The 57,267-nt window shown below is 63.5% G+C and carries 56 protein-coding genes (2 of these 56 cut by a window edge); 34 read left to right on the top strand and 22 right to left on the bottom strand.

Going from position 1 to position 57,267, the window contains the following annotated elements; translation table 11 throughout:
* From gltX to BUC08_RS01885, 3 genes are all read left to right on the top strand, one after another.
* A protein-coding gene (gene gltX, locus BUC08_RS01895; RefSeq protein ID WP_037921141.1) for a glutamate--tRNA ligase crosses the window boundary here: on the top strand, nt 1-663 show its 3' portion. Its footprint begins 738 nt before the window's first position; 663 of the gene's 1,401 nt are visible here — the last part of the coding sequence; its start codon lies beyond the left edge, outside the window; it ends in the stop codon at nt 661-663.
* Nucleotides 664-772: 109 nt separating this feature from the next.
* Nucleotides 773-2,068: a citrate synthase gene (gene gltA / locus BUC08_RS01890; RefSeq protein ID WP_037921144.1), complete on the top strand. Its 1,296-nt coding sequence runs from the start codon at nt 773-775 to the stop codon at nt 2,066-2,068.
* A gap of 194 nt (nt 2,069-2,262) precedes the next feature.
* Nucleotides 2,263-3,177: a calcium-binding protein gene (locus BUC08_RS01885; RefSeq protein WP_051693855.1), complete on the top strand. Its 915-nt coding sequence runs from the start codon at nt 2,263-2,265 to the stop codon at nt 3,175-3,177.
* 388 nt (nt 3,178-3,565) lie between these two features.
* On the opposite strand, the gene BUC08_RS01880 is transcribed toward BUC08_RS01885, so the two are convergent.
* The 10 genes from BUC08_RS01880 to BUC08_RS01835 form a co-directional block, all read right to left on the bottom strand.
* A complete protein-coding gene (locus tag BUC08_RS01880) occupies nt 3,566-4,348 on the bottom strand; it encodes an enoyl-CoA hydratase-related protein (RefSeq protein ID WP_037921147.1) in 783 nt (260 codons plus the stop codon).
* A gap of 94 nt (nt 4,349-4,442) precedes the next feature.
* A complete protein-coding gene (locus tag BUC08_RS01875; RefSeq protein ID WP_037921150.1) occupies nt 4,443-4,895 on the bottom strand; it encodes a cytochrome c-type biogenesis protein in 453 nt (150 codons plus the stop codon).
* Nucleotides 4,892-6,847, bottom strand: coding sequence for a heme lyase CcmF/NrfE family subunit (locus BUC08_RS01870; RefSeq protein WP_037921153.1), 1,956 nt, complete (start codon nt 6,845-6,847; stop codon nt 4,892-4,894). Before BUC08_RS01870 ends, BUC08_RS01875 begins: the two co-directional genes overlap by 4 nt.
* A 302-nt stretch (nt 6,848-7,149) precedes the next feature.
* Nucleotides 7,150-7,722 (bottom strand): holin family protein, encoded by a 573-nt coding sequence (locus BUC08_RS01865; RefSeq protein ID WP_037921156.1) that lies wholly within the window; start codon nt 7,720-7,722, stop codon nt 7,150-7,152.
* A complete protein-coding gene (locus tag BUC08_RS01860) occupies nt 7,713-8,324 on the bottom strand; it encodes a holin-associated N-acetylmuramidase (protein WP_037921159.1) in 612 nt (203 codons plus the stop codon). The genes BUC08_RS01865 and BUC08_RS01860 overlap by 10 nt, the downstream gene beginning before the upstream one ends.
* A 75-nt stretch (nt 8,325-8,399) precedes the next feature.
* On the bottom strand, nt 8,400-8,843 hold the full coding sequence (gene ccmE, locus BUC08_RS01855; protein WP_037921162.1) for a cytochrome c maturation protein CcmE: 444 nt from the start codon (nt 8,841-8,843) through the stop codon (nt 8,400-8,402).
* Nucleotides 8,844-8,954: 111 nt separating this feature from the next.
* Nucleotides 8,955-9,983 (bottom strand): N-acetyl-gamma-glutamyl-phosphate reductase, encoded by a 1,029-nt coding sequence (gene argC / locus BUC08_RS01850; protein WP_037921165.1) that lies wholly within the window; start codon nt 9,981-9,983, stop codon nt 8,955-8,957.
* A 36-nt stretch (nt 9,984-10,019) separates the two neighbouring features.
* Nucleotides 10,020-10,829 carry a glutamate racemase gene (locus BUC08_RS01845; RefSeq protein ID WP_037921168.1) on the bottom strand — a complete coding sequence of 270 codons (810 nt, stop codon included), beginning with the start codon at nt 10,827-10,829 and terminating at the stop codon, nt 10,020-10,022.
* A 39-nt stretch (nt 10,830-10,868) separates the two neighbouring features.
* Nucleotides 10,869-11,747, bottom strand: coding sequence for a lysophospholipid acyltransferase family protein (locus tag BUC08_RS01840; protein ID WP_037921170.1), 879 nt, complete (start codon nt 11,745-11,747; stop codon nt 10,869-10,871).
* 84 nt (nt 11,748-11,831) lie between these two features.
* Nucleotides 11,832-15,251, bottom strand: a complete 3,420-nt coding sequence (locus BUC08_RS01835) for an indolepyruvate ferredoxin oxidoreductase family protein (RefSeq protein WP_037921172.1) — start codon at nt 15,249-15,251, stop codon at nt 11,832-11,834.
* 169 nt (nt 15,252-15,420) lie between these two features.
* Between BUC08_RS01835 and BUC08_RS01830 the strand changes: the two genes are divergently transcribed.
* From BUC08_RS01830 to purL, 3 genes are all read left to right on the top strand, one after another.
* Nucleotides 15,421-16,326 carry a LysR family transcriptional regulator gene (locus BUC08_RS01830; protein WP_037921174.1) on the top strand — a complete coding sequence of 302 codons (906 nt, stop codon included), beginning with the start codon at nt 15,421-15,423 and terminating at the stop codon, nt 16,324-16,326.
* Between the two features lie 419 nt (nt 16,327-16,745).
* The gene (locus BUC08_RS01825) at nt 16,746-17,279 is read left to right on the top strand and encodes a hypothetical protein (RefSeq protein WP_037921176.1); all 534 of its coding nucleotides are present in this window, start codon (nt 16,746-16,748) and stop codon (nt 17,277-17,279) included.
* Between the two features lie 177 nt (nt 17,280-17,456).
* A complete protein-coding gene (gene purL / locus BUC08_RS01820) occupies nt 17,457-19,616 on the top strand; it encodes a phosphoribosylformylglycinamidine synthase subunit PurL (RefSeq protein ID WP_037921178.1) in 2,160 nt (719 codons plus the stop codon).
* Nucleotides 19,617-19,642: 26 nt separating this feature from the next.
* Here purL and BUC08_RS01815 read toward each other — a convergent pair whose 3' ends face one another.
* From BUC08_RS01815 to BUC08_RS01805, 3 genes are all read right to left on the bottom strand, one after another.
* On the bottom strand, nt 19,643-20,410 hold the full coding sequence (locus BUC08_RS01815) for a bestrophin-like domain (protein ID WP_037921180.1): 768 nt from the start codon (nt 20,408-20,410) through the stop codon (nt 19,643-19,645).
* A 399-nt stretch (nt 20,411-20,809) separates the two neighbouring features.
* Nucleotides 20,810-22,069, bottom strand: a complete 1,260-nt coding sequence (locus BUC08_RS01810) for a vWA domain-containing protein (RefSeq protein WP_037921182.1) — start codon at nt 22,067-22,069, stop codon at nt 20,810-20,812.
* Between the two features lie 59 nt (nt 22,070-22,128).
* Nucleotides 22,129-23,037, bottom strand: coding sequence for an AAA family ATPase (locus BUC08_RS01805; protein WP_037921184.1), 909 nt, complete (start codon nt 23,035-23,037; stop codon nt 22,129-22,131).
* 213 nt (nt 23,038-23,250) lie between these two features.
* Between BUC08_RS01805 and BUC08_RS01800 the strand changes: the two genes are divergently transcribed.
* The 26 genes from BUC08_RS01800 (at nt 23,251) to BUC08_RS01675 (ending at nt 48,680) form a co-directional block, all read left to right on the top strand.
* Nucleotides 23,251-24,288, top strand: a complete 1,038-nt coding sequence (locus BUC08_RS01800; protein WP_037921187.1) for a glycosyltransferase family 2 protein — start codon at nt 23,251-23,253, stop codon at nt 24,286-24,288.
* Entirely contained in the window at nt 24,285-24,911 is a 627-nt protein-coding gene (locus BUC08_RS01795) for a sulfotransferase (RefSeq protein ID WP_037921190.1), read from the top strand. The genes BUC08_RS01800 and BUC08_RS01795 overlap by 4 nt, the downstream gene beginning before the upstream one ends.
* Nucleotides 24,911-27,301 carry a glycosyltransferase family 2 protein gene (locus BUC08_RS01790; RefSeq protein WP_037921192.1) on the top strand — a complete coding sequence of 797 codons (2,391 nt, stop codon included), beginning with the start codon at nt 24,911-24,913 and terminating at the stop codon, nt 27,299-27,301. The genes BUC08_RS01795 and BUC08_RS01790 overlap by 1 nt, the downstream gene beginning before the upstream one ends.
* A 2-nt stretch (nt 27,302-27,303) precedes the next feature.
* The gene (locus tag BUC08_RS01785) at nt 27,304-28,011 is read left to right on the top strand and encodes an FkbM family methyltransferase (RefSeq protein WP_051693857.1); all 708 of its coding nucleotides are present in this window, start codon (nt 27,304-27,306) and stop codon (nt 28,009-28,011) included.
* Nucleotides 28,008-29,075: a glycosyltransferase family 2 protein gene (locus tag BUC08_RS01780; RefSeq protein WP_037922110.1), complete on the top strand. Its 1,068-nt coding sequence runs from the start codon at nt 28,008-28,010 to the stop codon at nt 29,073-29,075. The genes BUC08_RS01785 and BUC08_RS01780 overlap by 4 nt, the downstream gene beginning before the upstream one ends.
* A gap of 97 nt (nt 29,076-29,172) precedes the next feature.
* Nucleotides 29,173-30,090: a hypothetical protein gene (locus BUC08_RS01775; RefSeq protein WP_037921194.1), complete on the top strand. Its 918-nt coding sequence runs from the start codon at nt 29,173-29,175 to the stop codon at nt 30,088-30,090.
* Nucleotides 30,091-30,128: 38 nt separating this feature from the next.
* Nucleotides 30,129-31,163 (top strand): dihydroorotase, encoded by a 1,035-nt coding sequence (pyrC, locus tag BUC08_RS01770; protein ID WP_037921196.1) that lies wholly within the window; start codon nt 30,129-30,131, stop codon nt 31,161-31,163.
* Between the two features lie 76 nt (nt 31,164-31,239).
* Nucleotides 31,240-31,920, top strand: coding sequence for an orotate phosphoribosyltransferase (locus BUC08_RS01765; RefSeq protein WP_037921198.1), 681 nt, complete (start codon nt 31,240-31,242; stop codon nt 31,918-31,920).
* A 160-nt stretch (nt 31,921-32,080) separates the two neighbouring features.
* Nucleotides 32,081-33,577 (top strand): replicative DNA helicase, encoded by a 1,497-nt coding sequence (locus tag BUC08_RS01760; RefSeq protein WP_037921200.1) that lies wholly within the window; start codon nt 32,081-32,083, stop codon nt 33,575-33,577.
* A gap of 437 nt (nt 33,578-34,014) precedes the next feature.
* The gene (gene alr / locus BUC08_RS01755) at nt 34,015-35,055 is read left to right on the top strand and encodes an alanine racemase (protein WP_037921202.1); all 1,041 of its coding nucleotides are present in this window, start codon (nt 34,015-34,017) and stop codon (nt 35,053-35,055) included.
* A complete protein-coding gene (locus tag BUC08_RS01750) occupies nt 35,052-35,825 on the top strand; it encodes an MlaE family ABC transporter permease (protein WP_037921204.1) in 774 nt (257 codons plus the stop codon). Before alr ends, BUC08_RS01750 begins: the two co-directional genes overlap by 4 nt.
* On the top strand, nt 35,822-36,568 hold the full coding sequence (locus BUC08_RS01745) for an ABC transporter ATP-binding protein (protein ID WP_037921206.1): 747 nt from the start codon (nt 35,822-35,824) through the stop codon (nt 36,566-36,568). Before BUC08_RS01750 ends, BUC08_RS01745 begins: the two co-directional genes overlap by 4 nt.
* A 60-nt stretch (nt 36,569-36,628) precedes the next feature.
* Nucleotides 36,629-36,883 carry a hypothetical protein gene (locus tag BUC08_RS01740; RefSeq protein WP_037921208.1) on the top strand — a complete coding sequence of 85 codons (255 nt, stop codon included), beginning with the start codon at nt 36,629-36,631 and terminating at the stop codon, nt 36,881-36,883.
* A 50-nt stretch (nt 36,884-36,933) separates the two neighbouring features.
* Nucleotides 36,934-37,395, top strand: coding sequence for a paraquat-inducible protein A (locus BUC08_RS01735; RefSeq protein ID WP_037921211.1), 462 nt, complete (start codon nt 36,934-36,936; stop codon nt 37,393-37,395).
* Nucleotides 37,396-37,524: 129 nt separating this feature from the next.
* Nucleotides 37,525-38,289 carry a DNA repair protein gene (locus BUC08_RS01730; protein WP_224769735.1) on the top strand — a complete coding sequence of 255 codons (765 nt, stop codon included), beginning with the start codon at nt 37,525-37,527 and terminating at the stop codon, nt 38,287-38,289.
* A 138-nt stretch (nt 38,290-38,427) separates the two neighbouring features.
* Complete coding sequence (gene radA / locus BUC08_RS01725; RefSeq protein ID WP_037921214.1) at nt 38,428-39,789, top strand: DNA repair protein RadA; 1,362 nt, start codon at nt 38,428-38,430, stop codon at nt 39,787-39,789.
* A 24-nt stretch (nt 39,790-39,813) separates the two neighbouring features.
* The gene (locus tag BUC08_RS01720; protein WP_037921216.1) at nt 39,814-40,368 is read left to right on the top strand and encodes a CvpA family protein; all 555 of its coding nucleotides are present in this window, start codon (nt 39,814-39,816) and stop codon (nt 40,366-40,368) included.
* A 240-nt stretch (nt 40,369-40,608) separates the two neighbouring features.
* Complete coding sequence (gene purF / locus BUC08_RS01715) at nt 40,609-42,063, top strand: amidophosphoribosyltransferase (RefSeq protein WP_037921218.1); 1,455 nt, start codon at nt 40,609-40,611, stop codon at nt 42,061-42,063.
* Between the two features lie 302 nt (nt 42,064-42,365).
* On the top strand, nt 42,366-42,758 hold the full coding sequence (locus tag BUC08_RS01710) for an SMI1/KNR4 family protein (protein ID WP_073194096.1): 393 nt from the start codon (nt 42,366-42,368) through the stop codon (nt 42,756-42,758).
* A gap of 169 nt (nt 42,759-42,927) precedes the next feature.
* The gene (locus tag BUC08_RS01705; protein WP_051693859.1) at nt 42,928-43,314 is read left to right on the top strand and encodes a hypothetical protein; all 387 of its coding nucleotides are present in this window, start codon (nt 42,928-42,930) and stop codon (nt 43,312-43,314) included.
* 174 nt (nt 43,315-43,488) lie between these two features.
* Nucleotides 43,489-43,803: a hypothetical protein gene (locus BUC08_RS01700; protein ID WP_051693862.1), complete on the top strand. Its 315-nt coding sequence runs from the start codon at nt 43,489-43,491 to the stop codon at nt 43,801-43,803.
* A 53-nt stretch (nt 43,804-43,856) separates the two neighbouring features.
* Nucleotides 43,857-44,501, top strand: coding sequence for an SDR family NAD(P)-dependent oxidoreductase (locus BUC08_RS01695; protein WP_037922120.1), 645 nt, complete (start codon nt 43,857-43,859; stop codon nt 44,499-44,501).
* Nucleotides 44,502-44,675: 174 nt separating this feature from the next.
* Complete coding sequence (gene surE / locus BUC08_RS01690; RefSeq protein WP_037921220.1) at nt 44,676-45,461, top strand: 5'/3'-nucleotidase SurE; 786 nt, start codon at nt 44,676-44,678, stop codon at nt 45,459-45,461.
* Nucleotides 45,458-46,108 carry a protein-L-isoaspartate(D-aspartate) O-methyltransferase gene (locus tag BUC08_RS01685; RefSeq protein WP_037921222.1) on the top strand — a complete coding sequence of 217 codons (651 nt, stop codon included), beginning with the start codon at nt 45,458-45,460 and terminating at the stop codon, nt 46,106-46,108. Before surE ends, BUC08_RS01685 begins: the two co-directional genes overlap by 4 nt.
* 138 nt (nt 46,109-46,246) lie before the next feature.
* Entirely contained in the window at nt 46,247-47,470 is a 1,224-nt protein-coding gene (locus BUC08_RS01680; protein ID WP_037921224.1) for a peptidoglycan DD-metalloendopeptidase family protein, read from the top strand.
* Between the two features lie 181 nt (nt 47,471-47,651).
* The gene (locus BUC08_RS01675; protein ID WP_037922123.1) at nt 47,652-48,680 is read left to right on the top strand and encodes a Hint domain-containing protein; all 1,029 of its coding nucleotides are present in this window, start codon (nt 47,652-47,654) and stop codon (nt 48,678-48,680) included.
* A 371-nt stretch (nt 48,681-49,051) separates the two neighbouring features.
* Here BUC08_RS01675 and BUC08_RS01670 read toward each other — a convergent pair whose 3' ends face one another.
* Genes BUC08_RS01670 through tatA form a run of 4 tightly spaced genes read right to left on the bottom strand, consistent with a single transcriptional unit; the run spans nt 49,052 to nt 51,479 of the window.
* Nucleotides 49,052-49,891, bottom strand: coding sequence for an ATP-binding protein (locus tag BUC08_RS01670; RefSeq protein ID WP_143186654.1), 840 nt, complete (start codon nt 49,889-49,891; stop codon nt 49,052-49,054).
* A complete protein-coding gene (tatC, locus tag BUC08_RS01665; protein ID WP_037921225.1) occupies nt 49,888-50,793 on the bottom strand; it encodes a twin-arginine translocase subunit TatC in 906 nt (301 codons plus the stop codon). The genes BUC08_RS01670 and tatC overlap by 4 nt, the downstream gene beginning before the upstream one ends.
* Nucleotides 50,790-51,260, bottom strand: coding sequence for a Sec-independent protein translocase protein TatB (gene tatB, locus BUC08_RS01660; protein ID WP_028956144.1), 471 nt, complete (start codon nt 51,258-51,260; stop codon nt 50,790-50,792). The genes tatC and tatB overlap by 4 nt, the downstream gene beginning before the upstream one ends.
* A gap of 3 nt (nt 51,261-51,263) precedes the next feature.
* On the bottom strand, nt 51,264-51,479 hold the full coding sequence (tatA, locus tag BUC08_RS01655; RefSeq protein WP_028956143.1) for a twin-arginine translocase TatA/TatE family subunit: 216 nt from the start codon (nt 51,477-51,479) through the stop codon (nt 51,264-51,266).
* A 171-nt stretch (nt 51,480-51,650) separates the two neighbouring features.
* Here tatA and BUC08_RS01650 point away from each other — a divergent pair, with 171 nt between their 5' ends.
* Nucleotides 51,651-52,292, top strand: coding sequence for a helix-turn-helix transcriptional regulator (locus BUC08_RS01650; protein ID WP_037921227.1), 642 nt, complete (start codon nt 51,651-51,653; stop codon nt 52,290-52,292).
* Between the two features lie 67 nt (nt 52,293-52,359).
* On the opposite strand, the gene BUC08_RS01645 is transcribed toward BUC08_RS01650, so the two are convergent.
* From BUC08_RS01645 to BUC08_RS01625, 5 genes are all read right to left on the bottom strand, one after another.
* Nucleotides 52,360-52,716 carry a Lin0512 family protein gene (locus tag BUC08_RS01645; protein ID WP_037921229.1) on the bottom strand — a complete coding sequence of 119 codons (357 nt, stop codon included), beginning with the start codon at nt 52,714-52,716 and terminating at the stop codon, nt 52,360-52,362.
* On the bottom strand, nt 52,709-53,062 hold the full coding sequence (locus BUC08_RS01640; RefSeq protein ID WP_224552349.1) for a Lin0512 family protein: 354 nt from the start codon (nt 53,060-53,062) through the stop codon (nt 52,709-52,711). The genes BUC08_RS01645 and BUC08_RS01640 overlap by 8 nt, the downstream gene beginning before the upstream one ends.
* Nucleotides 53,059-54,147, bottom strand: coding sequence for an ABC transporter ATP-binding protein (locus tag BUC08_RS01635; protein WP_037921231.1), 1,089 nt, complete (start codon nt 54,145-54,147; stop codon nt 53,059-53,061). The genes BUC08_RS01640 and BUC08_RS01635 overlap by 4 nt, the downstream gene beginning before the upstream one ends.
* Before the next feature lie 238 nt (nt 54,148-54,385).
* Nucleotides 54,386-55,501 carry a DNA alkylation repair protein gene (locus tag BUC08_RS01630; protein WP_037921233.1) on the bottom strand — a complete coding sequence of 372 codons (1,116 nt, stop codon included), beginning with the start codon at nt 55,499-55,501 and terminating at the stop codon, nt 54,386-54,388.
* A gap of 11 nt (nt 55,502-55,512) precedes the next feature.
* On the bottom strand, nt 55,513-56,292 hold the full coding sequence (locus tag BUC08_RS01625) for an SDR family oxidoreductase (protein ID WP_037921235.1): 780 nt from the start codon (nt 56,290-56,292) through the stop codon (nt 55,513-55,515).
* A gap of 152 nt (nt 56,293-56,444) precedes the next feature.
* On the opposite strand from BUC08_RS01625, the gene BUC08_RS01620 reads away from it, so the two are divergent.
* Nucleotides 56,445-57,267 carry the 5' portion of a Hint domain-containing protein gene (locus BUC08_RS01620; protein WP_037921237.1) on the top strand. It continues 197 nt past the right edge of the window, so only the first 823 of its 1,020 coding nucleotides appear in the window; its start codon is at nt 56,445-56,447; its stop codon lies off the right edge, out of view.

The raw sequence follows: 57,267 nt of genomic DNA, 5'->3' as shown, positions 1-57,267 counted from the left end.
TTGGGGGCGCAGGAGTACCAGGCGATGGGCTATCCTGCCGCCGGGATGCGCAATTACCTGTCGCGGCTGGGCTGGAGCCACGGCGACGACGAGTTTTTCACCGACGCGCAGGCGCTGGAGTGGTTCGACCTGTCCGGCATCGGCAAAAGCCCCGCGCGGTTCGACACCAAGAAGCTGGAGAATCTGAGCGGGCAACACATTGCCGTGAGCGATGATGCCGCGTTGCAGCGCGAATTGGCCGATTTTTTGCAAGTGACCGGCCAACCCGCGCTGAGCGACGCGCAGAACGCGACGCTGGCGAAAGCCATGCCTTTTCTCAAGGAACGGTCGAAAACCTTCTTTGAACTGCTTGATAAGGCACAGTTTGCCCTTACGTCCCGACCGGTCCAAGTGGATGAAAAGGCTGAAAAAGCTTTGACTGTGGAAAACCGCACACTGCTCGCGCAATTGACGCCGCATCTGCAAAATGATAGCTGGGACCGTGACAGCCTGGAGGCGAAACTAAACGACTTTGCCGAACAGAACCACACCAAGTTCGGAAAACTGGCGGGCCCCCTTCGGGCGGCGCTTGCAGGTCGCGCGGTGACCCCTTCTGTGTTTGACATGATGCTGGTCCTGGGACCCGACGAAACCCGTGCCCGCATCAACGATGTCGCTGCCTGAGACTGGTTAACCCGTTCTAAAGGATAGGCGACGTAGCAATTGGCCCGAACCTCGGTTCGGGCGCCGCCGGTGGCTTTGACCGCTCGGGCGAAACTCAGGAAGGGACCGCATGGCCGACTCGACTAAGACTGCAAAACTCACGATTGACGGCAAGGACTATGAACTGCCGATCCATTCGCCCACCGCAGGACCTGACGTTCTCGACATCCGCAAGCTGTATGCCCAGGCGGGCGTGTTCACCTATGATCCGGGCTATACGTCGACCGCAAGCTGTGACAGCACGATCACCTTTATCGACGGTGACGAGGGTGTGTTGCTGCACCGTGGCTATCCGATCGACCAGCTGGCGGCGAAATCGCATTATCTCGAAGTGTGCTATTTGCTGCTGTACGGCGAACTGCCGTCGCCGTCCGAGCTGGAAGATTTCGAACATCGCGTGACCAACCACACGATGCTGCACGAGCAGATGATGAACTTTTTCCGTGGCTTCCGCCGCGATGCGCACCCGATGGCCGTCATGGTCGGCGTGGTGGGCGCGATGTCTGCGTTCTATCACGACAGCACCGACATCAACGATCCCTGGCAGCGTGAAGTGGCGTCGATCCGGCTGATTGCCAAGATGCCGACGATTGCCGCGATGGCCTATAAATACACCATCGGCCAACCGTTTGAATATCCGCGCAACGATCTGGACTATGCGTCGAACTTCCTGCGCATGTGCTTTGCCGTGCCTGCGGAAGACTATGTGGTGAACCCGATTCTGTCGCGCGCGATGGACCGGATCTTTACCCTGCACGCGGACCACGAACAGAACGCGTCGACCTCGACCGTGCGTCTGGCGTCGTCCTCGGGGGCGAACCCGTTTGCCTGTATCGCGGCGGGCATCGCCTGTCTGTGGGGGCCTGCCCACGGTGGTGCCAACCAGGCCTGCCTGGAAATGCTGAAAGAGATCGGCACGCCCGACCGCATTCCCGAATTCATCGCCCGCGCCAAGGACAAGAACGATCCGTTCCGCCTGATGGGCTTTGGTCACCGCGTCTACAAGAACTTTGACCCGCGCGCGACCGTGATGAAGGAAAGCGCCGACGAGGTTCTGGAGCTGCTGGGCGTCGAGAACAACCCGACGCTGCAAGTGGCGAAAGAGCTGGAGAAACAGGCGCTGGAAGATCCGTATTTCGCGGACAAGAAGCTGTTCCCGAACGTCGATTTCTATTCGGGCATCATCCTTGAGGCGATGGGGTTCCCCACGTCGATGTTCACCCCGATCTTTGCGCTGTCGCGCACCGTCGGCTGGGTGTCGCAGTGGAAGGAAATGATCGGCGATCCGCAGAACAAGATCGGCCGTCCGCGCCAGCTGTACCTGGGCGAAACCGCCCGCGATTACGTGGATATCGAAAAGCGCTAAGGCGTCTTTTCAGACCGTTGCAAAAGCCACCCTTCGGGGTGGCTTTTTTCGTTTTCAGGAGGAATATGCGGAAACTTGGGCAACTGTTCTTGTAGCCGAAACAATATCCCAGAATTTACCTCAGCCGCTGATTGACCGGATATTTGGCGCCGCTTAGCATCTGGCACCACACCATTTTTCCTGGGGAAACGATAATGGGCGCTCTTGCATTTATCCTGCCCGGCCTGCTGCTGGGCTGGGGCATTTTTGAATTGATCGACGACGAACAAGACAACAGCGACGAAGACATCAACGGCACCGATCAGGCGGACGATCTGGACGGGAAGAACGGCGATGACGTGATCAAGGGCGGCGCTGGCAATGACAACATCGAAGGCGGCAGCGGCGATGACGTGCTGCGCGGTGACGATGGCGACGACGTGATCTTTGGCCAGCAGGGCCGCGACGACATTGGCGGCGGGGACGGCGATGACGCCCTTGTTGCAGGGCGCGGCGATGACACGGTGCGCGGCGGTGAAGGCGACGATTGGGTCGAGGGCGATCAGGGCGACGATGTGCTGGAAGGCAGCGCAGGCGATGACCTGTTGCTGGGTGGCACAGGGGCCGACACCCTGTCGGGCGGTGCGGATGACGACGTGTTGGTGGGTGGCAAGGTCAGCAACCTGCCCCTGTCGTTCGAGCAGATGAAGATGCTGCGCGACGGGGCGACGGTTGAGGATCTTGAGGACGAGATTCCCCCCAGTTCCTTTAAACTGCGCGACGATGGCGAGGTTGACGTGCTGAACGGCGACGCAGGCGACGACCTGCTGGTTCTGGGTGCGGGCGACGATGGCACCGGGGGCGAGGGGCTGGACAGTTTCATGATCCTGCAAAACCAGGTAGGGGATGCAGGCCCTGCGGTGGTTCAGGATTTCGAGGACGACGAGGCCATCGGCGTGCTGACCAACAGCGCCACCGACCCCGAGATCACGGTTCAGGACGATGGCGAGGATGCGCTGGTGCTGGCCGATGATGTGGTGGTGGCACGGGTGATCGGTGCTGCGGGCCGGATCGATGCGGGCGATGTGTTTATCTACAGCACGTCGGCTGTGAACGCTTTGGCGGGGTGATTTTCGGGGGGTGTTGGGGAAGCCGACCTTGCTGTGTGATGCGGTTTAGGTCGGCTTGGATGTCAAAGTGACCTAACCACACAGGGCAGCGCCTGACCGCGGGTGGGCATCACGACATCGTTAGGTGCCACTTAATTTCTAATCTTTGGCGTGAGGGTGAAGAGGCGCAAGACGGTGAGGAAGCGCCCGCCCGTCGCACCAAAGGTGCGCCATTCATATTCGGCACGCCTCCGGCGTGACGGGCGGTCGGGCGCTGCCTCTCACACATTGCAAAGCAATGTGTGAGAGGCAGGTGTTCGCGTTGCGAACACCGAGAGGCCGGCGGCACTGCGTGCCTTTGTTCCGGGCTTTGGTGTTTCGCAGCAGATGCTACCCCCTTCGAAGCCCCTTAACGCCCCTCGAAGTTTGCCTTGCGCTTCTCGGTAAAGGCCACCACGCCCTCGACGAAATCGCGGCTCCCGGCGCATTGCCCCTGTTCCGAGGCTTCCAGTTCTAGCTGTTCTTCCAGATTGTTGGCCCAGCTTGCCCGCAGCACCCGCTTGATCGCGCCATAGGTTTTGGTCGGCTCGTTGGCCAGATGTGCTGCGCGGCCTTTCCAGTGGGTTTCGAACTCGGCGTCCGGCACGGCTTCCCAGATCATGCCCCAGTCGTCGGCCTGTTTGGCGCTGATGCGGTCGGCGAAGAGGGCCGCGCCCATCGCCTTGGACATGCCCATGGTGCGCGGCAGGGTATAGGTGCCGCCCGCGTCGGGGATCAGGGCGATGCGGGCAAAGGCCTGCATGAAATAGGCGCGTTCGGCGGCGATGACCACGTCGGCGGCCAGCGCAAGGTTGGCCCCTGCCCCCGCCGCCGCCCCGTTCACGGCGCAGATGGTCGGCACCGGGCAGTTCACGATGGCACGCAGCATCGGGGCATATTCGTCGCGCAGGGTGCGTTCGGTGTTCTCGGCCCCCAGACCGTCGGTGCCATCGCCCAGATCCTGACCCGAGCAGAACGCCCGGTCGCCCGCACCTGTCAGCACCACGACCCGCGCCTCCTTGCCCGCGCGGTCGACGGCCTGTGCAATCTCGGCGCGCATCTGGCTGTTCAGGGCGTTCATCTTTTCGGGGCGGTTCAGGGTGACAACGGCGATACCGTCGGCCAGGTCATAGGTCAGCGTTTCGTAGTGCATCCGGGGTCCCTCTTGGTTGCGGGTGGCGGCGCGGGGCCGTTCCATTTGGCCGCAGCTTAGCAAACGCGCGGCGCAGGCACAGCGAAACCGCGCGTCACTCGTCCAGTATTTCGGCGAGCCGTCTGGATTCCTCGGGGCTGAGCGGCTGGTCCTGTGGCGTGGAACTGCGGGCGCGGCCGCGCAGGTACAGGCCCGCGCCCAGCAGAGCCAGCAGCAGCATCACCGGCCCTGCCCCCCACAGCAGCCAGTTGGCACCCGTGGCCTGCGGGCGCAACAGCACGTATTCGCCATAGCGGGCCACGATGAAATCGACGGTTTCGGCATTGGTGTCGCCTGCCACCAGCCGTTCGCGCACCAGCAGGCGCAGGTCGCGGGCCAGTGGCGCGTGGCTTTCGTCGATGCTTTCGTTGCGGCAGACCAGACAGCGCAGGCCCTGGCTGATCTCGCGGGCGCGGGCTTCGAGCGCGGGATCGTCCAGCACCTCGCCCGGTTCGACCGCCCAGAGGGGGGTGGCCAGCAGCAGCAGGATCATCAGCAGCCGTTTCATTCCGCAGGCACCGCCGATGTCTTGCGCGCCCCTGCCGCCACGCGGAAGCGTCTGTCGCTGAGGCTGAGACCGCCGCCGAGCGCCATCAGCGCGCAGCCGATCCAGATCCAGTTGACCAGCGGTTTGATATAGGTGCGCACGGCCCAGCCGCCCGCGTCCTGCCGGTCGCCGATCACCACGTAGACATCGCGGGCCAGCGACTGGTCAATCGCGGCCTCGGTGGTGGGCATCTGCGCCACGGGATAGACCCGCTTTTCAGGGCGCAACTGCGCGATCTCGCGGCCGTCTTTCGCCAGCGTGACAAAGCCGGTGGTGGTAAAGTAATTCGGCCCCTCGCCATCCTGCACATCGTCCAGCGTCAGCGTATAGCCTCCGACGTCAAAGGGTTGGCCCAGTTGGGCGACGCGGATGTCCTCGGACTGCCATGCGGTCAGGCCCGCGATGCCGAAGACGGTCACGCCAAAGCCTGCGTGGGCCACGGCCTTGCCCCAGTCGGCGCGGGGCAAGCGCAGCAGACGTGCAGCACCGCTGCGTCCGGTGCGCAGCCACAGATCGACCGCAGCGCCCATCACCAGCCATGCGCCCAGAAACAGGCCCACCGGCCCCAGCAGGCTGCGCCCGGTCTGCATCACCCAGACCAGCCCGGCCAGCGCCAGCGCCAGCACGAACACCGGTGCCATCAGCCGCATGGCGCGCCCCAGTTTGGCCCGTTTCCACGGCATCACCGCGCCCACGGGCAGCACCAGTCCCAGCACCACCATGAAGGGGGTGAAGGCCATGTTGAAGAACGGAGGCCCGACGCTGAGTTTGCGGTCCAGGAACATCTCGGCCACCAGCGGCCACATGGTGCCAACAAAGACCACGAAGCACGCCACCGCCAGGAGGATGTTGTTGATCAAAAGCGCGCTTTCGCGGCTGACCATGCCGAAGACGCCGCGCGCCTCCATGGCCCCTGCACGCAGGGCATAGAGCGTCAGCGCACCGCCGACGAAGATCGCGAGGATGGCCAGGATGAACACGCCGCGTTCGGGGTCGTTGGCGAACGCATGGACCGAGGTCAGCAGGCCCGAGCGTACGATGAACGTGCCGATCAGCGAGAAGCCGAAGGCCAGGATCGCCAGCAGGATGGTCCACGACTTCAGGCTTTCGCGTTTTTCCACCACGATGGCGGAATGGAAAAGTGCTGCGGCCAGCAGCCATGGCATGAAGGATGCATTCTCGACCGGGTCCCAGAACCAGAAGCCGCCCCAGCCCAGTTCGTAATACGCCCACCACGAACCCAGCGCGATGCCGATGGTCAGGAAGATCCACGCGGCCAGCGTCCACGGGCGCACCCAGCGGCCCCATGCGGCGTCGACGCGGCCTTCGATCAGGGCGGCCATGGCAAAGCTGAAGGTCATGCTGAGGCCGACATAGCCCAGGTAGAGAAACGGCGGGTGAAAGGCCAGTCCGGGGTCCTGCAGCAACGGGTTCAGGTCCTGCCCGTCGAAGGGCGGCACGGCAAGGCGCAGGAACGGGTTCGAGGTGAAGAGGATAAAGGCAAAGAAGGCCACGCCAATCGCCGCCTGCACCGACAGCACACGGGCGCGCAAAGAGGGTGGCAGGTTGCCCCCGAACCACGCGGCCATCGCGCCGAACAGCGAGACGATCAGCACCCACAGCAGCATGGACCCCTCGTGGTTGCCCCATGTGCCGCTGATTTTATACAGCATCGGTTTCGCGGAATGGCTGTTTTGCACCACCAGCCGCAGCGAGAAGTCCGAGGTGACAAAGGCCCACATCAGCGCGCCAAAGGCCGCCAGCGTCAGGAAAAACTGCGCCGCGGCGGCAGGTTCTGCCACCGCCATCCACGCCGCATTGCGCCGCTGCGCGCCGATCATCGGCACCACGGCCTGTATGATCGCCACGAGGAAGGCGAGGATCAGGGAAAAGTGACCAAGTTCTGTAATCATGCGGACCTTATAGGCCCGCTGGCGTCGCCTCACAATCGCCAGTGGGGGGCGTCGTCATTGTGTCGCATGGGATGTGTGGGGGGCGTTCAGATTACCGGGTGGCTCTGCGTGACCTTGCCACAGAGGGCAGCGCCTGACCGCGGGTGGGCATCACGCCGTTGGTGGGTGCCACTTAATTTCTATGCTTTGGCGTGGGGATGATGAACCGCGCTACGGTGAGTAAGCGCCCGCCCATGGGGCGGTCGGGCGCTGCCCGGCGGCACTGCGTGCCTTGAATCCGGGCTTTGGTGGTTGAGGCTAGCCTAAGCCGCCCGTTTCCAGACCTCCAGCGCCGCGTTGCGGTCCGGCAGGATCGCCGCCGTGGTCAGGCGGGCGTCGTTGCCGGTGTCGGCGACGCCGACGCTGTCGGCGCGCAAGGTGCGCAAGGCGCGGATGTTGTCCATGACCTGCGGCACATGGGCCATGGTGCCGACGATCTGGCGCTGGAATTCCTGCGCTTTGACCTGATGGCGCGCGCCGAAATAGAAGGACACGATCACCCCCAGCAGCCACCACAGCGGTTCGGGCACCAGCGCGATGCCCTGCATCCGCTCGGCGAACCACAGCGGCTCGACCATGGCCGCGACGAACAGGCCCAGCGTGCCAAAGGCCAGCAAGGGACGCGGCAGGCGGTTCAGCCCGTCGACAAAGCGGTCGAACCACCCCTGCCGCGCCACCGCATATTCCGCGCCGAACTGTTGCATCGCCTGCACCTGCACCTCATGGGCGCGGGCGCTGCCGGCCTCGGCGTTTTCGCGGAACACTTCGACCGTGTCGCGCACCACATTGCCGCCGTTGCCGAACAACAGGCCAAACATCCGCTCCATCATCCCCATACCGCCACCCGTGCGTTAAATTCTGCTGTTGTCATGTGATAGGCCGCGCTGATGAATTCCTCGGCCCGCTTGATCCAGCCGCCTTTGCCGCCGGCCCGTGTGCGGGCGTATTTGCGGCTGGCAGGGCGGCGGTCGGCGATGCGAAAGTAATAGTTGCGGCGCGCGATGCCGTAGGCGTCGACCATGGCCTGCGGGGCTTGATTGTAGGCTGCGTGCGCCGCCTTGATCGACTGCGGCCCCAGCGCGCCGTCCACGGCCACGCTGTGCCCCATCTCGCACAGCAGCCGTTGCAGGATGCGCACGGCATTGGCGCCGGCGTTGACGTACATATCGAACACCGTCGCGTGCAGGCCGCTGGGCAGTTCCGCGATCAGGGGGCGTTCAAAATAGTGGCGGATAAAGATGTCGACCGCCTGCACCCGTGTCAGCCGTTGCACGTCGTCGGCGTCAACGTCACCGTCGGCGTCCAGATCCAGCCCCAAGCGCCGCATGGTGTGGATGGTCACGCCGAATTTGGTCGCCCCGCCCGGATCGTCGGGATCGTTCACATAGCCACCCTCGCGGGCGACGATTTCATTTGCGATGTCTCTGACGGTTTGCATGTCCAACCCCTGCTGCTGCATCTGGCGCAGAGACTGGGTTGAAAATGGTTAACGCAAGCTGAGGCGAGCGTGCGCTCAGCCCTCGGGGTCTTTGTAGACGCCTTGTTCCTTCAGCGCGTCCACGACTTCTTTGGGCATGTAGGTTTCGTCGTGTTTGGCAAGGATTTCAGAGGCTTCGAACACGCCATTCACGTAGCGGCCGGTGCCAACCATGCCCTGATCCTCGGCGAAGAGGTCCGGCAGGACGCCGCTGAACACCACCGGTACGGATGCGCCGCCGTCGGTCACCTCGAAGCGGATCACCTCGCCCTGCCCGCGTTGCAGGGTGCCGGTGGCCACCAGCCCGCCGATGCGGAACACTTCCCCAGGCCCCGGCGGGTCGGCCATGACCTGGCTGGGCGCGCGGAAGAAGTTGATGCCGTCGCGCATAGCATAGCCGATCAGCGCGGTGCTGATGGCCAGCGCCACGGCTGTGACCAGTATGATCTGGATGCGCCTTTGTTTCTTGAGGCTTTTCATCGCGACTCCGCCTGCTTTCCGGATCGGAAAGGGTTCAGGGGTATTTAGCCCCGAACGGCGCGCCAATCAACGCGCGCCGCTTGGTACTATCGTCGCACCCCGTCGGCCCGGTCAGGGAAACAGCGGTGCCATCATCAGGCCGGCGGTTTCCGGCAGGCCCAGCATCAGGTTGGCGTTTTGCAGCGCCTGTCCGCTGGAGCCCTTGGTCAGGTTGTCGAGGGCCGCGATCACGATGCAGCGGCCTGCGATGCGGTCGGCGACCACGCCGATGTGGCAGAAGTTGCTGCCGCGAATGTGGCGGGTGCTGGGGGCCTCGCCCTGTGGCAGGACGTGGATGAACGGTTCGTTTTCGTAGGCCGCTGCCAGCGCGGCGTGCACGGCGTCGGCGTCGCCCGAGACATAGCAGGTGGCCAGAATGCCGCGGTTGGCGGGGATCAGGTGCGGGGTGAATTGCACCTGCACCGGGCGGCCTGCGAGTTTGGAAAACTCCTGGTCGAACTCACCCAGGTGCCGGTGCGTGCCGCCGACGGAATAGGCGTGATAGCCTTCGCTCAGCTCGGCGTGCAGCAGGTTTTCCTTGAGCGACCGGCCCGCGCCGGACACCGCGCATTTCAGGTCCATGATGATGTCGTCCAGCCCGATCACACCGGCGGCGATCAGCGGGCGCAGGGCGAACTGCCCGGTGGCCGCATTACAGCCCGTGCCCGCCACCAGCCGTGCGGCGGCGATGTCGTCGCGGTAGAATTCGGTCAGGCCGTACACCGCTTCGGACTGCATTTCGATGGCGGCGTGGTCGTTGCCGTACCATTTCTTATACTCCGCCGGATCGCGCAGCCGGAAATCGGCGCTGAGGTCGACGATTTTCAGCGTTTTGGGCAGGTCGCGGATGACCTCCTGGCTGGTCTTGTGGGGCAGCGCGCAAAAGCACAGGTCGATGCCCGACCAGTCGATGGTGTCGAAGGCCACCATATCGGGCAGGTCCAGATGGCGCAGGTGCGGGAACACCTCGGCCAGCTTTTGGCCGGCCTTGGAGAACGCGCCCAAGGCCTTGATTTCAATGGACGGATGTTCGGCAATCAGCCGGATCAGTTCGGCGCCAGTGTAACCGCTGGCCCCCAGAATTGCGACAGAATGGGTCATGTCAGACCTCGTATATTAAGGATGTGGGAATGGTGTTCAGGCAGAGACAAAGGTGATTTGTCGTCGCATGAATTGCACCGCGCGGTCGCTGACCCGTTTGGGGTCGCCCGTGGTCAGATAGGCCGATGTGCCGGTGCCCATCTTGTCAGGGTGACGGGTCAGGTAATCGGCCAGGCTTTCGCCCACCAGGTTGGCCTGGGAATAGACCTGCACGTCCGCGCCCAGCGCCTGCTGGAACACGTCCTGCATCAGCGGGTAGTGGGTGCAACCCAGGATCGCGGCTTGCGGATGGGGCATCTTGCGTTTCAGCGCGTCCACGTGGGAGCGCACCAGCGCCTCGGCCAGGATCATGTCGCCGTCCTCAATGGCATCCACCACGCCACCGCAGGCCTGCGCCTCGACGTCAACACCGATGGCGCGAAAGGCCAGTTCGCGCTGAAACGCGCGGCTGCTGACGGTGGCGGGGGTGGCGAAGAGGGCCACGTGTTTCACGGCAACCTCGCGCGGCGGGGAATTGTCGCCCCACTGCCGTTCGGTCATCGCCTCGATCAGCGGCACGAATACGCCGAGCACGCGCTTGCCTTCGGGCACCCAGCCCTCCTGCATCCGGCGCAGGGCGGCGGCCGAGGCGGTGTTGCAGGCCAGAATCACCAGATCGCAGCCCGCATCGAACAGGCGTTGCACGGCAGCGGTGGTCAGGTTGTAGATGTCATCGGCGGTGCGCACGCCATAAGGCGCATGGGCGCTGTCGGCGAGATAGATGAAATCAACGTCCGGCAGCCGCTTTTGCGCTGCTTCCAGAACGGTCAGACCGCCCAAACCACTGTCAAAAACACCAATTGCCATAGCGCGTTAGCCCGCATTCCCAAGGCACCAGTGATCTGCTCAGCGGTGCCGTTCCTCGAATTCATAGCCCAGGTCAAAGTGTTTGACCGGATCTGGATTGAGGTCATACGTCGCTTTGCGCAGGAAATCCATCATCTGTTTGCTGTCTCCGGCCAAAGGGTCCAGCACGTCGCGTCCCAAGGGGGTGCCGACGACCACGCGCACGGGTGTGTCGACGCGTTTGCGGAACTCCTTGATCAGCAGGCCCAGCCGCAGGGTGTTGTGCATGTGGCTGGCCAATTGGAACAGGCGGCTGGTGTGCCCGTCAAAGTAAAGCGGCACCACCGTTGCCCCCGATTTGGCCACCATCCGCGCGGTAAAGCTGCGCCAGCGCGGGTCCATGGGGCGCGAGAACGGTCGGGCCGCCGTGCTGACCGTGCCACCGGGGAAAATGCCGATGGCCCCGCCCTCGGACAAAAAGCGCAACGCGGTGCGGCGGGTTTCGATGTTCAGCGCCAGCGCGGCGCGGCTTTGGTCAAAGCTGATGGGCAGCAGCACGCGGTTCAACTCTTCGGCACGGTTGAAGACCGCATTCGCCATGATGCGGAAATCGCCCCGCATGACGGACAGGATATGTCCCATCATCAGGCCGTCGAGAATGCCGTAAGGGTGGTTGGCGATCAGGATCAGCGGGCCGGTGCGCGGGATATTGTCCAACGCGCCGCCCACGACGTCCAGCGTCAGCCCGTAGCGTTCCACGATCACCGACCAGAAATCGCGCCCCGCCGCGACCTCGTCCTGGTAGCCGTCGGCGCGGCGGATCAGGTTCAGCCGGCCGGTCGAGTTCTCGATCAGGCGGATCACGGCCCGGCCACTGCGGGACGTGGCCGAATGGGAATAGGTGATGTCACGCGCGATTGCGCGCTTGGACGGGGCCATTGTCATCTCCGTGACCAGAGGCGTGTCATTACTGCAAAGCCCAGTATCACACGCCTCTGTTTACAGGAATGTGACGATTGCGCCCTACTCGGCCGCTTTCGCCATATCTCCGCCGCCTGCGCGGATCACCGCCAGCAGTTCCTCGCGCCGTTTGGCGGCCTTGGCTTCGTTGGCCTGTTTCACCGGACCAAAGCCACGGATCGACTTGGGCAGTTCGGCCAATGCCACGATGGCCTCGCGGGTGTCATCGGTCAGCAGCGGCAGCACCTGTTTCATGTCAGCCTCGTACTGGGTGATCAGCGCGCGTTCCATCCGGCGTTCGGTCGTGTAGCCGAACACATCCAGCGGCGTGCCGCGCAGGCCCTTGAAGCGGGCCATCACCGCCAGCGGTTTTTCCAGCCACGGGCCAAAGGTGCGTTTGACGGGGCGGCCATCGGTGCCCATTTTGGTCAGGACCGGCGGGGCCATGTGGTATTTCATTGTGAAATCGCCATCGAATTCCGCCTCGGCCTTGGCGCGGGTGGATTGCAGCAGGCGCGCGACCTCGTATTCGTCCTTGTAAGCCAGCACCTTGTGGTAACCTTCGGCCACCGCGGCACGCACGGTACGGTCCTCGATGCCTTCGACCATCTTGCGATAGCGATTGGCCAGCCGCTTGCCCTGATACTTCACCAGGTGATCGGCGCGATAGGCGATCTTTTCGTCCAGCGTCTTGGGCAAGGCCACGACCTTGGGCGTCAGGATGTTTTGCACCTGATCGGGGTACAGCACCGCCCAGCGCCCGATTTCGAACGCGCGCAGGTTGCGTTCGACCGCCGCACCGTTCAGCGTGACCGCCTCGACGATGGCGGCGTGGGTCAGCGGCAGCAGGCCGCGCTGCCATGCGGCGCCCATCAGCATCATGTTGGAATAGATGGAATCGCCCAGCACCGCCTTGGCCAGGTCAGAGGCATCGAACATCGCCACGCGGTCCTGCAACCGCGCCTCAAGCGCCAGCTTGAGCCGGTCGGCAGGCAGGGTGAATTCGGTGTCGCGGGTAAAGTCGCCGGTGATGATCTCGTGGCTGTTGACGACGGCGCCGGTGCGCCCAGTGCTGGTCAGGCCCAGCGTCTTGGCCCCCGCACTGACCACCAGATCGCCGCCGATCAGCGCGTCGGCCTCGCCGGTGGCGACGCGGATGGCGGTGATGTCATCGGGTTGGTTCGCCAGGCGGCAATGGATATGCACCGCCCCGCCCTTTTGCGCGAGACCGGCCATTTCCATCATGCCGGCACCCTTGCCGTCGATATGCGCGGCCTGGGCCATCACCGCACCCACGGTGACGACACCGGTGCCGCCGACGCCGGTGATGACCACGTTGAACGTACCGTCAATGGCGGGCAGCGTGGGTTCTGGCAGGTCCGGCAGGTCCAGCTTGGTCGTCGGGTCCTTGCGCACCTGCGCCCCTTCGAGTGTCACGAAGGACGGGCAGAACCCCTTGAGGCAGGAGAAATCCTTGTTGCAGGACGACTGGTCGATGGCGCGTTTGCGGCCCAGTTCGGTTTCCTTGGGCACGATCGACACACAGTTGGATTGCACGCCGCAATCACCGCAGCCTTCGCAGACGTCGGTGTTGATGAACACGCGCTTGTCCGGGTCGGGGAATGTGCCGCGTTTGCGGCGGCGGCGTTTCTCGGCGGCGCAGGTCTGGATGTAGACGATGGCGCTGACGCCTTTGACCTCGCGCAGGCGTTTCTGCACGGCGTCCAGTTCGGACCGCTCGTGGGTCGGGATGCCCTTGAAACGGGCCAGGTCCACGTCTTCTTTCTCGTCATAGACGACTTCGATGGTGGGCACGCCCATGGCGCGCAGCTCGTCCACGATCTTGTAGGCGCTCAGGCCGCCCTCGTTGGCCTGGCCGCCGGTCATGGCAACGGCGTCGTTGTAGAGGATCTTGTAGGTGATGTTTGCCTTGGACGCCAAGGCGGCGCGGATCGCCTGAACGCCAGAGTGGTTGTAGGTGCCGTCGCCCAGGTTCTGGAACACGTGATCGGTGGTGGAAAACGGCGCCTCGCCGATCCAGTTGGCCCCTTCGCCGCCCATGTGGGTGTAGCCGACGGTGCCGCGGTCCATCCACTGCACCATATAGTGACAGCCGATGCCGGCATAGGCGCGGCTGCCGTCCGGCAGTTTGGTGGATGTGTTGTGCGGGCAACCCGAACAGAAGTACGGCAGACGCGCCGCGAGGTCCTGGGCGTTGTCGTTGCGCCGTGCCTCGGACAGGGACGCCAGCCCCGCCTGGATGCCGTCGGTGTTGCGGCCTTCCTCGATCAGGATGTCGCCCAGTTTCTCGGCGATCAGGATCGGGTCCAGCGCGCCGCGTGTCGGGAACAGTTCCAGACGGCGGCCATGCTCCCATGTGTCGCCCTTGTGCCAGCCATAGACGCGGCGGCCGTCGCGGTCGTCAAAAATCGCTTCCTTGATCTGCACCTCGATCAGCTTGCGCTTTTCCTCGACGACGACGATCAGGTCCAGCCCGGCGGCCCATTCGTGGAAGGTGTCCATGTCCAGCGGCCAGGTCTGGCCGACCTTGTAGGTGGTGATGCCCAGACGCTCGGCCTCGTTTTCATCAATATGCAGCAGGTCCATCGCGTGCATCAGGTCCAGCCAGTTCTTGCCCGCGGCGACAAAGCCGATCTTGGCCCCCGGCTTGCCCCAGACACGCTTGTCCATGCCGTTGGCGCGGCTGAAGGCCTCGGCGGCAAAGCGTTTGTGGTCGATGACGCGGGTTTCCTGTTCGACCGGCGTGTCGACCAGACGGATGTTCAGCCCGCCCTTCGGCATGTTGAATTCGGGAACCACGAAATTCAGACGGTTGGGATTGCCGTTGACGACGCTGGTCGCCTCGATGGTGTCCTTCATGGTTTTCAGGCCGACCCAAAGGCCGGAAAACCGGCTGAGCGCCCAGCCATAGAGGCCATAATCCATGATCTCCTGCACACCGGCAGGCGACACCACGGGCATATAGGCGTCCAGCAGCGCAAATTCGGACTGGTGCAGCACGGTCGAGGATTCACCGGTGTGATCGTCGCCCATCGCCACCAGCACGCCGCCGTGTTTCGAGCTGCCCGCCATGTTGGCGTGTTTAAACACGTCGCCCGAGCGGTCCACCCCCGGCCCCTTGCCGTACCACAGGCCAAAGACACCGTCGTATTTGCCCTCGCCGCGCAGCTCGGCCTGTTGGCTGCCCCACAGGGCGGTGGCGGCGAGGTCTTCGTTCAGGCCGGGCTGAAAGGTCACGTCATGTTCGGCCAGCGGTTTGGCCGCGCGCATCATCTGCAAGTCAACCGCACCCAGAGGCGATCCGCGATAACCGGTGACCAGACCTGCAGTGTTCAAACCGGCGGCACGGTCACGGGCTTTTTGCATCATCATCAGCCGCACCAGCGCCTGCGTGCCGTTCAACAGCACCGTGTCGCGGTCAAGATTATAGCGGTCATTCAGCGAAATCTTCTGCGTGCTCATATCCGCACCTCCCAGTTTGGAACATTTAATCGCAACTTAGCCCGATAATAGGTCACAAACTATGACCTGTATAGTGAATATTGCGAAATATCGCCACAGGCCTTTTGACGAGTGGTAGGTTTCCATGTCTTTTACTATAGGGTGATCTTAACGATCAGAAAGCAGTGTGATGGACTGGGACAAGCTAAGAATATTTCACGCCGTGGCAGATGCAGGCAGCCTGACCCATGCCGGCGACCGGCTGAATCTCAGCCAGTCTGCGGTCAGCCGTCAAATTCGCGGACTGGAAGAATCGCTGGCCGCGACGCTGTTCCACCGCCATGCGCGGGGCCTGATCCTGACCGAACAGGGCGAGTTGCTGTTTGACGCCACCAGCGCCATGACAAAGCGTCTGGACGCCGCCGCCGCACGCATCCGCGACAGCGAGGAAGAAGTCTTTGGCGACCTGCGCGTGACCACGACAACCGGTTTCGGCACCCTGTGGCTGGCCCCGCGCCTGCCCAAGCTGTATGCCAAGCATCCTGACCTGCGCGTTGACCTGATGCTGGAGGAACGGGTGCTGGACCTGCCCATGCGCGAAGCCGACGTGGCCATCCGCATGAAGGAACCCAGCCAGGCCGATCTGATCCGCAAAAAGCTGATGGCGGTAAAGATGTGCCTGTTTGCGTCGTCGCAATACCTGAAGGAAAACGGCACGCCGACCGAGCTGAACGATCTCAAGGACCACCGGCTGATCTGCCAGAACCTGGATTCCGCGCAGGTCGGCGCCAGTGTCAGCCTGGTTCAGGAGCTGCTGACCTACGAGGTTAACTCGATGCTGACCGTCAACAACTATTTCGGCGTTTTGCAGGGTGTTCTGCATAATCTGGGAATCGGCGTGCTGCCCGACTATCTGGCAAACGACTTTCCCGAGCTGGTGCGCGTGCTGCCACAGGTGGAATCAGCAGATATCCCTGTTTTTCTGGCCTATCCCGAAGAACTGCGGCATTCCCAGCGCATTTCCGCCTTTAGGGACTTTGTGCAGGAAGAGATACTTTTGTACCGCAAGCAGCTGAAAAGTAAGTTAAAACCCTAGCCATGCACCATTTGCATAGCGGCCATTCACCACGGCGTTCACAATTCGCCTTGTTTGGCAGCAGTGCTGCACCTAAATCGACCGTGAAGACGATGACTGCCTTCGGCGCATCATCTTCATACCTCCCTGTTGGACTTGGCCGAGCTTCGTGCTCGGCCTTTTTTTTGGCTGAAGCCATCTGACGGAGTCCCCGGCACAGGGGGGACACGCCTGCGCGCAGATTTCTTTTTCCGACCTGCCTCCGCGTGTCCGTAGCAAAGTGCCCGTAAGTGCGGGTAATAGATCGGGCGCGCACGTTAATGCACAAAACCACGGAAAAGTTCCCCCGATCACGAAAAATTTTTGAGCAAAATCAGGGGGAACCTATGCCTTGCTTTTGCCGTTGTCCCACCAGCAACGCAAAACGAAAGGTATTACACATGACACGCAAGTTTTTGACAACGACAGCCACAATTGCCGCTTTGATCGCCGTGCCCGCACTGGCGCAGGACAACACTGCCAACCCTGACCTGAAGAGCGGCTCGCCCGCATTTGACGGTGGCAAAGAAAACCCCGTCGCTTCGAACCAGTTCCAGTACGACACCACCAACCAGCGTGTGTCGAACGGCTATGCCGAATTCGACACCAACCAGATCGCGATGTCGCAAGATGCTTTCCGCGCTCTGAGCAACGCACGCGGTGAGAACCTGGAAACCACCGACGGCATGGTCATCGGCACGATCGAGAACGTGAACACCTCGGCGCAGGGCAACCCCGAGCTGGTCGTTGACCTGGCGGACGAAGCGTCTGCGAAATTCGACACCGAGGTTCTGATCATCACCGTGACACCCGGCAACGTGATGCTGGAAAACGGCAAAATCGAACTGGGCTCGACGCTGGATGAAATGGTTCTGGCGTCCGAAGAGGGTGGCCGCGGCGACTATGCCGACCGCAAGTCGCTGACCTTGCCCTAATCCCTAGATCTTACTGCCCCCCGTTTCGGGGGGCGGTTTGATATCGAAAGGCCGTGCTTTCTTTACCTCTCAGCACGGCCTTTCTTTTTGCCGTGTACAAATCCGGCCCTCCCCCCTTTCCCCGCGCGCCAAGCTGCCATAAAGACAGGCCACATCTGTCACGGGGGACATGGGCGCATGACCGAACCAGCAATCACACCTGACCTGATCGCCAGCCACGGGCTGAGCGTCGATGAATACCAGCGGCTGCTGGAGATCATCGGGCGGGAACCGACATTTACCGAACTTGGCATTTTCTCGGCCATGTGGAACGAACATTGTTCGTACAAGTCCTCCAAGAAATGGCTGCGCACCCTGCCCACCGATGGCCCGCAAGTGATCTGCGGCCCCGGCGAGAACGCGGGCGTGGTCGACATTGGTGACGGTCAGGCCGTGGTGTTCAAGATGGAAAGCCACAACCACCCCTCGTATATCGAACCCTATCAGGGGGCTGCCACCGGTGTGGGCGGCATTCTGCGTGACGTGTTCACCATGGGCGCGCGCCCGATTGCGTCGATGAACTCGCTGAGTTTTGGCGAGCCGTCGCACCACAAGACGCGGCAGCTGGTCAACGGTGTCGTGGCCGGCGTGGGTGGCTATGGCAACTGTTTCGGCGTGCCTTGTGTGGGCGGCGAAGTGCGGTTTGACCCTGCGTATAACGGCAACTGCCTTGTGAACGCCTTTGCCGCCGGTCTGGCGGATGCGGACAAGATTTTCTATTCGGCGGCTTCGGGTGTTGGCATGCCTGTGGTGTATCTGGGTGCCAAGACGGGCCGCGACGGTGTCGGCGGGGCCACCATGGCGTCGGCCGAGTTTGACGACACCATCGAGGACAAGCGCCCCACGGTTCAGGTGGGCGACCCGTTCACCGAAAAGCGCCTGATGGAGGCGACGCTGGAGCTGATGGCGACCGGTGCGGTGATTTCGATTCAGGACATGGGGGCCGCCGGTCTGACCTGTTCCGCCGTGGAAATGGGCGACAAGGGCAAGCTGGGCATTCGCCTGCATCTGGAAAACGTACCGGTGCGCGAAACGCATATGACGGCCTATGAGATGATGCTGTCGGAATCGCAGGAACGCATGTTGATGGTGCTGCGCCCCGAGCTTGAGGCCGAGGCCAAGGCGGTGTTCGACAAATGGGACCTGGATTTCGCCATCGTCGGGGAAACAATCCCCGAGGATCGTTTCCACATCGTCTACAATGGCGAGACGATGGCCGACCTGCCGCTGTCGAAGCTGGCCAGCTCCGCGCCCGAATACGACCGTCCGTGGGTCGAGACCCCTGCCGCCGCACCGCTGGCCGATGTGCCGGGGATCGACCCCATTGACGGTCTGCGCGCGCTGCTGGCGTCGCCCAACTATGCGGGCAAACAGTGGGTGTACGAGCAATACGACACCATGGTCATGGCCGACAGCGCCCGCACGCCGGGTCTGGGCGCGGGCATCGTGCGCATCCACGGCACCGACAAATCGCTGGCCTTCACGTCGGACGTGACCCCGCGCTATGTCAAGGCGAACCCGGTCGAGGGTGGCAAACAGGCCGTCGCCGAATCCTATCGCAACCTCTGCGCCGTGGGGGCCAAGCCCTTGGCGACAACGGACAACCTGAACTTTGGCAACCCCGAAAAGCCCGAGATCATGGGCCAGTTCGTCGGCGCGATCAAAGGCATCGGTGAAGCGGTCGCGGCGCTGGACATGCCCATCGTCTCGGGCAACGTGTCGCTGTACAACGAAACCGACGGCAAGGGCATCCTGCCAACGCCGACCATCGGCGCGGTGGGCATCCTGTACCACAGCGACGAGATCATCGGCTGTGACGTGCGTGATGGTCATGTGGCCCTGTTGATCGGGGAAACCACGGGGCATCTGGGTCAGTCTGCGCTGTTGTCCGAAGTCTTTGGCCGCATCGAGGGCGACGCGCCGCATGTGGATCTGGAGGCCGAGGCCAAGCACGGCCAGTTCATCCGCGACAACCGCGATCTGATCACCGCCTGCACGGACCTTTCCGATGGCGGTCTGGCGCTGGCGGCCTTCGAGCTGGCCGAGAAGACCGGCGTTGGCGTGACGCTGGACGCGTCCGACACGCCGACGCTGTTCGGCGAGGATCAGGCGCGGTATCTCGTCGCCTGCAACTTTGACAAGGCCGAGGCGCTGATGACAGCCGCCGGACAAGCCGGTGTGCCGGTGATTTCCGTGGGCAAATTCGGCGGCGATCAGGTGCGGTTCGGGTCGGTTTCGGCCCCGCTGGCCGATCTGGCGCAGGTGTTCCGCACCAGCTTTGCCGCTGCGGTTGCGTAAATCGGGCGGGGCTGCGGCCCCGTTCGCTAATACTGTCCCATTTCCCCCAACAGCAATTGGGTAAAGGCTGTGGGCGGCAAGGCCCCCGGCTGGGAAAACGGGTCGGAAAAGGCGTAAATCACGTACATGATCACGCCGGTATAGCCGCCATACAGCGACAACAGCGCCAGATGCAGCGGCGTCGGCGGATAGATAAAATATGGCACCGCGACGCAGATCACGCCGGTGATGGCTGCGAACCAGAACAGCCCCGACAGCGCGTGCACGGCGCTGTTTTCACGCTTTTGGCGCAGTTCCGCGATTTTCTGGGTGGCCTGTATCATATGCGCGCGCAGGTCGGTCTGGCGCGGCGTTTGCGGGTCAAGGTCCAGCGCGGTCTGGTAGACCTCTTCTCGGTACTGCCATCCCTGCCCCGACAGCTTGCCGGTTTTCGACAGCGCCTCCCATTCGTGGTTGATCACGTGGCGGACATAGGTGGCCAGCGTGGTCTGCACCTGCTGCATTTCCGGCGTGTCATAGCGGCGGATGTCGTTGAACACATCGGCGACGGCCGTGGCCTCGGTCACCAGATCGGCGCGGATTTCCGAGTAGTTTTGCAGCTCTTGCGCAAAGACCAGGGCCAGGATCAGCCCCTGAAGCGAGGCCACGCGGAAAATGATCGACCCCGCCAGGTCCTTGGTCTCGGTCGTCTGCCGCCCGCCCCAGATGGCGCGGGTGATGCCGTAGATGACGTAGACGGCAACGATGTTGATCAGGGCGATGCCGATGCCCATGGCCAGTTCGTGTAGGTGCATCGTGTTCTCCCACGGCGTGAGGGAAGCTTAGGCGGGGACGGTGCGCAGGTCTACTTGGATTGTGTGTGGGGGGGGATGGGCGGACTTTGCTGCCGTTTGAAATGGAGTGCGAAGCCGCGCATCGTCGGGCCGTGGTGCGGCGATCCGACCTCAGTGTCTGCCACTTAATAGCAGCCAAACACATCCCACCTGTCCGTCACGCACAACAGCAGCCAAATCGCCGTGCCGGCGGACGGCCCGGCGATGCGCGGCGGCCTGCGGCCTTTGTTCCGCGCTTGGGGAATGCGGAGAGGGCTCAAACCAGACATTCGCCGCGACAACAAACGCCAGCCCCAACCACCAAGCCCTGCATGAAGGTGCGTCGTGTGTGGTAGGCAAGCCCCTTTGTGGCAATGGCGCTCACTTCCCGATCAGCCCCATCAGCCGCGCCTTTTCGCCCACGTCGTCCTTGCGCGAGATCACCTCGGCCAGTTCCTCAAGCGAGGCGATCGAATGGCCGGCGCGAAAGCTGTCCACGTGGGGCAACATGGCCGCGATGCCGCGCGCCTTGGGGGCGAATGCGTCCCAGCGCAGCAAGGGGTTCAGCCAGATCAGCCGTTTCGCCGACAGGTGCAGGCGTTGCATCTGCTTGGCCAGCACCTCGGGGGCGCCGCGGTCCAGGCCGTCGGTGATCAGCAGCACCACGGCCCCCTGCCCCAGCACGCGCCGTGACCAGTCGCGGTTGAACGCCTCGATACACTCTCCGATGCGCGTGCCGCCTTCCCAGTCCTGCGCTTCGGCGCCGGCGGCGGCAAGGGCGGCGTCAACGTCGCGGTGGTCCAGATGGCGGGTGATGTTGGTCAGCCGCGTGCCAAAGGTAAAGGCGTGGACCTTTGCCCAGCCTGCCCCCTTGGCGTTGCTGACCGCGTGCAGGAAATGCAGGACGACCCGCGAATACTGGCTCATCGAGCCGGAAATGTCGCAGAGCACCACCAGATTGGGCCAGCGTGTGCGCGGCGCGCGGCGGGCGATGGTACGGATTTCACCGCCGGTGCGCATCGCGGCGCGCAGGGTTTTCGCGGGGGCCACGCCACCCCGCAACGCCGCCTGCATCCGGCGGGTGGGCATCGGTTCGACCGGCAGGCGCATCCGTGCCAGCATCCGCTTGGCGGCGGCCATCTCGGCGGTGCTCATCTGCTCAAAGTCCAGCGTTTTCAGCTTTTCCTGCGCCGAGGTGGTAAAGCTGGCATCGACTTCGATCTCGGTCTCGCCGTCGTCATCGTCTTTGTCAGGGTCGAAATCAGGCGCTTCGGCCCCGTCCAGCAGCGCCTCGGCCGCGCGTTTCTCGCCGGCCTGGCCTGCGCGTTCCTCCTGCACCCCGCGAATGGCGGGCAGCATCGCGGCCATCATATGTTCCAGATAGCGCGGATCGCGCCAATACAGCCGGAAAATCTGGCGAAAGATCACGCGGTGTTCGGGGCGGTTCACGAAGCAGGCGTGCAGGGTCCAGTAGAAATCGCGCCGCTCGGTAAAGCCTGCGGTCTCGACCGCGCGAATGGCGTCGATGACGCGGCCCGGCCCGATGGGCAGGCCCGCGCGGCGCAGGGCGCGGGCGAAATGGGTGATGTTGCCCGCAAGGCGCGGGTTTTCGGGCAGTTCGAGGGCGGGATATTCGACCATGCGTCAGCCTGCGGGAGCCAGCCCCCGGACCTCCGGGATATTTTGGGCCAAAAGAAACATCAGGTCGGCTCCAGACTGGCGCGGGCCTGATCCAGCAGGCGTTTGGCCTCGGAGCCTTGCAGCTTGGCGATGTCGTCCTGGTATTTCAGCACGGCCCCCAGCGTGTCGGCGATGACCTCGGGCGACAGGGTCAGCACGTCCAGCGCCAGCAGGCATTTGGCCCAGTCGATGGTTTCGGCCACGCCCGGTTTCTTGAACAGATCCTCGGTGCGCAACTGCTGGACAAAGGCCACGACCTCGCGGCTGAGGTTTTCGGCCGCTTCGGGCGCGCGGGCGGTCAGGATGTCCATTTCGCGGTCGAAATCGGGGTAATCGACCCAGTGATAGAGACAGCGGCGTTTCAGCGCGTCGTGCACTTCGCGGGTGCGGTTCGAGGTCAGGATGACGATGGGCGGCTCGGGGGCCTTGATGGTGCCCAGTTCGGGAATGGTGACCTGAAAGTCGCTGAGCGCTTCAAGCAGGTAGGCCTCGAAGGGCTCGTCGGTGCGGTCCAATTCGTCGATCAGCAGGACCGGCGCGCCGTTTTCGTCGGGGCGCATGGCATCGAGCAGCGGGCGTTCGATCAGGAAATCCTTGCTGAACAGTTCGGTTTGCAGGGCGGCGCGGTCGGCGGTGCCTGCGGCCTCGGCGGTGCGGATGGCGATCATCTGGGCGGGAAAGTTCCATTCGTAGACAGCGCTCGCGGCGTCCAGCCCCTCGTAGCATTGCAGGCGGATCAGGCGGCGGCCCAAGGCCGTGGCCAGCGCCTTGGCGATCTCGGTCTTGCCCACGCCTGCCTCGCCCTCCAGAAACAGCGGGCGGCCCAGCGACAGCGCGAGGAACACCACCGTGCCCAGCGCACGGTCACAGACATAGCCCTGCGCGCCCAGCATCTGTTGCACGGCGTCGATCGAGGTAGGTTTGGTCATCGCTCTCTCCCTTGTTGCGACAAACGTGCACCGCTGGCCTGTCAGGTCAAGGTCCTCCGCGCGGCCAGCGTTGACGCATCTTGCGCCGGATGGCATTATAAGCTGTAGGGAAAACAGAGGTTTTGCGGGCTTGTCGCCCCGACAACAACCCGTTCAGAGGCGGATAAGGCAGATGAAGCGTGACCAGAGCTGGTCCACAGCAGGGGCGCCCGGATGCGCATAACAGCCGTAACCTGTGTCAAGAACGAGGGTTCCTTCCTGCTGGAATGGATCGCCTTTCACCGCCTGCTGGGCGTGACGGATTTTCTTTTCTATTCCAACGATTGCACCGACGGCACGGACCAGCTGCTGGATGCGCTGCAGGCGCGTGGCATCGTGCGGCACCTGCCCAACCCCGCCGAGGGGCGCAATTACCAGATGGAGGCGTTGAAGGACGCCAAGGGTCAGGACATGATCGCGGGCGCCGACTGGGTCTGGGTTGCGGATGTGGACGAGTTTCTGAACATCCATGTGGGCGATGGCACCATCCCTGCCCTGATCGACGCCTGTGGCAATCCGCAGGCGATCAGCGTGAATTTCCAGTTCTTCGCCAATGACGATGTGGACGCCTACGCGGACCGCCCCGTCATCGAACAGTTCACCCGCAGCCACAATCCCGACCTGTGGTGTGGCGAGACGGCGATCGAGGTGAAAACGCTGGTGCGGGCCGATTTCCCGCTGAAATACTACGGCGCGCACCGCCCGTTTTTCCGCGAGAAGCTGCCCAAGGGCAAGCGGCCCACGTGGACCGATGCGTCGGGCCGGCCCGTACAACACCGGTTTCTGGTCGCCGCCAACCCGCGCCGTATCCGCCGGTTTCCGGCAGCAGGTTCTCGCAAATTTGCCACGCTGAACCACTATGCGCTGCGGTCGCTGGACAGCTATCTGGTCAAGAACGACCGGGGCGACGTGAACCGCGAGAACCGCGCCTTCGACGACACCTATTGGCGCGAGCGCAATGACGCGGCGTGGGAAGATACGTCGATCCAGAAATACCTGCCCCCCCTGCGCAGCGAGATGGCCGCGCTGATGGCAGACGCAGAGATTGCAACGCTGCACGCCGAAGCGGTCGCCGCCCATATCGCCAAGCGGGACGAGTTGCTGGCGCAGCCCGAATATCAACAGATGCAGGCGCAACTGCGCGCCGCGTCAAAGCTGCCGCCGCAGGAACAGGCGCTGATCGAGGCGCTGGGTCTGGAGCCTGTGACATGAGCCTGCGCGTCGTCAATCTGGGCCTGCCCAAGACTGGCACGACGACATTGGCGCGGGCGCTGAAAATGGCCGGTTTCAAGGTGGCCGACCACCGCGTGCGTCCCAAGCAGACCACCGTCAAGTCGCTGCACAATCAATATGTGGCCGAGCTGCTGTATCGCGGGTATTTCGAAACCGGCGATCCCGGTGCGCATCTGGACCCGTTTGAATGCGTGTCGGAAATCAGCCTGCTGCGCGAGGGCAAGTCGCTGTGGCCGCAGATGGATTTTGGCCTGATCGAGGCGATCCGCGCCCATCATCCGGGGGTGAAGTTCCTGGCCTCGAACCGCGATCCGTTCCAGTTGAGCCAGTCGATGCTGGCCTGGTCCGATCTGGGTGTCGCGCGGTTGCCGCAGGCGGCGATACCCGGCCTGCCCGAAGGCTACGGCGAGACAACCAAGCAGCGCGAACAATGGATCACCGCCCATTACGCGCATCTGCGCGCGATCTTCGCGGGCCGAGACGATTTTCTGGAATATGACGTGGCCGACGCGGACGCGCGCGACCGCATCGCCGCCTTTCTGGGCGTGCCCCTGCCGTGGTGGGGCCGCGTGAACAGCAATTCGAACAAAAAGGCGTCATGATGCGCATTCATCTGCATATTGGTCTGGAACAGGTGGGCGCGGACCGTCTGCAATCGGTCATGGCCGACAAACGCGAACAGATGCTGGCCAAGGGCTATCTGTTTCCGCGCAGTCTGGGGCCGAAGAACCACACGCGGCTGTATATGGCGGTCACCGACCCTGCCCATGTGGACCCGCTGCGGTACAACCGTGGATACATTCCGCAGGACAAACAACAGGTTCTTTATGATGCCGTGGCCAGCGATCTGGCGCGGGATGTGGCGCAGCACAATCCGACCGACCTGATCCTGTCGGCCTCGCAACTGGGGACCAGTCTGGCGCATTCGTCCGAGGTGGCGCGCCTGCACGCGCTGTTGTCGCCGCTGTCGGATGACATTCGCATCATCGCCCATGTGGACGAACAGGCCAGCCTGCTGGTGCGCTGGTACGCCGAACAGATCCTGGAAGGGCGCGGCACGTCGCTGGCACAGGAAATGGCGCTGGCCGGGTCAAAGACGTGGTGGGACGATTGTCTGGCCGCAGCCCCCGTGATCGACCCGCAGGCGGGGGTGTTCATGGAAAATCAGGCCGCCCCCTTCTGGCTGGATTACCAGCGGCTTGTGTCGCATTGGGAGGAAAGCTTTGGCGCGGGCAGCGTGACCTTGCGGCCCTATGATGCCGACGGGTTTGCCGCCGATACGGTCACGGACGAAATCCGCGCCATGTTCGGGATCGACGCGGTGCTGGGCAAGGCGACGCCCGACACCGTGCCTGCGCCCACCTCTGCCGCGGCGCTGACGCGCGGGCGGCAGATGAATGCGCTGTTGTTGCAGGTTCTGGCCGACCGCAAACGCATTTTGCCGCGTCAGTTGTGGCGGTCGTTCATCAATGAAATCAACGTGGACGGCGACCCTGTTGATGTGGCGTCGCTGTCGGCCATCTCGAAAACCTTTGCCACGGGCAACACCGCCTTGCTGAAAACGCAACCGGCGCTGAGCAAGGACACGTTCAAAAAGCCCCGCGCCAAGGGCACGTGGGAAGAGGCCGACCCCAAGTTCGGGTTTCGGGCCACGCAGTACCTGCTGGGGTTCATGTGGCGCATCGACAAGGCGACGCGCGAAGAGCGCAAGACCAAGGGGGCCGATCTGGATGCCGCCAAGGCCACCAAATCGCCCAAGGGTGCGGCGCAGGCCGCAGCGCCCGCCTCTGCGCCTAAGTCCGACGGGCTGACCGAAGCCGCGCGCAAGCTGATGCCGCCCCTGGCGATCCAGAACTTTGACAAGCTGAAAAACTCATCCTTTGCGCCGCACAACAAGCTGGGGTCGGTGGACGAGGAGCAGCTTGCCGCAGCCTTTACGCCAGTCCCACAGCGCGACCTGCCGCCGGGCAGCAGCGGCAATGTCATCGTCGGCTGCATGAAGAACGAAGCGCCCTATATCGTGGAATGGGTCGCCTATCACCGTGCGATGGGCGTGGACAATTTCCTGATCTACACCAACGGTTGCGAGGACGGCACCAGCGAAATTCTGGACCGTCTGCAGGAAATGGGCGTTCTGCAACACCGCAACAACGACGGCTGGAAGGGCAATTCACCCCAGCAATACGCGCTGAACCAGTCGCTGAAGGAACCGGTGATCAAGAACGCCGACTGGATCATCCACATCGACGTGGACGAATTCATGAACGTGCGCACCGGCAACGGGACGCTTCAGGATTTCTTTGACGCGGTGCCCGATGCGACCAACGTGGCGATGACATGGCGGCTGTTCGGGCACAACGGAGTGACGCATCTGGCCGATGAGTTCGTGATCGACCAGTTCGACCATTGCGCCCCGAAATACTGCCCCAAGCCGCACACGGTCTGGGGCTTCAAGACCATGTTCAAGAACATCGGTGCCTACGAGAAAATCAGCTGCCACCGCCCCAACAAGCTGGACGCGGCGTTCAAGAAGACGGTGAAATGGGTCAACGGCTCGGGCAAGGATATGACCAAGGAAGCCGCCGAAAACGGCTGGCGGTCGTCGAAAAAATCCATTGGCTACGACCTGTTGCAGCTTAATCATTACGCGCTGCGGTCGGCAGAGAGTTTCCTGATCAAACGCCAGCGCGGGCGCGCGCTGCACGTGGATCGGTCCATCGGGATCAACTACTGGATTCGCATGGACTGGTCCGATTTCCGCGACATCACCATCAAACGCAACCTGCCGCGCCTGCGCGCGGAATACGACCGGTTGATGCAGGACGACATCCTGCGCGGCTGGCACCAGAAGGGTCTGGACTGGCACAAAGCCAAAGCCGAAGAGCTGCACGCCATGCCCGAATTCGAGGACCTGTATCAACAGGCGCTTGAAGTGAAGCTGACAGAGGTCGAGCGGGTGGCCTATGCCCTTGCTCTGGATATGGAGAGCTGACGATGGACGGGATCACAGACCTTGCAAACACCGCACAGCCCAGCATCAAATCGCGCGGGCTGCGCTTTCCCAAGGCGGCTTTCATGACGCCGGCCATGCGCACCGCCCTGCGCAAGGACACTTATGAAAACACGCTGGTCACGGCCTGCAACCGCACCGCCCTGCCCGAGGACACGGTTCTGGACATCGGGGCTGGGATCGGAGCGGTGTCCGCGACGCTGGCCAAGCAGCAGAACGTCAAAATGGTTCATGCGGTCGAGGCAAACCCAGAACTGGCCACCTATCTGACCAATATGTTCGCGCTGAACGGCATTGAAAACGCCAGCGTGATTTCGGGCGCTTTGGGCAAACGCAAAAGCACCGTTGATTTCCACCTGCGCAAGAACCCTGCCCTGTCCTCGCTGGTCGCGCGCGACGACAGCCCGGCGGGCACGGTCGAAAAGATCGAGGTGCAAAACGCCAAGACCCTGATGAAAGAGCTGTCGCCCACGGTCGTCGTCATCGATATCCAGGGGTCCGAGGCCGATTTGATCCCCGACCTTGACCTGAGCGGCCTGCGCGCCGCCGTGGTCAAGCTGCACCCCAAATGGATCGGCCCCGAAGGCGTGAACGCGGTCTTTGCCGCGATGATGGAGGCGGGCCTGAACTACAACGCGCGCGGCTCGAACGGCAAGGTCGTGTCGTTCCGCAGGACGTGGCCCACCGCGTGAACATTCTTGCCGTCTTATGCGTCCGCAACGAGGCGGCGTTCCTGCTGGAATGGCTGGCGCACCACCGCGCCTGTGGCTTCACGCATTTTCTGGTGTTCTCGAACGATTGCGACGACGGCACCGACGTGATGCTGGACGCGCTGGCCGGTCAGGGCTGGCTGACGCACATCCGCAACGACGGCCCCTATGACAAGGGCGGCATCCAGTTCACCGCCCTGAAACACGCGCAAAAGCTGGACGTGGTGCAACAGGCCGACTGGATATTGCCGCTGGATGTGGACGAATTCGTCAACATTCATGTGGGCGACGGCACCGTGCCTGCCTTGCTGAACGCCCTGCCCGATGCCACCGCGATCACGCTGACGTGGCGGCTGTTCGGCAATGGCGATCACATCCGCTACAAGGACGCGCCGGTGACGCGGTTGTTCACCAAATGCGCGCCTGCGGTGCTGCACTGGCCGTGGCGCGCGTCGATGTTCAAGACGCTGTACAAGAACGACGGCACCTACCGCAAACTGGGGGTGCACCGCCCGCGCAACCCCGACACCGCGCGGCTGGACCAGGCGCGCTGGTTCGACGGAGAGGGGCGCGAGTTGGACCCGCAGTTCAAGACCAAGCGGTTGTTCAGCAATTTCGGACAGCCCAACCATGCGCTGGTGCAACTGAACCACTATCCGCTGGGCGCAATGGAAAGCTATGTGATGAAAGCCGACCGGGGCCGCGCGGTGCATTCCGATCACGTGCTGGGGCTCGATTACTGGATCGAGCGGAACTTTTGCTCCGACACCGACACTAGCATCGCCCGGATGAGCGCCGCCAGCGCGCCGATACTGGACACCCTGAAAGCCGATCCGGTGCTGGGAGAGTTGCACCAACGGGCCGTCGCATGGCGGCACGCCCGTTTCGACGCGCTGATGCAGCAAGAGCCGTTTCGCGCCCTGTTTGGCCGACTGTTGATGGCGGGCCCCACCCGCCCCGTGTCGCCGCGCGCCGCCCGTTTCATGGTGCAATACGCGAACCGCTCCCGCCGCACCGATGCCGAAGCCGCAACAAAGGCACCTTAGCTGCATCAAATTTCCGCAATTTTGCCTTATTGGCCCGATAGCTCTGCGCCCAAACACGCGTGGGAAACCCGCGCGATACAGGTACCGAGGACCCCCGATGCAGGACGCAGCCGAGACATTCAACGCCGAGCTTTCCGGCCTTGCCAAGGGCGAATGGCTGACAAAACTGGCAGGTATCGCTGAAGAACAGGGCTATTTCGAGCCGCTGGGCAAGCGCCATTTCGCGGCGTTTGTTGAAAAAGGCACGACACTGCTGGTCACCTTCGAGACCATTCAGGGGATGCGTGCGCTGTCCGAATCCGCGGTGCCGCTGGGCTGGAACATGGTGCGCGATCATGGCTGGTCGCATCTGTGCGTGGCCTCGGACGGCGACACATGGTTCCGGGACGAGACGCTTTATGCCTATTTCGACCGGCTGGTCGATGACGGCTTTTTTGACGAATTCGAAACAGTGCTGTTTTACGGCGCAGGCCCCTGCGGCTATGCGGCGGCGGCCTATTCGGTCGCCTCGCCCGGCGCGCGTGTGCTGGCGATCCAGCCGCAGGCGACGCTGGACGCGCGGGTCACGGAATGGGACGACCGCTTTGTCGACATGCGTCGCGTCGACTTCGCCTCGCGCTATGGCTATGCGCCCGACATGCTGGACGCCGCCGCGCGTGCCTTTGTGATCTATGACCCGCGGGAGGCGCTGGACGCCATGCACGCGGCCCTGTTCACCCGCGCCAATGTGCACAAGCTGCGCACCCGCCACCTGGGCGATGCCATCCAGACCCACATGATCGAGATGGACACGCTGAAGCCGCTGCTGGAACAGGTTGCCACCGACACACTGAACGATGCCAGCTTTGCCACCCTGTGGCGCGCGCGCCGGGCCTATCCGCCCTATCTGCGCAGCCTGATGTCGGCCCTTGAGGTCGACAACCGCGCCCCGTTGATACAGGCGCTGTGTACTAACGTCACGAGCCGCATGAACGCACCGCGATTTGCCCGCAAGCTGAAAGAACTGACCAACTGACGCTGGTGCGCTGCCGCGCCGCGTGCTAACGGCAGGGCATGACAAAGACCCTTGCGATCCGCCGCCCCGATGACTGGCACCTGCACCTGCGCGATGGCGCAATGATGCGGGCCGTTTTGCCGCAAACCGCCGCCCATTTCGCCCGTGCGATCATCATGCCCAATCTGGTGCCGCCCGTGGTCACCGGCGCACAGGCCGCGGCCTATCGCGACCGGATCATGGCCGCCCTGCCCGAGGGCATGGATTTCACCCCGCTGATGACGCTGTACCTGACCGAGGACACGGAGGCTGCGGACGTGGCTGCCGCCCATGCCTCGGGTCTGGTCAAGGCGGTCAAGCTGTACCCCGCCGGGGCCACCACCAATTCCGCCTCGGGTGTGGCCAATTTCGACAATGTGCGCCCGGTGCTGGAGAAAATGGCCGAGATCGGCCTGCCCCTGTGCGTGCACGGCGAGGTCACCGATGCGGACATCGACATTTTCGACCGCGAGGCAGTGTTCATCGACCGCGTTCTGGACCCGATCCGGCGCGCCACGCCGGGCCTGCGCGTGGTGATGGAACATATCACCACCTCGGACGCCGTGGACTATGCCAGCGCGCAGGACGACACGCTGGGGGCCACGATCACCACGCACCATCTGGTGATCAACCGCAACCACATCCTGGCCGGTGGCATCAAGCCGCATTATTACTGCCTGCCCGTCGCCAAACGCGAAACGCATCGCCTGGCCCTGCGCCGTGCGGCCACATCGGGCAACGCGCGCTTTTTCCTGGGCACCGACAGCGCGCCGCACACCGACGCCAACAAGCTGCTGCCTTGCGGCTGTGCCGGCTGCTTTACCGCGCCCAACACCATGTCGATCTTGGCGCAGGTGTTTGAACAGGACGGCGCGCTGGACCAGCTTGAGGCCTTCACCTCGCTGAACGGTCCTGCGTTCTACGGCCTGCCGGTGAACGAGGCGACGATGACCCTGACCAAAACCGCCCCGACCTACCCCACGCACATCGACACCGACGACGGTCCCGTGACCGTATTCGACCCCGCGATGCCGCTGGACTGGTCCGTGACCTGACCTTCATCTTGCCCGATAAACTCCCGCCGGAGGCTCGCACGGCCTCCACACGCCCAAACGCCCAAGGATGCACGCCATGATCCCCACCAGCTTTCCCGACGCCGCCGAAATGGCCCGCCTGACCGCCCGCATGTTGCTTGAGATCGAAGCCGTGCACCTGAACGCCAAGGACCCGTTCACGCTGGCCTCGGGGCTGCCCAGCCCAACCTATATCGACTGCCGCAAGCTGATCTCCTATCCGCGCATCCGTTCGACCCTGATGGATTTCCTGACCGTCACCGTCATGCGCAACGCGGGCTTCGAGGCGTTCGACAACGTCGCGGGCGGTGAGACTGCCGGCATCCCCTTTGGCGCGCTGGTGGCCGAGCGGATGGCCCTGCCCATGACCTACGTGCGCAAAAAGCCCAAAGGGTACGGCCGCAACGCCCGCATCGAAGGCGTGATGACTGAAGGCCAGCGGGTGCTGCTGGTCGAGGACCTGACCACCGATGGCGGATCAAAGCTGTCTTTTGTCGATGCGATTCGCGAAACCGGCGCCACCTGCGGGCATACGGCGGTGATCTTCTACTACGGTATCTTCCCCGAAACCGAAAAGACATTGGGCGATCATGGGGTTGCGCTGCACCACCTGTGCACATGGTGGGACGTGCTGGCCGAAGCCAAGGCCCAAGGCACCTTTGACGCGGCCACGCTGGAAGGTGTCGAAGCCTTCCTGAACGATCCGCGCGGCTGGCAAGAGGCACATAAAAAGGCATAAATCCGCTACATCATCTGGTTTAAGCACTGCAAAATGCAACCAGATGATGTAGGCTCCCCCTCAGACCAAGGTTATCCACAGGATTTCCAGATTGCCTGTGCAGCACGGTGACGTCTAAGACGGGTCACCCACGGGTTACGGGTCAATAACAGGGTGAGCAATGAACGAGATCAGCAGTTTTCAAAACGGCACGCCTGAGGTTCAGGCCGCCGAAACCATGCCGCATTCCATCGAGGCCGAGCAGCAGCTTCTGGGTGCGATCCTGACCAACAACGACATCTACGACCGCGTCGCGTCGATCATCGGGCCGCATCATTTCTATGATCCCGTGCACGCGCGCATCTATGACATCGCCTCGGCGCGGATCGCCAAGAACAACCTGGCCTCGCCGGTGACGCTCAAGGCGTTCATGGAGGACGACGAGGGCCTGAAAGAGCTGGGCGGTCCCGCCTACCTGGCCCGTCTGGCCGGTGCCGCGATCAGCGCCTTTGCGGTGCGTGACTATGCGCAGATGATCTATGATCTGGCGGTGCGCCGCGACCTGATCCGGCTGGGCCGTGACATCAGCGCCAAGGCGGCCAAGGTCGACGTGTCCTCGGAGCCGCGCGAACAGATCGTCGAGGCGGAACAGCAGCTGTACAAGCTGGCCGAACAGGGCCAGACCGAAAGCGGATTCCAGTCGTTCCTGAAGGCGGTCACCGATGCCGTCAACGTGGCCAACGCCGCCTATCAGCGCGAGGGCGGCCTGTCCGGTGTGTCGACCGGCCTGATCGACATGGACAAGAAGCTGGGCGGGTTGCACCGCTCTGACCTTCTGATCCTTGCGGGACGTCCCTCGATGGGCAAAACCTCGTTGGCGACCAACATCGCGTTCAACGTGGCCAAGGCGTACAAACGCGGCATCCTGCCCGATGGCTCCGAAGGCGCGATTGATGGCGGCGTCGTGGGCTTTTATTCGCTGGAGATGAGCGCCGAACAGCTGGCCGCGCGTATTCTCTCCGAAGCCTCCGAAGTGCCCTCGGAACAGATCCGGCGCGGTGACATGACCGAGGCCGAATTCCGCCGTTTCGTCGAGGCGGCCAAGTCGCTGGAGGCCTGTCCGCTCTATATCGACGACACGCCCGCCCTGCCGATCAGCCAGCTTGCGGCGCGTGCGCGGCGGCTGAAACGGACGCATGGGCTGGACGTGCTGATGGTCGACTATTTGCAACTGGTGCGCGGCACCGGCAAGTCGGAAAACCGGGTGAACGAGATTTCCGAGATCACCATGGGCCTGAAAGCCATCGCCAAGGAGCTGGACATTCCGGTGATCGCCCTGTCGCAGTTGTCGCGCCAGGTGGAAAGCCGCGAAGACAAGCGGCCCCAGCTGTCGGACCTGCGGGAATCGGGTTCGATCGAACAGGACGCCGACGTGGTGATGTTCGTGTTCCGCGAGGAATACTACAAAGAGCGCGAAAAGCCCGGCGATCACGATCTGGAAGCCATGGCCAAGTGGCAGGAAGAAATGGAACGCCTGCACGGCCGTGCCGAGGTGGTGATCGGCAAGCAGCGTCACGGGCCGATTGGCACCGTCGAGCTGAGCTTTGAGGGCCGTTTCACCCGCTTTGGCAACCTTGTGCAGCCGTGGCAGCAGAATGCGGGCGAGCAGGAGTTTTAGGGGGGAAGGAATTTCTGCGGCTTAGGGTTTTGCGTTCGGCTATCGGGACATCGCTATTGCTCACCAAGGCCCGGAGTCAAGGCACGCAGTGCCGCCGGCCTCTCAGTGTTCGCAAAGCGAACACCTGCCGGCAACACATTGCTTTGCAATGTGTGAGAGGCAGCGCCCGGCCGCCCGTCACGCCGGAGGCGTGCCGATTATGAATGGCGCACCTTTGGTGCGACGGGCGGGCGCTTTCTCACCGTATTGGGCAACTTCACCCACACGCCAAAGCATAGAAATAAAGTGGCATCCACCAATGTGGTGATGCCCACCCGCGGTCTGGCGCTGCCCTTTGTGGCAAGGTCACACTCAATTCACCGCCTATTGCGCCCCCACACACCAGCGTGGCGACGTTACACCTTGACCTCGGACCCAAACATGGCACAACGCCGCGCATGACATCAGCGACTTTGACAATCGACACCGGCGCCATTGCGCGAAACTGGCAATCCCTGGACGCGCGCACCGAGGTGGAAACCGGCGCTGTGGTCAAGGCTAACGGCTATGGGCTGGGCGCGCCCGTCGTCGCCCGTGTGCTGGCCCGTGCGGGCTGCCGCAGCTTTTTCGTGGCCACCGCCGAAGAGGGCGCGACCCTGCGTGCCGCCTTGGGACAAGGGCCCGTGATTTATGTGTTTTCCGGCCATATGGACGGCGACACCGGTGCCATCCGCGAGGGGCGCCTGACGCCGCTGCTGAACTCGGTTGACCAGATGCTGCGCCATGTCGAGGCGTTGCCGGGATCGCCTTTTGGCCTGCAGATGAACACCGGTATGAACCGGCTGGGGATGCAGGCGTCGGAATGGTCGGCGCTGCGCGACATCGCCGTGGCGCAACGCCCGGCGCTGATCATGTCGCACCTGGCCTGTGCGGACGAACCCGACCACGAGATGAATGCGCGCCAGTTGAACACGTTCCGCGAGATGACCGACGGCATCGACGCGCCCCGCTCGCTGGCGGCGACCGGTGGCACCTTGCTGGGCGAGGCATATCACTTTGACCTGTGCCGGCCCGGTGTGGGCCTGTTCGGCGGCCTGCCCTTTGCCGAGGCCGAGGCGGTCGTGACGCTGGACGCCCCTGTCATTCAGGTGCGCGATGTGGCGGCGGGCGAATCCGTGGGCTACGGCAATATGTGGATCGCACAGCGCCCCTCGCGCATTGCGACGATTTCGGCAGGCTACGCCGACGGTCTGATCCGCGCCATGGGCAACGGGATCGGCGCGCATGTTTACGCGGATGACACCGCCCTGCCTATCGTGGGCCGCGTGTCGATGGACCTGATCACCGTGGATGTCACCGATCTGGGCCACGATCCGGCGAACCTGCAACTGCTGGGCGCGCACCAGACGGTCGACGATCTGGCCACGGCTGCGGGCACCATCGGGTACGAAGTGCTGACCTCGTTGGGCCACCGCTATGCCCGCCGGTACACCGAGTGAGGTTTCTCGCCGCCATCGGGGCCACGGTCCTTGGCCTGCTGGCCGCTGTCGGGCGCGTGACGCTCTATGCGGTGCAGACGCTCAGCCACCTGCTGCGCCCGCCCTTCTATTTCCGCGAACTGGCCGTCGCGCTGCTGAACATCGGCTGGCTGTCGCTGCCCGTTGTCGGGCTGACCGCGATTTTCACCGGCGGCGCGCTGGCCTTGCAGATTTACGCAGGTGGCGCACGGTTCAACGCCGAAGCCGTGGTGCCACAGATCGTCGCCATCGGCATGGTGCGCGAACTGGGCCCCGTGCTGGTGGGCCTGATGATCGCCGCGCGCGTCACCTCGTCCATCGCCGCCGAGATTGCGACGATGAAAGTGACCGAACAGATCGACGCACTGGTGACGCTTTCGACCCACCCGATGAAATACCTGACCGTGCCGCGCGTGCTGGCCGCAACCCTTGTGGTGCCGCTGCTGGTGGCGGTGGGCGACGTGATCGGTATCGCGGGCGGCTGGGCCGTGGCCACGGGCACGCTGGGGTTCAACCCGGCCGCGTACCTGAAAAACACCATCAACTTTCTGGAACTGCGCGACATCATCTCGTCGCTGGCCAAGGGCGGCGTGTTCGGCTTTATCGCGGCCCTGATGGGCTGTTATTTCGGCATGAACTCGGGCCGTGGGGCACAAGGGGTGGGCCGCGCGACCAAGGGCAGCGTCGAGGCTGCGGCGATCCTGATCCTGGCCGCCAACTTCGTGCTGACGGGGGTGTTTTTCTCGCTATGATCACGCTTGAGAATGTCCACAAATCCTTTGGCAGCAACCATGTTCTGCGCGGTGTGAACCTGCATGTGCCCAAGGGCACGTCGATGGTGATCATTGGTGGGTCCGGCACCGGGAAATCCATCACGATCAAGGCGGTGCTGGGTCTGGTCACGCCCGACCAAGGCCGCATCACCGTGGATGGCACCGACATCACCCGCACCGACCGCGACGCGTTTCTGGCGCGCTTCGGGATGCTGTTCCAGGGGGCTGCCCTGTTCGACAGCCTGCCAGTCTGGCAAAACGTCGCCTTCCGGCTGCTGCGCGGATCGCTGAAACGCCCCCGCGACGAGGCCCGCGCGATTGCCATCGAAAAGCTGCGCCGTGTCGGCCTGACCGAGGACGTGGCGGACCGTCTGCCCGCCGAGCTGTCGGGTGGTATGCAAAAACGCGTCGGCCTGGCCCGCGCCATTGCCGCCGACCCCGAGATCATCTTTTTCGACGAACCGACAACCGGCCTTGACCCGATCATGGCGGGCGTCATCAACGACCTGATCCGCGAGATCGTGACTGAGATGGGCGCCTCAGCCGTGACCATCACCCACGACATGTCGTCCGTGCGCGCCATTGCCGACAACGTGGCCATGCTGCACGAGGGTGTGATCAAATGGACCGGTCCGGTGGCCGAAATGGACGCCGCAGGTGATCCTTACGTCGACCAGTTCATCCATGGCCGCGCCACGGGGCCGATTGCGGCGGTGCGCTAGGCGCTGGACCCGCGCGCCAAACAGGTTTGGCGATGCGGCTTCCTGCGGTACCCTGTGCCAATGACACCGTTTTCAGACAACGCCTTGCTGGCTCTAACGCTTTTGCTGATCGCTTTTGGCCTGTTCGCCGGGATCACGCGATTGCGCCCCAACCTGATCTGGCCGCTGCGTCTTACCCTCGCCTCGCTCGGAACAAAGATTGCGCTTCTTGCCATGGTTGCCCTTGGTCTGGACCAGAACCCGCCGCTGGAGAAAATACTGGTTTCCCTCTCCGGCCTGCTGGGCTTTGACTGGCCGGTGACGGTCTGGTTCTGAGGGTCACAGCACAGCTTGACTTGAGCCGCACCCTGCGCCCAAGTGCCCCCATGCTGCGTTACCTGAACCTTGCCCTGCTGGTCGCCTATCCTGTCGCGTGGTTCGCCCCGCTGATGCGTGCAGGGCTGTTGCCGCTGTTCGGCCTGTCCGAAATCAGCGTGATGACCGGCCTGCAATCGCTGTGGGCGTCGGATGTGTTTCTGGCGCTGGTGGTCACCGTCTTTGCCTTGTTTGCACCCTATATCAAGACCATTGGTCTGGCGCTGCTGCACTGGAACCTGCTCAGCGCGCGGTGCCTGTCGGCCTTGCATGTGCTGGGCAAACTGGCGATGGCCGACATCTTCCTGATCGCGCTGTATATCACCCTGACCAAGGGCATCGGCGTGGGCCGGATCGAGGTCGCGTGGGGTCTGTATCTGTTCACGGCCTGTATCCTCGCCTCGCTGTGGATCGGACTGCGCACTGAACAAAACCGCGATATGCGCGCAACTGTTTCTGATTCGGAAACCTGAGACACATTATTGCCACATTACCACCCCCTTGAAACCAGAGGACAAAGATCGGGAACAAAGTTTCCGCTTAGCGGTTAACCTGCTATCGGCGTATACTTGCCGATAGGATGGTTTTCTGGGGGAAGACATTTGACAAATTCTTTGCGCGCGCTGGCCTTTCTGATCCGTTTCCTTATGCAATGGGCTGCACTGGCATTTTTCGCGGTTGCCGCGCTGGGATTGCTGGGTGCGACCCTCTTGGCTGCAAGCGGTCGGTTGCCATGGGTCGACCTGCCCCTGACCTGGAACGGCACCCCTGTGCCCGAGGCCGGCATGTACGCCCAGATCGCGCTGACCGTCTTTGCCCTTTGCCTGTGTTTCTTCCTTCCCAGCGCACGGCGCACCATGCAGCTTGAGACCGCGCACCGCGATTTTTCGATCAACATGACCGACATCGCCCGCGCCTATGGTGCGGTCCATGCGGCGGATCGCGGTGATGCGTTCCGGTTTTCCACCGAATTCGACTCGGTGCGCGAACGGCTGGCCTATCTGCGCGACCATCCCGACCTCAGCTCGCTTGAGCCTGCGCTGCTGGAAGTGGCCGCGCAAATGTCCCATATTTCCAGGGAACTGGCCGAGGTTTACTCGGACGAGCGTGTCAACCGCGCCCGCAGTTTTCTGGAACAGCGCCAGTACGAGGTCGAGCAGTTCAACAACCGTCTGGACCACGCCAAATCCGTCAGCGCGGAATTCCGGCACTGGCTGACCAACATCGAGCTGGAAGAGGCCGTCGCCGCCGCCCAACTGGACCGCCTGCGCGCCGAAATGCGCGAGGTGCTGCCCGAACTGGGTCTTGAAACCTTCGTGGCCACCGACAACACCGTCACCAAAATGGTTCCCAAAGCCGCCGAATAACCCGCCCTTCTTCATTTGCCAGATAAACTCCGGGGGAGACGCGCAGCGTCGGGGGCAGAGCCCCCTTAACCCTGTCAATATCCCCGCCCCCCGCATTTACCTTTTGACGCCCCCGCTCGCGTCAGGCACATCAGTGCAATGGCCAAATCACCCTCCTTCACCTGCACCGCCTGTGGTGCCACGCATACCAAGTGGTCCGGGCGCTGCGATGCCTGCGGCGATTGGAACACCATTGTCGAGGATGCGGGCCTGTCCGCGGGCGGCAAGAAATCCCTTGGCGCCAATCGCGGCTCGGCCATCCAGCTGACCGACCTGCAAACCGAGGAATCGCCGCCCCCCCGCACCCATTCCGGCATCGACGAGTTGGACCGCGTTCTGGGCGGCGGGCTTGTTCCCGCCTCGGCGTTGCTGGTGGGGGGCGATCCGGGCATCGGCAAGTCGACCCTGTTGTTGCAGGCGGCCGCCGAGTTTGCCCGTGCGGGCGTCAAGACGATCTATGTCAGCGGCGAGGAAGCCACAGCGCAGGTGCGGATGCGCGCCAAGCGTCTGGGCCTGTCCGACGCGCCGGTGCAACTGGCGTCGGAAACCAACCTGCGCAACATCCTGACCACGCTCGAGGCGGAAAAACCCGGCCTTGCGATCATCGATTCGATCCAGACCATGTGGTCCGACACCGTTGACAGCGCGCCGGGGTCCGTCAGCCAGGTACGGTCCGCCGCGCACGAGCTGACCACCTTTGCCAAGCGCAAGGGCGTGTCGGTGATCCTTGTCGGTCACGTCACCAAGGACGGCCAGATCGCAGGCCCCCGCGTGGTGGAACATATGGTCGACACGGTGCTCTATTTCGAAGGCGAGCGCGGCCATCAGTTCCGCATCCTGCGCGCGGTCAAGAACCGCTTTGGCCCTGCTGATGAAATCGGTGTGTTCGAAATGACCGGGCGCGGGCTGGAGCAGGTCACCAACCCCTCGGCGCTGTTCCTGTCCGAGCGCGGCAAACCCAGCGCCGGATCGGTGGTTTTCGCAGGTATCGAAGGCACCCGCCCCGTGCTGGTCGAATTGCAGGCGCTGGTGGCCCCGTCGCCGCACAGCCAGCCACGCCGCACGGTTGTGGGTTGGGACGGCGGGCGGCTCGCGATGATCCTCGCGGTGCTCGAGGCACGCTGTGGCATCCCCTTTGCCGGGCTTGATGTGTACCTGAACGTTGCGGGCGGCATGAAAATTTCCGAACCCGCCGCCGATCTGGCCGTCGCCGCCGCCCTGCTGAGTGCGCGGGAAGACGCCGCCCTGCCCGAAGGGGCGGTTGTTTTTGGCGAAATCAGCCTGTCCGGCGCGCTGCGTCCGGCCCCACAAACGGAAAACAGGTTGAAAGAGGCGCAAAAACTTGGTTTTACCACCGCACTTGCCCCTGCCGGCGGCAAGGCCATCGAAACGTCCGGGATCAAGGTGCAACAGATGCACGACCTGACCAGTTTCGTGGGTGAAGTATTTGGCGCAGGTTAACGCCGCACAGACAAGGAACGGATGATGGACGGTTTCACAATCATTGATGGCGTGGTGGCCGTCGTCATCATCCTGTCGGCCTTGCTGGCCTACGGGCGCGGCATCGTGCGCGAGATTATGGCGATTGCAGGCTGGATCGCCGCGGCCATCCTTGCCTTTCTCTTTGCACCGCAGGTCGAGCCGCTGGTGCGCGAAATCCCCGTCGTTGGCGAGTTTCTGGCCGACAGTTGCGAACTCAGCGTGATCGGTGCCTTTGCGCTGGTCTTTGCCGTGGCGCTGATTGTCGTGTCGCTGTTCACCCCGTTGTTTTCCTCGCTGGTGCAACGTTCGGCGCTGGGTGGCGTGGACCAGGGGCTGGGCTTCCTGTTTGGCGTGGCGCGCGGTATCCTTTTGGTGATCGTCGCCTTTTTTGTCTACGACACCGTGATCACCGGACAGGAATTCACCATCGTCGACGAAAGCCGCTCGGCCGCCGTGTTCGGCCGCTTTACCGACGACATCCAGGACCGCAAACCCGAACAGGCGCTTGGCTGGATCACCCGCCAGTACGAAGGTCTGGTCGGCACCTGCGAACAATAATGCAGCCCGCGCACCCCGCCCCGTCCCCTTTGGGGTTGTGCGGGCGGGCCCGCGCGCCTAGATGTGGCCTATACGCATCGCATTGTGTCGCCGGAAACGGGCTTATTTGGCACAATTCACCCACACGTTCACAATCTCATAACTATTTCGGGCCAAGGGCGTGACACCACGCCATCGCCCCAGTATCAGACCCCTGTCCAACCCCAGATTCGGAGCCATCCGCCCGTGACTGAACCCATGATGCCGCCCGCACATCCCTTTGATGACGACAAGCTGAAAGAAGAGTGCGGGATTTTTGGTGTGATCGGCACCCAGGATGCCGCGAACTTCGTGGCCCTCGGCCTGCACGCCTTGCAACACCGGGGACAAGAAGCCGGGGGCATCGTCAGCCATGACGCCGAACTTGGTTTTCAATCCGCCCGCCGCTTTGGCTATGTCCGCGACAACTTTACCAGCCAGAAGGTGATGGAAACCCTGCCCGGCCCGCTGGCCATCGGGCACGTGCGCTATTCCACTTCGGGCAACAAGGGCCAGACCGCGATCCGCGACGTGCAGCCGTTCTTTGGCGAGTTTGCCATGGGCGGGGCCGCGATTGCCCACAACGGCAACATCACCAACGCCAACGCCCTGCGCCGCGAACTGATCGAGCGCGGCTCGATCTTTCAGTCGTCATCCGACAGCGAATGCATCATCCACCTGATGGCGCGCAGCCTGCAACGCAACATCCCCGAACGGATGGAAGACGCCCTGCGCCGGGTCGAGGGCGCGTTTTCCATCGTTGCCATGACCCGCACCAAGCTGATCGGTGTGCGCGATCCCTTGGGCGTGCGCCCGCTGGTTCTGGGCCGTGTCGGTGAAGGCTGGGCGCTCAGCTCGGAAACCTGCGCGCTGGACATCATCGGTGCCGAGTTCGTCCGCGAGATCGAACCGGGCGAAATGGTGGTGATCACCGACAAGGGCGTCGAAAGCCACTTCCCCTTCCGCCGCGTCGCCCCGCGTTTCTGTATCTTTGAACACGTCTATTTCTCGCGACCCGACAGCATTCTGGGCGGGCGCAGCGTGTACGAGACCCGCGAAAACATCGGCCGCGAACTGGCCAAGGAATCGCCGGTCGAGGCTGACCTGGTTTGCCCCGTGCCCGACAGCGGCACACCGGCCGCCATCGGCTTTAGCCTGCAATCGGGCATTCCCTATGCGATGGGGATCATCCGCAACCAATACATGGGCCGCACCTTCATCGAGCCCACCGAGCAGATCCGCAACATGGGTGTGCGTCTGAAACTGAACGTGAACCGCGCGCTGATCAAGGGCAAGCGGGTCATTCTGGTGGACGATTCCGTGGTACGTGGCACCACCAGCCGCAAGATCAAGGAAATGATCCTGGACGCCGGTGCCGCCGAGGTCCACTTCCGCATCGCCTCTCCCCCCACGGCTTGGCCCTGCTTCTACGGCGTGGACACGCCCCAGCGCGAAAAGCTGCTGGCCGCGACCATGTCCGAGGACGAGATGCGCGAACATCTGGGCGTTGATTCGCTCAAGTTCATCTCTCTGGACGGCCTTTATCGCGCCGTGGGCGAGGCCGAAGGCCGCAACAAAAGCTGCCCGCAGTACTGCGACGCCTGCTTCTCCGGCGAATATCCGGTGAAACCGTCGGACATGCTGGAAAAAGGGTTCGAGATGAAAGCGGCGGAATAACCCCGCCGCTTCGTCTTGCCAGATATGGGTGCGGGGGCGGTGCGGCTGCCGTCATAAAGGCGGCGGTTGAACGTCAGATGATTTGATCTTCACGTCATGAAGGGAAAACCGGACGTTCGCTCAGCAGGTGCTAATGGCGTGTTTGAGCCCATCTTGAAGGATGCTGCGTCACGCACCTATGACCGCTTAGGGGGCAGTCAAACGCTCGAGCCTTTGTAACCAGATATCTGCTAGACAAGAAAAGTCTTTTGCGATCAAGTTCCACTCACTGCAAGTTTAACTCTATGAATGGATCGAGAAGGATGCCGTGGCCAGTTGCTGAGAGTTATGTTGAGGACTGCGAAAGCGCGTTGGGCTTCACGTTTCCAGACAGCTATCGAATTTCAATTATGGACCAAAATGGTGGCGTGGTCGTGTGCGACGGCGATACGTGGAATTTGCATCCCATTTGGGACAAGTCGGACAAGAAGCGGCTCAAGAGAACTGTCAACGACGTGGTACGGGAGACAAGGGCGATGGCCGATTGGACCGGTTGGCCGAGTGATGCCGTTTGCATCGCAGCAAACGGTACTGGCGACGTATTGATCTTTTCAGGCCGTTCAGGTTCTCTCGATGAAGCTGTTCACCGCTGGAACCATGAAACTGGAGAAACGGAAAAAGCTGCGAAAGACTTTTCCGCACTCCCAAGGGCTTGATACGGTTTTCTAAATTGGAAGCAGTCTTTGACTCATCCGCAGCGAAAGGCAGCTCCGTCCGCCCAGCAGACCTTGACCAATACCACACCTAAGGTCCGGTATGGATCACTTCGGCACCCCACCCCTTTGCTGCCAGCATCTGTCAGCAAACCTTGCTAACCTGCCCCTCATGGACCCGTTCACCCAGATCACCGCCCAATGGCCCGCACCCGCGCGCGCCCGTTTCGATGCCCTGCGCGCCGCCATCCTGTCGGCGGCCCACGACGCAAGTGTCGGCCCTGTCACGGAATCCCTGAAATGGGGCCAGCCCGCATGGCGGCCCACCACCCCGCGCACCGGATCGACCCTGCGGCTGAACTGGTCGCCCGAGGTGCCCGACGTGCTGACCGCCTACGTGGACTGCAAGACCGATCTGGCGCAGCGCATGGTCAGCCTTTACCCCGCCCTGACCAACGACGGACGCCGCGCGCTGGCGCTTCCCTTAGACGCCCCGCTGGACACGCAGCCCATCGCGCATCTGGCCGCGATGACCCTGACCTATCACCGCAACCCCTGACGCAGGCGGGCGTTTCGCGGCCTCTTCAAGCCCCCCGCCACAGAATGTCGCAGGCTTCGGCAAAGCTTGGCGCAAAGGGTGGCACCTATTGGCCGATGGCAAGAATCCCCCATCTTGCGGCTGTCTGCCGCCGTGATACCCCGCACCTTCGATTGCCCCCGAAGGACCTGTCGTATGGAAAAAGCCTCTCCTCAAACCACGCAACTGGCGACGCAGAAAAACGCGGTGCGCCTGAACCAGCCCGTATTGTTGGGCGTATTCGGATCAACCACGGCCCCGCGCGCGATGATCCGCTATCCCAATGGCCGCATCGACACCGTGCGCCCCGGCGACAAGACCCGCCTGGGCCAGGTTGTCGCCATCGGTGAAGATGTCTTGCACGTCGCGCGCAACGGCCGCACCGAGGTGTTGCGCCTGCCCCGGCCCGGCGAGGTCGTCAGTTCCCTGCGCCCGCACGCCCGCCCCAGCGCCGAGACCAACGCCGCCTGATCGGACGCGCGGGCCTCTTGACCTTGGCGCGCAATGTCTCCATCACGCAGCCCATGACAAACGCCCCCAAACTTGCCCTGATCACCGGCGCCTCGCGCGGCCTTGGTGCCGCACTGGCCGAAGCGCTGGCCCCGACCCATCACATCGTTGCCGTGGCCAAGACCACCGGCGCGCTCGAAGAGCTGGACGACCGGATCAAGGCCCTTGGCGGCAGCGCCACGCTGGCCCCCATGGATATCACTGTGCCCGAGGCGATGGCGACCCTGTGCCGGGGCATTCACGACCGTTGGGGCGGTCTGGACATCTGGGCGCACACCGCGATCCACGCGGCACCGCTGACGCCCACCAGCCACATCGACAGCCGCGACATGGCCAAATCCATCACCGCCAATATCACCGCCACTGCAACGCTGATCAATTACGTGGCCCCCCTGCTGGGCACCGAAGGCACCGCGCTGTTCTTTGACGACCCGCGCGCGGGCGAGAAATTCTTTGGCAGCTATGGCGCGACCAAGGCGGCGCAGATCGCGCTGGCCCGCAGTTGGCAGGCCGAAACCACCAAGACCGGCCCCCGCGTCGTGATCGCACAGCCCGATCCGATGCCCACAGCCACCCGCGCCCGTTTCTTCCCCGGCGAAGACCGCGCGCCCCTGGCCGACCCGCACGCGCAGGCGGCGCATATTCTGGCAAACCTCTAAGCGTCTTCAGTTCTCGAACCCGCTTTCCAAAGGGCCGGTCAGCCGCGCGCGGCCGTCGTGATGAGTCCTGCGCGCAACGCACTGCCTCTGATCTGCCACAAATCCACACTGCAACCCCAGCCTGCCCTTGCCGCAATGCTGTGGCCTGAATACTAAGGGCAAAAGGGGCAAAACATGCGTATTCTCATCACCAACGACGACGGCATCGCGGCACCGGGTCTGAAAACCCTGCACGCCATTGCCAGCCAGATTGCAGGCCAGGACGGCGAAGTCTGGACCGTGGCACCTGCGTTTGAACAGTCCGGCGTCGGGCATTGCATCAGCTACACCCATCCGATGATGATCTCGAAACTGGGCCCGCGCCGCTTTGCCGCCGAGGGCAGCCCCGCCGATTGCGTTCTGGCAGGTGTGCACGACGTGATGGCGGATGCCGTTCCCGACCTGATCCTGTCTGGCGTGAACCGGGGCAACAACTCGGCCGAGAACGCGCTGTATTCCGGCACCCTGGGCGGCGCGATGGAGGGCGCGTTGCAGGGCATTCCCGCGATTGCCCTGTCGCAGTATTTCGGCCCCGCCAATGCCACGCTGAACGATCCCTTCGAAGCGGCGCTTGCCCACGGCGCCGACACGGTACGCCGCATCCTTGAGGCGGCACCCGCCCATTCCGGCGACTATCACCTGTTTTACAACGTGAACTTTCCGCCCCTGCCTGCTGCCGATGTCAAAGGCACCCGGCTGAGCAAACAGGGCCGCCGTCCCAACGTGCGCTTTTCCACCGAACCGCACGAGGCGCCCTCGGGGCGCAAGTTCGTGTGGATCAAGGGCGGCAACCAGCAGGTAAACACCGCACCGGGCACCGACGCCTATGACAACCTTGACGGCTATATCTCGGTCACACCCATGCGCGCCGATCTGACCGCGCACGACATGATGGACCGCCTCGGGGCGCTGAACACATGACCGAAGACGAAATCGCCCAACGCAAGATGCAGTTTCTTTATGCGTTGCGCTCCAAGGGGGTGACGGACAAGGCTGTGCTCGGGGCCATGGAGGCCATCGACCGCGGCCCGTTCATTCGCGGCCTGTTTGCCACCCGCGCCTACGAGGACATGCCGCTGCCCATCGCCTGCGGGCAGACCATCAGCCAGCCGTCGGTCGTGGGTCTGATGACCCAGGCCTTGCAGATCAGCCCGCGCGACAAGGTGCTCGAGGTTGGCACCGGCTCGGGTTACCAGGCGGCGATCCTCAGCAAGCTGGCGCGCAGGGTCTATACCATCGACCGCCACCGCCGTCTGGTGCGCGAGGCGCGCGAGATTTTCGATGCGCTGGACCTGACCAACATCACCGCCATCACCGGCGACGGCAGCTTTGGCCTGCCGGATCAGGCCCCCTTTGACCGCATCCTTGTGACCGCCGCCGCCGAAGACCCCCCCGGCCCGCTTCTGGCACAGCTCAAGGTGGGCGGCATCATGGTCGTACCCGTGGGACAGTCCGATGCCGTGCAAAGCCTGATCCGTGTGCACAAGACCGAAACCGGTCTGGACTACGACGAATTGCGCCCCGTGCGCTTCGTCCCTTTGCTTGAAGGCCTGGGAAAAGATACATAATACGGCGGAAATATGCCGATAAACCGTTCCTGACAGCGCGCGCTTGACCCTGTGTTGCATGGACCGACAAAAGCGATGACAAGACCCATAACAAGGCCCCGAACCCGAATAACGGGGCGTGTGAAGAGGACGAGCCAGATGATCCGATATATTCCGCGCCATCGCGTGCCCCTGTTGCTGGCCACTTGCGGCGCCTTTGCGCTGGCGGCCTGCGATCAACCGCTCGACTTTGACCTTCGCGGCGGCGCGGGGGCCTTCTCGACCGCGGACGCCGCCGTCAATGCCACCACGGACCGGCCCCGCCCGGACGACCGCGGTGTGCTGTCCTATCCGAACTATCAGGTTGCCGTGGCCCGCCGGGGCGACACACTGAACGACGTGGCCGCGCGGCTGGGTCTGAGCGCGTCCGAGCTGAGCAGCTATAACGGCATCGCCACCGACGCGCCCCTGCGTGCGGGCGAGATCATCGCCCTGCCCCGCCGCGTGGCCGAACCTTCGCCCGCGACGGGTGCTGTTGGCACCGGACCGATCCAGCCCGCGCCGGTGGATGTGACCACGCTGGCAGGCAACGCCATCGACAGCTCTGCCGCTACTCCGGCGACCACGACGCTGCCGCCTGCCACCGCATCGCAACCGGCGGCACAGCCGACAGCAACGCAGACCGGCAAGGAACCGATCCGCCACAAGGTTGAACGCGGCGAGACCGCCTATACCATCGCGCGGCTCTATCAGGTGCCGGTGCGGTCCCTGGCCGAATGGAACGGTCTGGGCAGCGATTTCGCGATCCGCGAAGGCCAGTTCCTGCTGATCCCCGTGGCGCAACAGGCCCCGCCGAAACGCACCCCGACCCCGGTGACCACCACGGCCCCCGGCGCAGGCTCGCCCACGCCGACACCGCCCAGTGCGGCCACCCCCCTGCCCAAGGACGACACCGCCAAACCGGCCCCGGCCGCGGCAACCCCCAAGGAACCCGTGGCGGACATCGGCAAGCAGACGGTCAAATCGGACAGCAACACGGCGATGGCCTACCCGGTCAACGGGTCGATCATCCGCGCCTATGCCAAGGGCCGCAACGAGGGCATCGACATCAAGGCGGCGGCAGGCACGCCCGTCAAGGCTGCCGCCTCGGGCAGCGTGGCAGCGATCACCCAAAGCGCCGATGGCGTGCCGATCATCGTGGTGCGTCACCCCGACAACCTGCTGACCGTCTATGCCAACGTCGGCGATGTGGCGGTCAAGAAGGGTGACAACGTCAGCCGGGGACAAAGCATTGCCAAGCTGCGCAGCGGTGACAATGCCTATCTGCACTTCGAGGTTCGCAAGGGCTTTGAAAGCGTCGATCCGGCCCCTTACCTGCCCTGACCCCGGTTTACCGGTTCAGACTGTGGCGAACCTGCCGTGGTTCGCCACATATGGGGCACAATCGGCGTCGATTGTGCCCTATTCAGAGATAATGACACCAAAATAGCCACGCGACGGCCCAAGCGTCGCCCCGGTTCGCCTTCAGAAACGATCCAGACACAACAACTGGATGGGTTTTTCGATGGCGGTCTACTACGGATACACCAACGTCATTCGCGGCACGCAAAGCACACTCAACGGCAACCCCGTTGATTATGCCTATGCGCCCAGCGGCACCTGGCGCTATTCCGGCGAAGACACCTATTTCGTGGTCGAGGAAAACGACGGCGCAACCGTGTTCAACGGCGACGGCGATGTGAACGAATATGTCGACAGCGCGGAACGCTTTGGCGGTGCCTGGGAGCAGACCGTCGAAGTGGACGGCGTCGACCGTCAGGTGATCTGGGACTATACCTTTACCGTGACCGACGGCACGAACACGTGGCGCGTGGGCGTCATCGATGTGGACCTGAACAATGACAACGACGTACAGGACGCGGGCGAGAACGGCTATTTCCTGGTGTTTCCGGACGGGATGCCCCCCGCCGACACCAACCTGACAACGGGCGGCATCACCGAAAACGACGACAGCACACCCCATGCGGATCTTGGCGGTTCGGTGGTGTGCTTTGCCTCGGGCGTGATGATCGAAACGCCCGACGGCCCCCGCGCTGTCGAGGACCTGTCGCAGGGCGATCTGGTGATCACCGGCACCGACGGTGCGCAGCCAATCCGCTGGATCGGGGCGACCACCGTGCTGGCACAAAGCGATCTGGCGCCGGTCGTGATCACCGCAGGCACCCTGGGCAACGACGCCGATCTGGTGGTGTCGCCCCAACACGCCATCCTGCTGACGGACTGGCGCGCCGAGCTGCTGTACGGTCAGGAAGAAGTGCTGGTGCGCGCCGTCGACCTGCTGAACATGGACGGTGTCTATCGCCGCACGGGCGGGCTGGTGACCTATCACCACATCCTGCTGGACGCGCACCACGTTGTGCAATCGCACGGGATCTGGTCGGAAACACTGTACCCCGGCGACATGACCAAACAGGCGGTGAACCCGGTCGCGCGGGCCGAAATCGAAGCCCTGTTTCCCGACCTGGCCGCCTATGGCCCCAAGGCTGCGCCCTGCTTGCGGGCCTATGAGGCAAAATTGCTGGCGGCGGCTTAGCGTCAGGACCCGAAGCGGACCTTGGACGCAGTATGGGCCAAATTCTGCTGTGTGGGACTGAACTAACGTTTGAAATGGAACGCAAAGCCGCGCATCGTCGGGCCGTGGTGCGGCGATCCGACCTCTGTGACTGGCAGTTTATGGCAGCCAAACACATTCCTAGCTGGCGGTAACACACAACAGCAGCCAAATCGCCGTGCCGGCGGACGGCCCGGCGATGCGCGGCGGCCTGCGGCCTTGATCCCGCGCAGGGGATTGCGGAAAGGGCTCACTCCTGCCATTCGCCGCGCCCCGCACGTACGTCCGGTTTTCCACTCGGACTCAGATGATGGCAAAAGGCCAAAGTCATCCGACGGTCAACACCCCGCCGCCTAAAGCGTGACGCCCGAACGGCCCGCAAGGTCCACGAAATACTGCCATGCCACCCGGCCTGACCGTGCACCACGCGTGGCCTGCCATTCGATGGCCTCGGTCCGCAATGTCGCGTTGTCGATGTCCACGCCGTAAGCGTCGCAATAGCCGCGGATCATCGCCAGGTACTGGTCCTGATCGCAGGGATGAAAACCCAGCCACAACCCGAACCGGTCGGACAGCGACACCTTTTCCTCGACCGCCTCGGCGGGGTTGATACCGCTTTGCCGTTCGTTTTCGATCATGTCGCGCGGCATCAGGTGGCGGCGGTTCGACGTGGCATAGAGCACCACATTCTCGGGCCGTCCTTCGATCCCGCCATCCAGAACCGCCTTGAGCGATTTGTAATGGCTGTCGTCGTGGCCAAAGCTGAGGTCGTCGCAATACAGCACAAACCGCCCCGAAGCCCCGCGCAGCAGGTTCAGCAGACGGCCCACGCTGGGCAGGTCCTCGCGTTGCAACTCCACGATCTTAAGCTGCGGATACTCGGCCTGAACAGCACCGTGTACCGCCTTGACAAGGCTGGATTTCCCCATGCCCCGCGCACCCCAGAGCAGGGCGTTGTTGGCGGGCAATCCGCGCGCAAACTGCGTGGTGTTCGCCAGCAGCGTATCGCGCGAGCGGTCGTTGCCCACCAGCAGCTTCAGCGGCACGCGGCTGATCTGGTGCACCGGTTCCAGCCGGTCCGGGCCAGTGTGCCAGACAAAGGCGCTGGCGGCGTCGAAATCGGGGGCCTGCAGCGGCGCGGGGGCCATACGCTCCAGCGCCGCCGCGATGCGGTCCATAGGGTCGTCGATCACGGTTTCAGGTCCTCGTCGTCACCGTTCAGAATGTCGTCCAGACCTTCTTCGTCTTCTTCATCGTCAAAATAGCCCTCTTCGCGCAGACGCCTGTCGCGGCGGCGTTCCACACCACGCACCAGCCAGATCGAGATTTCGTACAGGCCAAAGACCACCACGAACAGGATCAACTGGGTCACGACGTCGGGCGGCGTGACCAATGCAGCCACCACCAGAATGGCGACGATGGCATATTTGCGCACGTTGGCCAGACCCTCGGAGGACACCAGACCGGCCTTGCCCATCAGGGTCAGCAGCACGGGCAACTGGAAGCACAGGCCAAAGGCCACGATCATTTTCAGCGTGATATCAAGGCTTTCGTTCACCTTGCCCTGAAACACGATGTCGATGCCCTTGGTCGAATCCTTGACTGTGCCATCCTGCACAATTGCCGTCAGGATCGACGCGGCATCCGCAAAGCCCAGAAAGAACTGCATCGCCATCGGCACGACCACATATTGCGCAAAGGCCGCCCCCAGCAGGAACAGCGCGGGCGATGCGATGAGAAAGGGCAGAAAGGCCGATTTCTCATTCTTGTACAGCCCAGGTGCGACGAAACGCCAAAGCTGGTAGGCGATGATCGGGAACGACAGAGCCAGCCCCCCCACCATCGAAATCCGCACGAGGGTAAAGAAATACTCCTGCGGCGCGGTGTACTGCATCACCGGATTGGGGTTGCCCAGATCGCGCATGGTCTGCTCGATCGGGACCAGCAGGAAATCCAGGATCGCGCTGCCGAAGGAAAAGCAAAAGATCATCGCCACCACAAAGGCCAGCACCGAACGGATCAGCCGCGTGCGCAGCTCGGCCAGATGCTCGATCAGCGGGGCGCTGCTGTCTTCTATGTCGTCTGCGTGGCTCATGTGGTGCCTTTGGGTGTGTCGGATGTATCATCGGCCAATGCCGCCTCGGCGGCGTCGGCGGCCTTGCGGGCCTCTTCGGCCTCGCGCATTTTGCGGTCTGCGGCGGCGCGGGCGGTCGACGCCTGGATCTTCTTGGTCTTGGCCGCGCGCTCTGCGGCCAGTTTTGCGGTCTCGCTGTCACTGTCCATGTTGCGCAACGACGACGACACATCGCGCGCCGCATCCTTGACGCCGTCCATCGCGGTGCCCAACGGATTGGTCGCCGATTTCAACGTCTTGGAAATATCACGCATCCCGCTTTCGTCAGCCGCGTCGTTCATGGCGCTGGTGAATTCGCGCGCCATGCCCTTGGCTTTGCCAACAAATTGCCCGATCTGCCGGAACAACACCGGCAGATCCTTGGGGCCGACGACGATCAACGCCACGACCCCAACGACCAAAAGCTCGCTCCAGCCCATGCCGAACATGGATCAGACCTTGTCTTTTTCGGTCTCGGGCGTGACGTCCTTGGCTTGCTTGTAGTCGTCATCGTCCAGAGAATTCTGGCCTTCGCTGACGCCTTTCTTGAAGCTGGTGATGCCTTTGCCGACTTCGCCCATCAGGCTGGAAATCTTGCCGCGCCCGAACAGCACAAGCACCACAACCGCAATCAAGAGCAGACCCATCGGTCCAATGTTGTTCAGCATTTCAATTCTCCCGCTGTACGCGCCCCGCGGCACGTTTTCTGTGTATCGGCTTTTGTCTATGCAACCGCGCCGCCGGGTAAAAGCCGCAATGCCGCTTTGCCCCCCGCGTTTGGGGTCAGAGTCCACCACAAAAATCTGGCCTTTTGTACAACTGACACGTATTTGTCAGTAATGACCCGCCAAACCCGCCTTCACTCCCTTGTCGATGCCCTGCGCACCGGCAACACCCAGCGCGCCGCCGATCTGGCGCGGCAATTGGGCGTGTCGCAACGCACGCTCTATCGTGACATCCAAAGCTTACAGGCCGCAGGGGTTCCGGTGCAGGGCACCCGTGGCACCGGTTACCACCTGACCAACCAGATCCGCCTGCCCCCGCTCGACCTGGCCCCGGCCGAGCTCGAAGCGCTCAGCCTCGGCCTTGCCATCCTGGGTCAATCCGCCGACCCCGAACTGTCACAGGCCGCGACCACGCTGGCCGACCGCATCGACGCCCTGCTGCCCGAGGCGACGATTGCCCCTGCCGACGCGTGGAAGCTGGAAAAGCCACCCTTTGCCGACGCCGCCCGCGGGGCATCGCACATCCCGCGCATCCGCGCCGCCATCCGCGCGCGCCAGAAACTGCGCATCACCTACCATTCGCGCGGCAACCGCATCACCACGCGCACCATCCGCCCGCTCAGGCTCAGCAGCCTCGGCCCGGTCTGGACCCTGACCGCATGGTGCGAATGGCGCGCGGCCATGCGCGACTTTCGCCTGGACCTGATCGACACATCCGAAGCCCTGCCCGAGCTTTTCCTCGACGATAGCCCCTAACCCGTTCTTTTGGATAAGAATATCCTGGGGGGGGAGACGCGCAGCGTCGGGGGCAAAGCCCCGTGAATCATCCCCTTAACCGCCACCCGGTCTGTGCAGGCAAGAACGCCTCGACCGCCGCCGTGGCCACGACGATCACCTCGTCGTCCGACGGCACGTCCATGCCGCCGAACACGGCCCGCACCTCGGCCCGTCCGCGCGGCAACACCGCGACCAGCGCGTCCACATCCACCGCCGCGGGCTGTTGCACCGCCACGGTCACCTGCACGCGCATATCCGACGCATCCAGCCCCAGCGTGCCGAACAACGGCAGCGACGAGCCACGAAACGCATCCTCGATGGCACGGCGCGCCGCCTTGGTGTAATCGCGCCCGTGCAGGTCGTTGCCCTGCCCCATTTCGATGATCACCCGCTGCTCAGCCATCTGCCCGCTCCATGTCAAAGGACACGGTCAGCGCCGCCTGCGCCATCACCGTGGGGTTGCCGACACCTTCGGGGCGCGGCACGTCCAGACCGCCCTGCACCACTTCGATCTGGGCCTGGCCATAGGGGAAGATCGCCCGCAATACCTCGACATCCACCTGGTCCGGCTGCTGCACCGCCACCCGCACGGCGATCTGCATCGCCTCTTTGGGAAAGCCGAACAGTTCTGCCAGGTTGATCGAATTGCGCCACAGCGCATGGCGCACCGCCTTGGCCGCCGCATCGGTGTAATCGGCGCGGCGCAAGGACGTGCCCAAGCCAAACTCGATGATCAAAGGTCCGCTCACGCAGTCGCCCCCGCAGGAAACACAAAACATTTGTCGCGCCGCACCCGCAGCCACATCACCGTGCCCGGTTGCGGCAGGAACACCCCCGGCACGGTGGATTTCATCACCGTCCCGTCATGGTCCAGCCGGAATTCCACCAGGCTTTCGTTGCCCATGAACCGCGCCCGTTCCACCACGGCCCGCGCCGCCGTGCCCTCGACGGCCGTCGGCACCGGCCCCACGCCCGCACGGTCAAAATCGATCCGCACGTGCTGCGGGCGGAACACGATGTCCACCTCGGTGCCATCGGCAATGCCGGGGGCCAGGAACCGCCCGAACGGCGTCATCGCCAGCGCGCCCTGCACGGTGGCACGTCGCACGTTGGCATCCGAGAAAAACGCCACAGACGCGCGGTCCAGGGGCCGCGTGTAGACGTTATAGGGCGCGCCCTGCTGCACGATTTTCCCGTCGCGCATCAGCGCGATCTCGTCGGCCATGCGCATCGCCTCGTCCGGCTCGTGGGTGACCAGCAGAACCGCCGTGTCTTCTTCCTTGAGGATGCTCAGCGTCTCGTCGCGGATGCCGTCGCGCAAACGGTTGTCCAGCCCCGAGAACGGCTCGTCCATCAGCATGATGCGCGGCTGCGGCGCCAGCGCGCGCGCCAACGCCACCCGCTGCTGCTCGCCACCCGACAACTGGTGCGGGAACATGTCGATGAACCGCTGCATGTGCACACGGCCCAGCATCTCCTCGACCCGCGCGCGTTTCTCGGCGCGGCTGCCCCGCAGCCCATAGGCCACATTGCCCTCGACGCTCAGATGCGGAAACAGGGCAAAGTCCTGAAACATCAACCCGATCTCGCGCCGTTCGGGAGGCACGCGGGTCACGGCGTCACTGATCAACTTGCCATCGACGTAGATTTCGCCGCTGTCCTGCGTCTCGACGCCGGCGATCATGCGCAAGGTCGTGGACTTGCCACAGCCCGACGGCCCCAGCAGGCAGGTCACCTGCCCCGGCATGATGCTCAGCGACACGCCGTCCACCACCGCCCGGCCATCAAAGCTGCGCCGCAGGTTGCGGATCTCCAGTCTGGGCACCTCGGCCAACGGCTCTCTCCAAGTCTGATAAATTCGGTCGGGCTTGGGCTATCAGGACGGGGCCGCCCCCGCAAGCGCCGCCGCGAAACCCGTACATAAATCACCCGAATATGTACATATTCGCAGACCTTCCGCAGCACAGCCGCCCGCGCCAATCTGCACTTCATCTTGCCAAAAAAAACTCCGGGGGCGGCGCACAGCGCCGGGGGCAGAGCCCCCTGAACAAAAACAATCGCGCAAGCGGCAATCAGATCAACACAAACCCAACCTGCCCGCGGTCCACGCCATTGACCTGCACGATCAGTTCATGCGCGCCGGGATAGAGGGCAAAGGTGGTGGCGTCGCCCTTCATCAGATGCGCCTTGGACATCACCAGCGGACGCCCCGCCTGCACCTTGCCCGCCTTCAGCTTGAACACTTTTTCACGTTCCCGCCCCGGTCCGGCAAAACGGATGCGGTAATCGACCAGCACCGGCAGCGCCGCCGGTGCCTGCACCGTCACGTCAAACCGCAGCCGGTCGCCGATGGCCACTGTTTCGGCCTCCAGCCGCAACTGTACATCCACCTTGGCCCCGGCGGCGTAGCCCAGATGCGCCATCGCGCCGGGGTGCCCGGCCTTGATCCGCGTGCGCAGGGCGTGGCGGGCCATCCACGCCAGCTCTGACGGGTCCTGCGCACCTGTCCGCTGCCAATCCTGCAACCGGCCCAGCACCGCATCCGCGTCGGTTTTCGATATATCGTTCAGATGGTTGGCCACCGACCGCGTCACGAACCGCGTGGGATCGGCGTGCAACCGGTCCAACAGCGGCAGGGTCTGCGCCGGGGTCAGGCCGATCGCCCGTCCCCACGGCAGCTTGGGCCGCGTGCCCTCGCTGACCAGCCGCCGCACGTGGTAATTGTCATCCTGCGCCCAGACCGCCATCCGTGCCAGGGTCTCTTCGGGCCAGCGGTTCAGGAAATGGCGGATGGAATATTCCATTGAAAACCGCCGGGTTGCCGCGTGGATCAGGTCCAGCGCCCGGTCGCGGTGATGGTCCAGCCCGTGGCGCACGGCCAGTATCCCCGGCACCGCATGGATGAACCGGCCAAAGTCGTCGTCGCGCAGGGTCGGGTCCAGCGGCGGCGGCATCATCGCCTCCAGCTGGTCCGCCATTTCGGGAAAATCCTGCGACAGATGCGGGGTGATGCAATCCGCGAACCAGTCCAGACATTCCATCAGGCTGCGGTCAGGCACGCCGGACAGGGCGGCACGCGCAAAGGCGTCTCCGTCCAGCCCCGGCAGGCCGGCGGCATATTCTGCCCCCAGCTGCCCCAGGGAAGTCGCATTAAACAGCTGATCCTTCAGCGAAAACCCCTGCGCCACCGCCCGGCTCCTTACATCGTGGCGTTGGTGGCACCGCCATCCAGCAACAGGTTTTGCCCCACGATAAAGCCCGCATGGACCGAGCACAGGAACGCGCAGGCCTGACCGAACTCCTGGGGCGTGCCATAGCGTCCGGCGGGGATTGTCGCGGCGCGCTGTGCGCGGGCCTCGTCCATCGAAATCCCCTTGGCCTTGACCACGCCGCCGTCCAGCGCCACCGCACGGTCGGTGTCGTGAATGCCGGGCAGCAGGTTGTTGATGGTCACACCCTTGGACGCCACCTGACGCGAGGTGCCGGCCACATAGCCGGTCAGACCGGTGCGCGCCGAATTCGACAGGCCCAGTTGTGCAATCGGTGCCTTGACCGACTGCGAAGTGATGTTGACCACACGGCCCCAGCCGCGCTCCATCATCGCAGGCATCAGCGCCTTCATCATCGCGATCGGGGCCAGCATGTTGGCATCCAGCGCCTTGATGAAATCGTCACGGTCCCAGTCGGACCACATGCCGGGGGGCGGGCCGCCCGCGTTGTTGACCAGAATGTCGATCTGCCCTGCGGCTTCCAGAACCTTGGCCTGCCCTTCGGCGGTGCTGATGTCGGCGGCCACGGTCACCACGTCGACGCCATATGCGTCACGGATCGCCGTCGCGGTTTCCTCCAGCGCCTCGGCCCCGCGTGCGTTCAGCACAAGGTTCACGCCAGCCTCGGCCAGCGCCTCGGCGCAGCCGCGCCCCAGGCCCTTGGACGATGCGCAGACGAGCGCGCGTTTACCAGATATTCCCAAATCCATGTGATCCTCCTGTCATCGGTTGCGCCATGCCTAGCACCATGCGCGGAGGGGATACCAGAAAAACACCTGCCCGTTGACCCGCTCCTGCCACATTCCTACTGTAGCGCCTTGAACAATCCGCGAAATTCCTGATCCGAGCACACCGATTCCCCATGCGCAAACCGAACCTCCCACAGGCACCGGCCCACTCTGTGCCCGTCTATCCCGCCGAAGTTTTCACGGCGACGGACGGGGCGAACATGGGCGATGCGCTTTCCTTTGCGGACGAGCTTGAGCTGGACGACACCTATGCGCTCAGCCCGCAGGCGCGGCCTGTGCAACTGGCGATCCAGGTGCTGGAGGACGGGTTCGAGATTGCCGCCGAAAGCCCCACAGGTGTCCCGGGTGCGGCGCTGCATCTGGATTGCGCGCTGACCTTGATGTCGCCCGACGGGCAGACAACCGATTCCATCGTGGTTGTGGAAACCGACGGCACCGGAAATGTCGCGCAGATTTACCTGCTGCCGCTGGCCAGCCTGACCCCGCGCACGGATTATGCGCTGGTCGGTATCGACACCACCAAGGCGGCCGAGAAGTTCGCCGAAGTCGCCTGTGCCCGCTTTACCCGTGGCACCCACATCACGCTGGCGTCCGGCGCGCAGGTCCCGATCGAGGATCTGGCCGTGGGCGACCGGGTGCTGACCCGCGATGACGGCCCGCAGAAAGTGCGCTGGATCGGGCAGTCGACCGTGCGCGCGGTGGGCGATTTCGCCCCGATCTGCATCCGTGCCGGCGCGCTGAACAACTTCAACGATCTGGTGGTCAGCCCCGACCACCGCCTGTTCATCTATCAACGCTCGGACCAATTGGGCGCAGGCCGGTCCGAGTTGCTGGTCAAGGCGCGTCATCTGGTCAACGGCGACACCGTGATCCGGCAGGACGGCGGATTTGTCGATTATTTCCAGCTGCTCTTTGACGCGCACCAGATCATCTATG

The sequence above is a fragment of the Pseudosulfitobacter pseudonitzschiae genome (assembly GCF_900129395.1).
GTDB classification, from domain to species: domain Bacteria; phylum Pseudomonadota; class Alphaproteobacteria; order Rhodobacterales; family Rhodobacteraceae; genus Pseudosulfitobacter; species Pseudosulfitobacter pseudonitzschiae.
The sequence above is the reverse complement of the archived record's forward strand: the minus strand, read 5'-3'. Positions and strand labels throughout refer to the sequence as shown.

Coding starts and splice junctions, on each gene's coding strand:
- gltA (WP_037921144.1), top strand. CDS start 773: ATGGCCGACTCGACTAAGACTGCAAAACTCACGATTGACGGCAAGGAC.
- BUC08_RS01885 (WP_051693855.1), top strand. CDS start 2,263: ATGGGCGCTCTTGCATTTATCCTGCCCGGCCTGCTGCTGGGCTGGGGC.
- BUC08_RS01880 (WP_037921147.1), bottom strand. CDS start 4,348: ATGCACTACGAAACGCTGACCTATGACCTGGCCGACGGTATCGCCGTT.
- BUC08_RS01875 (WP_037921150.1), bottom strand. CDS start 4,895: ATGAAACGGCTGCTGATGATCCTGCTGCTGCTGGCCACCCCCCTCTGG.
- BUC08_RS01870 (WP_037921153.1), bottom strand. CDS start 6,847: ATGATTACAGAACTTGGTCACTTTTCCCTGATCCTCGCCTTCCTCGTG.
- BUC08_RS01865 (WP_037921156.1), bottom strand. CDS start 7,722: ATGGGGATGATGGAGCGGATGTTTGGCCTGTTGTTCGGCAACGGCGGC.
- BUC08_RS01860 (WP_037921159.1), bottom strand. CDS start 8,324: ATGCAAACCGTCAGAGACATCGCAAATGAAATCGTCGCCCGCGAGGGT.
- ccmE (WP_037921162.1), bottom strand. CDS start 8,843: ATGAAAAGCCTCAAGAAACAAAGGCGCATCCAGATCATACTGGTCACA.
- argC (WP_037921165.1), bottom strand. CDS start 9,983: ATGACCCATTCTGTCGCAATTCTGGGGGCCAGCGGTTACACTGGCGCC.
- BUC08_RS01845 (WP_037921168.1), bottom strand. CDS start 10,829: ATGGCAATTGGTGTTTTTGACAGTGGTTTGGGCGGTCTGACCGTTCTG.
- BUC08_RS01840 (WP_037921170.1), bottom strand. CDS start 11,747: ATGGCCCCGTCCAAGCGCGCAATCGCGCGTGACATCACCTATTCCCAT.
- BUC08_RS01835 (WP_037921172.1), bottom strand. CDS start 15,251: ATGAGCACGCAGAAGATTTCGCTGAATGACCGCTATAATCTTGACCGC.
- BUC08_RS01830 (WP_037921174.1), top strand. CDS start 15,421: ATGGACTGGGACAAGCTAAGAATATTTCACGCCGTGGCAGATGCAGGC.
- BUC08_RS01825 (WP_037921176.1), top strand. CDS start 16,746: ATGACACGCAAGTTTTTGACAACGACAGCCACAATTGCCGCTTTGATC.
- purL (WP_037921178.1), top strand. CDS start 17,457: ATGACCGAACCAGCAATCACACCTGACCTGATCGCCAGCCACGGGCTG.
- BUC08_RS01815 (WP_037921180.1), bottom strand. CDS start 20,410: ATGCACCTACACGAACTGGCCATGGGCATCGGCATCGCCCTGATCAAC.
- BUC08_RS01810 (WP_037921182.1), bottom strand. CDS start 22,069: ATGGTCGAATATCCCGCCCTCGAACTGCCCGAAAACCCGCGCCTTGCG.
- BUC08_RS01805 (WP_037921184.1), bottom strand. CDS start 23,037: ATGACCAAACCTACCTCGATCGACGCCGTGCAACAGATGCTGGGCGCG.
- BUC08_RS01800 (WP_037921187.1), top strand. CDS start 23,251: ATGCGCATAACAGCCGTAACCTGTGTCAAGAACGAGGGTTCCTTCCTG.
- BUC08_RS01795 (WP_037921190.1), top strand. CDS start 24,285: ATGAGCCTGCGCGTCGTCAATCTGGGCCTGCCCAAGACTGGCACGACG.
- BUC08_RS01790 (WP_037921192.1), top strand. CDS start 24,911: ATGCGCATTCATCTGCATATTGGTCTGGAACAGGTGGGCGCGGACCGT.
- BUC08_RS01785 (WP_051693857.1), top strand. CDS start 27,304: ATGGACGGGATCACAGACCTTGCAAACACCGCACAGCCCAGCATCAAA.
- BUC08_RS01775 (WP_037921194.1), top strand. CDS start 29,173: ATGCAGGACGCAGCCGAGACATTCAACGCCGAGCTTTCCGGCCTTGCC.
- pyrC (WP_037921196.1), top strand. CDS start 30,129: ATGACAAAGACCCTTGCGATCCGCCGCCCCGATGACTGGCACCTGCAC.
- BUC08_RS01765 (WP_037921198.1), top strand. CDS start 31,240: ATGATCCCCACCAGCTTTCCCGACGCCGCCGAAATGGCCCGCCTGACC.
- BUC08_RS01760 (WP_037921200.1), top strand. CDS start 32,081: ATGAACGAGATCAGCAGTTTTCAAAACGGCACGCCTGAGGTTCAGGCC.
- alr (WP_037921202.1), top strand. CDS start 34,015: ATGACATCAGCGACTTTGACAATCGACACCGGCGCCATTGCGCGAAAC.
- BUC08_RS01745 (WP_037921206.1), top strand. CDS start 35,822: ATGATCACGCTTGAGAATGTCCACAAATCCTTTGGCAGCAACCATGTT.
- BUC08_RS01740 (WP_037921208.1), top strand. CDS start 36,629: ATGACACCGTTTTCAGACAACGCCTTGCTGGCTCTAACGCTTTTGCTG.
- BUC08_RS01735 (WP_037921211.1), top strand. CDS start 36,934: ATGCTGCGTTACCTGAACCTTGCCCTGCTGGTCGCCTATCCTGTCGCG.
- radA (WP_037921214.1), top strand. CDS start 38,428: ATGGCCAAATCACCCTCCTTCACCTGCACCGCCTGTGGTGCCACGCAT.
- BUC08_RS01720 (WP_037921216.1), top strand. CDS start 39,814: ATGGACGGTTTCACAATCATTGATGGCGTGGTGGCCGTCGTCATCATC.
- purF (WP_037921218.1), top strand. CDS start 40,609: ATGCCGCCCGCACATCCCTTTGATGACGACAAGCTGAAAGAAGAGTGC.
- BUC08_RS01710 (WP_073194096.1), top strand. CDS start 42,366: ATGCCGTGGCCAGTTGCTGAGAGTTATGTTGAGGACTGCGAAAGCGCG.
- BUC08_RS01705 (WP_051693859.1), top strand. CDS start 42,928: ATGGACCCGTTCACCCAGATCACCGCCCAATGGCCCGCACCCGCGCGC.
- BUC08_RS01700 (WP_051693862.1), top strand. CDS start 43,489: ATGGAAAAAGCCTCTCCTCAAACCACGCAACTGGCGACGCAGAAAAAC.
- BUC08_RS01695 (WP_037922120.1), top strand. CDS start 43,857: ATGACAAACGCCCCCAAACTTGCCCTGATCACCGGCGCCTCGCGCGGC.
- surE (WP_037921220.1), top strand. CDS start 44,676: ATGCGTATTCTCATCACCAACGACGACGGCATCGCGGCACCGGGTCTG.
- BUC08_RS01685 (WP_037921222.1), top strand. CDS start 45,458: ATGACCGAAGACGAAATCGCCCAACGCAAGATGCAGTTTCTTTATGCG.
- BUC08_RS01680 (WP_037921224.1), top strand. CDS start 46,247: ATGATCCGATATATTCCGCGCCATCGCGTGCCCCTGTTGCTGGCCACT.
- BUC08_RS01675 (WP_037922123.1), top strand. CDS start 47,652: ATGGCGGTCTACTACGGATACACCAACGTCATTCGCGGCACGCAAAGC.
- tatC (WP_037921225.1), bottom strand. CDS start 50,793: ATGAGCCACGCAGACGACATAGAAGACAGCAGCGCCCCGCTGATCGAG.
- tatB (WP_028956144.1), bottom strand. CDS start 51,260: ATGTTCGGCATGGGCTGGAGCGAGCTTTTGGTCGTTGGGGTCGTGGCG.
- tatA (WP_028956143.1), bottom strand. CDS start 51,479: ATGCTGAACAACATTGGACCGATGGGTCTGCTCTTGATTGCGGTTGTG.
- BUC08_RS01650 (WP_037921227.1), top strand. CDS start 51,651: ATGACCCGCCAAACCCGCCTTCACTCCCTTGTCGATGCCCTGCGCACC.
- BUC08_RS01645 (WP_037921229.1), bottom strand. CDS start 52,716: ATGGCTGAGCAGCGGGTGATCATCGAAATGGGGCAGGGCAACGACCTG.
- BUC08_RS01625 (WP_037921235.1), bottom strand. CDS start 56,292: ATGGATTTGGGAATATCTGGTAAACGCGCGCTCGTCTGCGCATCGTCC.